The following is a 55,132-nucleotide window of genomic DNA, read 5'->3' as shown; positions in this document are numbered from 1 at the left end:
ACCGTCTGGTTGGTGCTGTTGTGGCAGGTGGCACAGGTAGAAGTGCGGGAAAGATGCTCGTTCACTACGCCCAGGTTGTGGCACTGGGCACAGTCGGCGTTGGCCAGGGCCTTGTTATGGTCCAAGACGTGATTAACCTGGCCATGGCAGTTGGCGCAGGATACGGGAGTGCCTGCCTTGCCTGTAGTAATAGTCTGCTGCACCGTCGGATTGGTGCTGCTGTGGCAGGTGGCGCAGGTGGAAGTGCGGTTCGTGTGCTCGTAGACAGGCCCCTGATTGTGGCAGGAGGAGCAGTCAACGGGGGTGCTCACCATGTCGTGCTGCTGAACGTGGTTAAGCGCACCGTGGCAACTGACGCAATTGACGGTGGTGCCGGCGCGGCCGGCCGCGATTGCCTGTATCACCGCAGGCTTGGTGCTCTGGTGGCAGGTAGCGCAGGTGGAGGTCCGGTTCAGGTGCTCGTAGACAACCCCTTGGGCGTGGCACGTGACGCACTCGACCGACGGAATCGCCTTGTCGTGCTGCAGGATGTGGTTGACCCCTGCATGACAGTTGGTGCAGTTAACCGGTATTCCGGTTGGTCCCTTGCCGATATTGATGGTGTTGATCACCTCCGGCTTGGTGCTGCTGTGGCAGGTTGCGCAGATCGACTTGTGTTCCGCCACCGGCGGCTGGGTGTGGCACTGGCCACAGTCCGGGGCGGTGGAGAGCATGTTGTGGGCCAACGAGTGATCATACTGGCCGTGACAGACGATACAGTCGCGCACCATCTGCATTGTCAGGATGCCCGTAACGGGATCTTTGACCAACTTGTGGCAGGAGGTATAACAGTCGATCCCCTTCTGCAGAGCTACCTGGTGGTGCTGGTTGGAAACCGAGCCGTAAGTACCGCCGGTGTGGCACGTCCTACAGTCCGCCTCGGTCAGCGCGGACGCCTCGAGCACTGTTCCCGGCCCGGCCAGGAGCAGTGTTGCCATCGCCCACAGGACCATGAGGACCTGGGGCACCATTTTAAAAATCCTTGACCTTTTCAAAGCGTTACTACCTCCTTTCGTCTATCTCGAAGAAGAACGGGAGCCATCCCGTACGAGACTATCTCACTATGCCGACCGCGTCCGGAAAGAACCGGCCGGCAAACCTGGAACAATGAAGAACGACTAAAGCATTCCATGTGCCAGCCGGAACAAAACCCGATTAAAACACTCCAACTGTCACAAAACACGGTTTTGGAGGATTAAAATCCCGGCACGAAAGGGGCCGGCACAACAACCAATGCCGCGGTATAGCGGGATACCTTCGCCATATAACCGGCACATCATCCCTTCAGACTTCTTCCCCTACCCGTGAGTCGCGGAAAAACCGGTTACGGAATCGGAGCGAAGGTCTGCGGATGTGATGCGCCGTGGTGCTTCACGGTCTTCAGCAGGGCCTTCACCTCGGGGGGCATCTCCTTCCCCTCCTTGAGCATGGCCTTCATCTGGCCGGCCAGATAGGAGTGGTTGATGAGGAGATCGAGAACCGACAGCATGAACTCCTGTTTCCAAGGAGTAAGTTTCTCCAGATTCTGGAACTTGTGCATGAAGAACTTCTGGGACGCCCGGCCCAGCTGGCGCTCCAACTCTTCCATTGTCATGTTCTTGGGCTTGATGACCGGTTCCACCAGATTGTATTTGCGGTAATCCTTGGTGGCCACGTAGGGCTCAAGCTCGGGGTAAAGCTCGGCGTAGGGCCAGGGGGCGATGGCGAGGAAGAAGGCCATGTCGGGGTTGTAGTGCTTGGCGAGTTCGATGGTCTGCTCGATGGATTCGGGAGTGTCGTCGGGCATGCCGAGGACGAAAGAGGTTTCCGAGACAATGTCGGCGTTGTTTATGAGGTCAATGGCAGCCTTGGACTGGTCGACCAGAGTGTCTTTCTTGAAGAGATCGAGGGTCTCCTGGGTGCCGGCCTCGACCCCCACGTAGATATGCTCGACCCCCCCTTCCCGGTACTTGTCCATGATGTCGGCGTCGCGCATGATGTCGTCGACACGGGTCTCCATGAGGAGCTTCACCGGCACCTCACGCTCAATCATCAGGTCAAGGATCCTGACCCACCGCTCCCGGTCGAAGGTGGGAAGCTCATCGGAGAGCATGGCCACCTGAACGCCGTGAACGTTGTGGAGCATCTCCAGCTCGGTAACGAAGTTTTCGGCGCTCCTGGCCCGCCACGACTGGGACCAGAAGAGCTGCTGGGAGCAGAAGGAGCACTGCGATTTGCAGCCGCGGGAGGAGGAGACGATGGCGAGGCGGGCGTTCTTCTTGGCCCGGTAGGTGTAGATGGGCCACTCAACCAGATCCCAGGCTGTGGGGAGACTGTCCAGATCGTGGATATAGGGGGCCTTCGGAGTGACCACTACCCCCCCGTCGCGCCAGTAGGCAATCCCCAGAACCTTCTTGGGGTCGTCGCCGGCATTGAGACAGTGGCAGAGCATGGGGAGCGTCTCCTCCCCCTCGCCCCTGACGATGTAGTCCACGGCATCGTGATCGTGGGTGAGAACCTCGTCGTAGCAGAAGGCTGCGTGGACGTTGCCGAGCACCGTGACGATGCGGGGATCGATGGCCTTGGCGAACTTCAGCAGCTTCACCGCGTCGACAATGGATGCAGTATAGGCGGTTGTGGCGATCACATCGGGGCGGAACGCCTCGATCCGTTTCTGAATGTCGGGCCACTTGTGCCACAGGGACATGGCATCGTAGTAATCCACCTCATACCCCGCAGCCCTGAGTGCCCCGGCAATATAGACGAAACCCACATTGAGCCAGGTACCGGCAGACTCCACCACGCCGGAGTGATAGGGAGGGGTAATGAGAGCTATTCTTTTGATTTTCATGCACTTCTCCTCAAAGAGGTTAAAACTCAAGCGTTTACAACAGCAAAAATCGGGCCGCCTACATATGGCATTAATAATCGCACATAGGCCTTATTAAACACAAGTTTATTGTGGCGGGCCACCCGGGGGCGCTCCGTGAAGTCGCGGAACACTCCGGCTTATGACGGAGCAGGGAGGAGGGAGGAGGGAAAGGAAGACCAGAAAGGGGCAGGATGCCCGTCAGTGGAAAACCATCGGGTAGATGATCAGATAGCCTACGCCGAAGAATGAAAAAAGTACCACGTGCTTGATGATGAGCATCCGGCGGCGGACCCGCTCCGCGTCGGCGCCGTACCAGTTATCCACGTAGGTGAAAGTTCGTCCCGCGCCAGTGGCCATGATGATCACCATGGAGACGACACTCCCCCAGAAGAATATATGCTCCAGGCGATTGAGAACAGCGATGATCTCCTGGGGCTGGGCCTGGTGCATTCGATGAATAAGGGCGATGGAGGCGATGGCGGCAAGCCATATCCCGGCGGCGAAGTCGTGGATAAAGCCATTCAGGATGACGGCGACGTTACGGATGTTCATGGGATACGAATCCTCTCGGGATATGCGGGATAACGTTCTTCATGCTACTTCTTCCCCTCCCGCTCGATCATCTCCTCGATAGCCTCGCCGCAGGGGCACAGGGGGTCGTCCTTCTTGATCTTCGCAATGTGCCGGCCGATGGAGAATTTCATGTAGAGGTCGAGGAAGGAGAATATCTTCTTCTCCCCCATGGGGCCCACGGGCTTCTCCGAAGGCATCTGAGACACCTTGCCGTCCACCACTTGGGCCCGGCCGATGATCTCGAAGCCGTCGTCGGTCCGGTAGCCGAGGTTGTCGGTCTGCACGCCGAGGACCGTCGGAAGGTTGGCCAGGTCGTAGTGGCGCAGCAGCCCCACCTCCCCCGGCGGGAGCACCCGGGAGCAGGTCCCGATGTCCATGGCCACGACGCGACACCAGGGGAGGTCCGGCTTGATCCGCTCCCGGTCGATGCCCGCCAGGAGGTCCCTGAGGCTGGAATCGACGCTGTTCGTGGCGCTCTCGGCCATGCCGAGGACGTTGAGGCAATAGGCCGGGTCCACGCCGAAGGTGTCGCGGCACCGCTCATAGTATTCATCGCGGCCGCAGTCCCCGAAACGCCCCCGGTAGCCGCCGCCGTCCACAATGCGGCTTCCGGCGGGGAGCGCGAAGCGGAGGCCGTTTTTCCGGCAGGCGTTGAAAAAATAGATAAAGGCGGAAGTGGAACCGATGAGCGCCACGGGCTTTCCCGCTACGACCAATTCCCTGAGCCGGTCCATGAATTCCCGGATAAGGAATCCCCGCCGCGTGATGAAAAAGCCGCTCTGGTCAGTGCCGAAGGAGCGGATCGTCTCGGCCATGCCGATGGCCATCCCCATGGAAGGGGCCGTCTCCGGCGACGGGGCCAGGACCAGGATCGGCATCCGCTCCCCCTCGGGGAAGACGTAGTCTCCCATCACCTTGCGGTTGGCCGCCAGCACCAGCTCCCGGCCGTACTCGTCCCTGAAGATTATCCCGCGCAGGTCAGGGTCAGTGGTCCCCCCCGTGACGTTGGCCATGACCGTCTGCTCGTAGGGGAACGAAATGACCAGATTCTTCTTGAAGGCGTCTGACGGATAGGCGGGGATATCTTCCCACCGGCCGATCCCGGCGGGGTCGATTCCCCTGCCGTCGCAGTAGGCGCGGTACGCCTCGTTTGCCCCGTACTGGAAGCGGAACACCTCCAGCGCCAGGGAATCGAACCGATCCTCCCCGCGGGGGGCGGCGATGTAGTCACGGATCGTTTCGAAAAGCTCCCGCCGGCGTGCTTCGCTCATCGATTATCTCCCGACAGAGGGCAGAAAGGCGCAGGCACTGCGAAAAACTGCTTCCGCCCATTCTGAATGGCGTCAGATACGGAGGTCAGGATCATTTGAAATACTCCGAGTGGACCGACGAACCAATCAGCGGCGTGAAGAAGAGGGAAAGGACCGACAGGAGGAAGCAGAGGATGTAGAGGTAGGCCGCCGCCTCCCCCTTCAGCCCGAAGAAGCGCCGCAGGTGCAGGTAGATGCCGAACGCCACCCAGGTAATGAGCGACCAGGTTTCGATGGGGTCCCACCCCCAGAAGCGCCCCCACGATTCATAGGCCCAGATGCTCCCCGCCAGCATGGCAATGGCCCAGAAGGTGAAGCTGAAACCGGCGAAGCGGAAGGCGAGGATATCCATGGTCTCCACGTCGGGAAGGCGGGCAAGCCACTCGAGACTGGTGCGCTTTCGCAGAATGTAGAAAATTGAAAAGGCCAGGGCCACCAGCAGCGTACAGACCGATATCTTGTAGAAGGTCACATGGAGGACGAGCCAGACGCTCCGAAGCGTCGGCGGCAGCATCTTCACCTGGGGCTCGAAAAAGATGCCGATGGCAATCATCAGGAAGGCAGCCGGGAACACCAGGATGCTCGCCGATCTGATCTTCGGCAGGAAGTGGGCAAAGACCATGAAAAGGAAGAGCCCCATCCAGGCCTGTGAAGAAAGAACCTCGAACCGGCCGATGTAAGGGCCGTGCCCGACTATCTTCCACCACCAGAGGATGCCGATGCCGTGGACCAGAAGCCCCGCCCCCACCAGGAGATAACTGATCCCGGTGGCGCGCTCCTTGCGGAAGATGAGGCCGGCAACGTTGAAGATGGTGGCGAGCACATAGATGACCACTGCAACCCAGTGGACGATGGTGATTGTCGAAAAGGAACTTTCCATGGAAACGCGAACCTCACTGAATCGGGACGCATACAGCGTCCCTTAATCACGCCGGGCGGGGCGGCAAACCTTTGCAGAGAACCGGCGGGCAATGCCTCTGCTACTGTGCCGTCCCCTTCCCTGGAGCCGGCGCACCAGAGGGAGCCTTCTTATCGGCCCCCTGCTCCGTGGCGACGTCCCTGATCCACCAGGCGCCGTTCTTCTTGGCGAGGCGGTAATTCATCCGGTAAACGAACCCCTTCTCGTCCCGCTCGACTTTCCCGGTATCGATGTTCACATGCCGGAAGTCCCACACCTCACGGGTCTTCACGGAGGCAGAGGTGTTGTTGGCGAACCGGATATCCTTGAAGGATATGTCCTTGAGCTCCGACATCATCCTGAGCCGCCCCTCTCCGAGGGCCGCCATGTGGAAGTAAACCTTGGCGGTCTGTTGCTCCTCAGCCACCTGGGCCAGTCCGGCCATGTTCAGTGCCGCGTACCCCTGGGCAAGAAGAGAGTTGTACCTCTTGATCGTGGCCTCAACCTGCTCCACCTCCCGAGAGTCGACGGTGCTGCAGGAAACAGCGGCAACGGCAAGCAAAAGCAATGCAATACCCTTTTTGATCATGTCATGCAACTCCCCATGATAAATAATTCAAGCCTTCTGTTCATCCGTCGTGGCGGGCAACCGTGCCAGACTTCGGAGTTCATCGAACTCGTCGCGGTAAAGCCGTTCAAAACGCGTGGCCCGCCAGACGAGCCGGCACCCGCTCCCTGCGGGAGAGAGGGAGCATTCCCGGGGGGGGCAGAAATAGCTGAGCGACCCGCCCAGGCAGACGATGAAGAATCCGAGGAAAATTCCCGCCATGCCGGTGGTATCGATGAAGATCAGCCCCCCCCAGCGTTCAACCTTGACCAGTTGGGCCGAGTAGTCGCCGAGTCGCCCCGTCTCCCCAACCTTCAGGGGAAGTTCCGCGGCAACCTTTCCGTCTTCCATGAGGCGCATCACGAAGAGGGGGTTGTTCCCGTCGAGGGAACGCCGCTCGGCATCCCCGTAGTATTTCGTCTTGAGCTCGCTCGGCAGCCAGGTGAGGACAAAGTCCTTGTATGACGCAGTATTCCGGTCAACGGGCTGATCGAGGGAGAAAACCTCGCCATGCTCCTGGCCGTCCCTGCCCGTAAACTTCACGAAGAATGCCCTGCCATGGGACTTACCCTGGAAAATGCGCATGCCCTTGTGGCGGACCGACTTATTGATATGCATCGAAAACGGTGTTGCCCGGCCGGCAGCATCCACAAAACTGAAATCAGTGGTAAGCTGCCGCATATTGTCGTTGTCGTAGTACTCGGGCACAACCCTGTCAAGCCTGACCGCTTCGGGGAGAATCAGCTTGCCGGCCAGAAGACCCCGTTCCTCCTTAATCCACTCCGCACCGGGCTGGTGCACTTCACCTTCAAGCAGATCGATCACCGCCCGTTTCTCGCAGAGGAGGATGAGCAGCGACGAGGCAATGGAGACCACGATCCCCAGGTGAAGAAGGAAGTTTCCCCAGTATCCCCACGGATGACGGACAAACCGGTTGGCGCCGTCCCTCCCCCCTAGCTTCAGATAGCCCAGGGAACGGAGACCCGCGGCAAGCTCGGCGGCGCTGATCGGCGTCTCAAAGGATTCTCCTTCCGAGATTCCCTCCCGGCTCTTCCGGAGGGCAATCCGGAACTGCTCCCAGGTAGAGAAGCAGAGCGAAACGAGGAACAGAGCGAGGAGCACTGCGAACCAGGGGGAGGTATAGACATGGTCGAGGGCCAGCCCCCGCGACAACTTCGCCAGGGTCGGGTTGGCGAGCTGCCACGTGTCCAGTTCCGGCGGCGGCGTGAGGAAGCGTTGCGGGAAAGAGTAGCCCAGGAGGATCGCTCCGAGCATAAGGAGAATGAGGGTTATGACCGTCTTTCTGGAGAGGAAGAAGCGCTTGAGCATCCGGGCATATTACTACAAATGCTTCGGTCGATGTAACTGATTTTTAGTCGAAAGCGTCACCGCCGGACTCCGGCCCCCCTGGGCGGAGCGGTAAGTACCGGCGTCAGCAGCGCGGCCCCCAGGTCGGCATCTGCCTTTCTGTCGTATATCTTCAAATAGATTCTATCCAACGCCGTGGTTCCCCACCAATTGTCGCGAACCACCGTATCATACCGCTGGCGGTCGCCGAACCGGTAGTCATACTCGCGGTTCCCGCTGATGGCGTTGAACCTGATGACCGGCATCATGGCATAGGCCGGATCGGCCTCGTACTCGTCAGGCATGAAATCCACCCGATTCTGCCCGGACGGCACGAAAAAAATCCCCACGCCGTTGCCGCGGATCCGGTTGTACTCCATGGTCACCGGCCCCTCCAGTCGGTGATAGCGGATGCCGTAGCGGTTGCGCTCGATGTCGTTGTGCTCGATTCTCAGCTCAGCCCGGCCAAACCGGAGCCCTTCGTGGTTGCCGGCAAAGACCGAATCGCTCACCACCGCCCGGGAGAAATGGGCCTGGAACCCCGTGAAGGCATGCTCCACGACGCAGTAGCGCATGACGTTCTCAGCACCCGACGTGAAGAGGAGAATGTAGGACCAGTCTCCCGGTCTGGGTTTGTTCTCGGCGGACGAGAACCGGATCCGCTGCCGCGGCGTCCCCTCCGCCACCAGCCTCCCCAGCACCCTCAACTCGCCATCGCCGACGCCGTCCTTGTCCCGGTCAACCTTTCTGAACCGGACCGCTGTCCCCGGCCGGATGGTGAGGGTCGCCCCCCGCGCCACCACGACCCTTCCCGCAATCTCCACCCGGCCGTTCCAGACCGTATCCCGGTCGATCACGGAATCTTCGAGACGAAGGACTCCTTTGGGCGGAATGGGTTTCCCCCCCGTTGTTCTCCCTTTCGAGGCTTCTCTGGGGCCAGCCGGGTCGGCCATCACCCGTCCCACGGTCATGCCCACATCTTTGAGCTGCCCCGTCACGGTCACGGCATGGTCGACATTCTCTTCATACAAACCGAACAGCTCTCCCCGGTGGGGCGAGGCGCCGGCAAATTCACGGGCCATGAGGTAGTAGGTCCCCGGCTCCTTCAGCCCGATGGTGAAGGCGCCCGTGGCATCGGTTGTCCCCATGAATTCCGACTTGAGCCGGAGAATATTCATTCGGAAAAGCTGCCCCGGCTCACCCTTGTACGCCATCACCGTGAGCCCCGGCATTCCCTCCCCGCTACGATCAGTCACCCTGCCGGAAACGCCATATCGGGCCGGGGCCTCCTCAATCCGCTCCCGGAACCGCGCCAGGTGATGCCGGGTCCGGGGGACCGTGATCCCCTCGGCCAGAAAACCCTCCACATCGTCCTTGGGATAGCAGGGAATTTCAATGGTCGTACCGGCCCCGTCGGCAACGGATACCGGATTGCCGGGGTAGTAGCAGAAGAGATCCCCCTTGCGCATCTGCATCCCCCCGTTGGCGACCATCCGCTTGCGGGCCACCACCGTATAGCCGCCCTCCAAAGCCCTGATACTGAATGTTCCATCGGGCCCCGTGCCTTGCGTTGCAAGGCCCACCCCCCTAAACTGCTCACCCCCTGCAGGATAGACGGACACAAGCGCATCGGCAACCGGTTTCCCTTGGTAAGTCACTACCCCCGAGAGCCCGAAATCGGCCGTTGCCTTCATTGCAGACGACAGGTCCGGTACTGCGATGAAGGGTAGCCAGAGTTTCTCGCTACCGATCTTCACGGGGTTTGCGCCGTGGAAAGAAAAGTACTCCGTTGCACCCCGTTTCCCACGGGCAACCAGATGATAGCCCCCCGGCGGGAGGTCCAGCAGGTAGGAGCCGGGCCTCTCCCCCGCCGATGACCGGTAGAGGGGAGTACCCTGTCGCACATCCTTCAGTGAACCATAGGCGGAAACCACCGCCCCCACCAGGGGTCCCTGCTCCACTACCACCACCCCCTCCACCAGCGTTGCAAGAGAAGGGGGAGGAAACAGCACAAGAGCTGAAAAGAAAATGCTCCACGCAACGAATTGCATCAACTTTATGGCCGTCCCGTCATAGCGCCGAACTCACGGACACCCTTGATTCAGCAGGCGTATCCATCCTGTCCCCGCGTTTTCGATCTTCCGTTCAATGGGCCCGCTGACTGGACACTTCGCTGTACACAACGCCAGAAATTTCGCGAATCACCGATGCCAGGCGGGTAAAGTCGTGCCCCTTGGTCATGATGCCAAGGAGGAAGGCTCCACGGGGGTGGTAAACGATGCCAAATTCATGCAGCTCTCTGATGCCGCTTTCCTCTAGGGTCTTTTCGCCGAACTTGGTCGCCACCGTGACGCCGGCCGGAACCCCGCCGACAATGCCGTCGCGAAAGACGCCGTTGCTCAGGTACTGCAGCGCCTTTTCCGACATCTCCCGATTGAGGTACGTGGCGTTGTAGAGAACCCGGTAGAAGGAGGAATAGGCACGGACCGACATGGAGTCCTCCGCCGCCTTGGTGGGATCGAAGTTCACATGGAGATCGGCGACGATGGCGTCCAGCTCCCGGGTGTCGATGTTGTCCAGGAGAAGCCGCCAGGCATTGTTGTCCGAATAGGCAATCATCCGGAAGATGAGGTCGTCAACCGTATAGGCCGTGCCAGGGGCGAGGGTCTCCCGGGGTTTGATGGTCTGGAGGGCGCTCCAGTCGGTGGCGCCGTCGTAGCGGAAGGTCCGGCCGAGCAGCGCAGGGTCGCGCTCGGCCCTCTTCAGCCAAGCCATCATGACCACTACCTTCAGAAGACTGGCCGGGACGAATTTCTCCCCCGCCTTTATCCCGAAGGAAGCGCCGCTTTGCAGGTGTCTGAAGTATACCGACACATGGTCGGCATCACCGGCGGCGGTCCTCTTGGAAATGAGAGCCTTGACCTTGTACTTGAATGGCTGGAGCTCGCTCCCGGCGGTCAGGTCACCTGCTATCTCGCAGTCGAGGAGGGGACTGGTGAAGCGGTAGCTGGCCATGTGAGTGTGGGAATGCCGCCGGGGCTCGGCCTGACAGGTGAAGATCAGATAGCCAAGGACGAGGCCAGCCGCAAAGCCTCCTCCAACGAGCGCACACCGTGCCAGATATGTCTTCCAGGAACGTGCCACAAGCATCCTTTCCCCTACACGCACACTCATAGGCAACCTGCGCGTGTAATCAAGGCATAGCTCTCTGCTGCCCGGGTTGCCGGCTGAGTCTGTCAACCTGAATGTCAATGCCTCTGCTCATCTTCCCCTGTTCAACGACAACGGAGTTCGGCTTCTCCGACGTTCCATAAATGCCCATGAATTCGCCCTCTTCCGGCTTGCCGCCGCCATAGTGGATGCGCGCCCTCAGAAAATAGGTTCCCTTCCTGGTCAGGACCAGCAGATACTTGCCGTCGGCACCGGTCGCCCCTGACGCATAGCGCGGCATTCCTTTCATTTCCGTTGTTTCATAGGCAAAAACGCGGATACCGGCCACGGGCTGCCCCTGCTTGTCGGTTACGGTCCCCTCGATGCCGGTTATTCCGTCCGTAGTGACAGGCTTTTTCCGATAGGGGGTAACCTTGGTAATCGTGCCAATGTTCGTGGTCTTACCGGCCTTTACCACGTATTCCGTGGGATTTCCATTCTTGTCCCGGGCATAGTACTGGGGCTCCCCCTCCAGGGGTGGACCGGCACTGCTCGGGTCGAGCCGCTTGCGCATGACCAGGTAGTACCTCCCTGTGGGAAGCTGCACGGAGAACGTTCCCTCCTGGTCGATGGCGGTTCCCTGGTCTGGAAGACGCAGATACTTGTGGCTTGCGGGGGGGGGACCATTCGCCTTGTTGAACAGCAGCACCTGGCCCCCCGTCATGGGACCGTATTCTTTCGTAATCCATTTACCGGTAATCGTTCCGGACCCCTCCTCGGCAAAACCGGACACCGCCGAAAAGACCAGAAAAAGCCCAATAAAGATCATTCTCGTAATCACGTGGTCACCTCATTCTGTTATTGAAGGGAGTATCGTTCCAGCAGATGGTAGAAACGCGGGTCCTGCCATAGTGCTGCCAACTGCTCATCATCGGCCAGGGACTGGGCATTGGCGTACCCGCGCTGCACCGCCTTTTCCAGCCAGGTAATGGCGGCATCCAGATCACCTGCCATGGCCTCGATGCAAGCCAACTTATAGGCAATCTCGGCGTTGCCCCGGATCCGAGCCTCCGCCTGTTCGTAAAACTGACGCGCCTTTCCCGCATCGCCCCGGGTCTGGGCGAGATCCCCCAGCAGAACCATCACCTGCCACGCCTCCGGCTGCAGGGACTGTGCCCGCAGATAGGCCCTTTCCGCTTCGGCATAGTTGCCGCGCTTCAGGTAGTTGGTGCCGAGGCTGGCCCACCCTATGACATGGTCCGGCTTGATCGCCAGCAGCCTGTTCAGGAGAGTCATCCCCTTGTCCAGCTCCCCCCCTACGGTGTAGAGATCCCCCAGGCCGGCCAGCGCCGCGACGTTGGTCGGCTGGGAGGCCAGGAGATGCTCGTAGGCCCGGCGGGATGCATCCGCCTGCCCGGAGCTTAGAAGGGCTTCGGCGTAATGCTCCCATATCCGGGGGGTATTCGGCAGCTTGGCCACCGCATCGCTCCAGAGGGTGAGGGAATTGCGCCAGACGCCGACCCGCTGGAAGGAGGCGACGGAAAGAGCGGCAATCCAGACCGTAACGGCCAGGTAGAGGAGCGGTGCCCCCCGTGCACCAAGCCACGAGCGGAGGAATACCGCCCCGGCTCCTGCCAGGGCCGCGGCGCCAATGATGGAGACATTGATATAGCGATCGGTAATCAGCCAATAAATCGGGACAATTTGGGCAAAGGGAAGGAGCCCGATCCAGAAGAACAGCAGCCAGAAACCGAGCCGCCGGTCGTATTTGAACAGGCGATACCCGCCCCAGGCCAGTGCCGCCAGGAGCAGGCCCGCAGCGAGCACCACCCCATCCGGCGCGGCATGGACGAGGGGATCATAGATGGCGCTCAGGCCCGCCGGCCAGACCAGCCGCCACAGATAGAGGCAGAAGACCGGCAGCATGGTATAGAAGGTGGCCAGGGGGCTTCCACCGTGGTAAGGCTCACGGATTCCCCCCTGGAAATCGTGCTGCTGAACATGCATGGAGACCAGCGCGAAAACCAGCGCCGCAAGAGCGTAGGGGATCTTGTCCTTAAGCCGCAGGTGCCTGCCGGCCTCGGGAAAGCAGAGATCATACAGCACGAGGATCACCGGCAGCACCAGGGTGGTGGACTTGGCCATGAGCGACAGGAGGAAGGCCGCCAGAGATGAGAAATAGGCCCACCGGCCCCGCCCCGCTTCAGCAGTGCGGTAGCACCGATACGCCTCCCAGGAAAGAAGAAAGAAGAAGAGCGACAGCACGTTCTTGCGGCAGGAGATCCAGGCAACCGACTCCACCTGCAGCGGATGGGCCAGGAAGAAGGCAGCCGCAACCAGCGCCAGGAGCCGCTCGCCATGGAGGCTGAAAAGCAGCCGGTAAACGAGCACCCCGTTCAGGGCATGGAATACGAAGTTGGTCAGGGCGAACGCCCCCGGCTGCAGTCCCCACAGGCTGTAGTCGACCATGTAGGAGAGCATCTGCAAGGGGGCGTAGTTGGCCTGGTAGATGGAGGAGAAGATGGTCTTCAGGTTCTGCCACGAGAACCCCTGGATCGAATCGTTGTAGACGATGTACCAGTTGTCGTCCCAGCTCATCTGGAACTCATGCCCCAGGGTCCTGGCGTAGATTCCCACCGTCAGGAGGATCAGCAGCAGATAGTCGATCTTCTGATTTCGCGCAAGCGGCTGGTTCATCGCGGGAAAAGGGTCTGAAAGCGGGTTTTCAGAATAAAGAGGATCATGGTCATACCGAGCCTTATGGCTTTGCCCAGCTTCCCCGTAATCTTGGAAACCCCCTTACGGGGGAGGTATTCCACCGGGATCTCGATGACTTTGTTGGACGCGCGGATGCACATGATCATGAACTGGGGCTGAAAGTGGGAGCCGATCACCGAAAGCCGGTGGACGAACGATTTCAGCACGGCCCCTTTGATTAGCTTCATGGTGCACCCCACATCGGTCAGGCAGGGGCCGTTGAAGAGGTATTCCAGAAGCTTCGCCACGGCCACGTTGCCGATCCGCAGCAGCCAGCTCATGTTGGCCCCGGACCAGATGGCCGCCTTGGACGTCCGCGTGCCGAAGACCACATCGTAGTCATCGGAGTAAATCAGCAGCTTGAGCAGGTCCTTCGCCGAGAAGGTGCCATCGGGCTCGCAGGTTACGATGATGTCGGCGGTCGCCCCCCTGAGCCCCCTGGTCAGCGCCGCGCCATAGCCGGGCTGCTGCTCGAAGAGATACGTTGCCCTGGTTGCCAGAATCTCTTCCCTCGTGCCATCGGTCGAATTGTTGTCGACAACGATGACCTCATCCACGAAGCCCGTGTCGTAAAAGTCGGTGATGGCCTGCCGGATGCTCTCTTCCTCGTTGAAGGCCGGAAAGATGACCTGTACCGTCTGCTCGTTCCACATGGATCACGTCCAGCCCGGAGGGAGATTTCTGGTTATCTCAAGGCCCTCGAACCTGCGGGCCTCGCGGGGGCCGACCCGCCTCGCCCAGCGGGCCATCCTGCGGATTCCCTCTTCCAGGGGAAGCGGCTCAGGCAGCTCGAAGAAGCGCCGCAGCTTCTCATGACTGCTTACGGCATGCTGCACCTCGTCCCGCTTGGCGAGGAAGGTCGCTTCCGGCTCCACACCCATCTCGCGGGCGATGACCTGCCAGAGCTCCAGAATGGTGAAGGGCCTGTCGGCGCCGATATTGAAGACCTGGTTGTATGCCTCCCGGTTGTCGACGGAGGCAGCCATGACCGGCGCCACGTCGGAGATGTGACTGAACGCCCTGGTCTGGGTTCCGTCGCCGTAGATGGTCACCGGGCGCCCCAGCATGATCTGGTTCATAAAGATCCCCACCACGTTGCGGTGGGCGTCGCCAATATTCTGCCGTTCTCCGTAGACGTTGTGGGGACGGAACACGATGTAATCCAGCCCGAACATCCTGCGGCTCGCCTCCAGCTCAATCTCCACCGCATATTTCGAGATGCCGTAGGTATCCTCCGGATGTGGCGTCATCTCCTCGCTCATGGGGAGCTGGGCCGCACCGTACACCGCGATGGAGGAGGTGAAGACGAAGCATTTGATGCCGTGCATTACGGAGAGGTTGATCAGGTTCACGGAGCCGATCAGGTTGGTGTTATGGACGAAGCGCTTGATGTGGTGGCTCAGCCCTTCGGCGGCATAGGCGGCGAGGTGTAACACGTACTCGAAACGGTGCTCCGCAAAGAGCTGTTCGAGCAGGGGCTGATCGAGGATCGAACCCTCCACGAACGTCGCCCCGCACGGGACGTTGTCCACGCTCCCGCCACTCAGGTCATCGAGCACGACGACCCCATGCCCCTTTTTCAGCAGTTCGTCCGCCACGTGGGAGCCGATGAACCCGGCGCCCCCTGTCACCAATACCGTAGCCATTAATATCCCTGATCGACCTAACTACTTTGTTTTATTGAATGCCTTTTCTATCGTTTCAGCAACAGCAGTATGCCCTTTTGCACGCGCAATTTCCAGCGCAGTCATGCCACTGGCAATCCTGGCTGTCAAGTCCGCATTGTGCTCGATCAATATTTTCATGCCATCCGTATTCCCTTCCGCAGCAGCGATATGCAAGGCGTCGACTCCGAATTTGTTACGGATATCAACATTCGCCCCAGCCTCCACAAGGTAGCGGGCAATTGCTGTATGCCCGTTGGCCAAAGCGAACATCAGGGCTGTATCACCATTGCCATCGTTGTGTACAAGATCAAGATTAGCTTTCACGTCAATCAAAAATCTAACCACTTCCAGATGGCCATTCATGGCAGCCGCCATCAATGGTGTAACATCCTCCTTGTTCCGATTATCGATGTATGCGCCATGCCTCACCAGATACTTCACAACATCCAGTTTCCCGTTGTTGGCAGCAATCCAGACCGCATTGACAGCCAGGCTGTTCATATAATTCACCCAGGCTCCCGCAGCGACCAACTGTTTGACAATGTCGAGATTTCCGGATACCGCAGCCGACATGAGGGGCGTCCATTCATCAATCGGGACCCCTTCTATGCGGGACGTGCTCTCGGTATAGTTCACATCGGCCTTGGCCTTGATCAACTCCCGAACCTTGCCGGCATCATCGTTCATTGCCGCATCGAACAGGTGGCCGTTTTTCGAGCGGCGCGAAGTGCTGCTGACAATTTCATCCCCCCTGAGGACTACCTCGTAGACACCGTCCCTGGTTTTCCCGTTCTCCTGGCAGTTCCCATACTCTGCCGTGAACCTGGTCAATCCGTCCTTCTGAACTATGGTAATCTTCTTGGTGCCCCTGTGAGTACACCGCAGGATCTTCCCGTTATTGGCGCGCACCGCGTCGTGTCCGCCGATGTCGGTGATCATTTCAGTCATCAACCGGGTGGTATCTTCGGCACCGTATTCGTATCCGTGAGCAAAGGCGGCGCACTGCAACAACATGGCGACACCAATGAATAAAAGCCTCTTAGTCATGAACATCTCCTGAAATAAGGCGTTGGACGATCCGGAAGATCGCCGTCCCTGGCAATTGAGGCCCGCAACCGTCACAAACAACAAAGGTGAGACCTGTGGCACGGCCTCACCTTTGTTATGAGCACTACCTTTTCGGGTCAGCAGGGATGCACATTCGCCGAGCCAACAACACGGGGTTTGATATAGGTACGCTTCTTCACCGTTCTTCTCCTTTCCGCATCGTTATTTCGATGCAATGGGCAGCAGATTCCAAATTACTACCAGGGTGTCTTGGTATTCCACAGCATATTGTTGGGATAACCGCTCGTTCCGCCTCCAGTGGCGGTATCGTGGCACGTATTGACCGTTGGCGTCGTGTTGACATGACCAAAGAACCATTTGTACGGCACGGCAGCGCCCGTGCCGGGGTTCTGCTGTTTGGTGTCGTTCTTGAAGTACATGCCGCCGCCGATCGGGAACTTGCCTCTGCCCCGCCCGCTCTGTCCGAGGACATAGTGGTTGCCGCTGCCCGGTGTAGCGGCCAGCCCACTGGAGTTGGAAGTAGTGGCGGCAGCACTGACGGTTCCCGTTGAGGCGACCCTACCCCGGTGCTTGAAGTCAAGGCAGTTGGAAACTGTCAATCTGGGCAGTCTGGAGTTATGGGGCGCATGGCACTTGGAGCAGCTGAAGTTGTGCATCTTGTTCACTCCGGCCGTCGCATTGTTGCCGTTGGTGGCACCATTGGTCGTCGACCACCCCTTTACCGTACCGTGAATCCTGCTCATTGACTTCCAGGCGTCCGGCGCCACTGCCTGTCCCGCTTTTGGCGCAAGCTGTGCCTTGTTATGGCAGTTCGTGCAGAGGCCGGCAAAGGTAGTATCAGTTTCGGTGATCCAGTTGGTGGCAGTCTTTGTCCAGCTCCTGGCGGTCTGTGCGGATCCGAAGTTCGGCATGGATGCGGTAACTTCAGCGGCAAAGGTGTTCTGGTCGATACGGTAGACCGGGGTACTCCCGACCAGCTGACGGGCAGGCCGGTTCGCTTGGCCGCCGGTTGTTCCGTTAGTACTTTCTTGGTTTGTTCCACCCCTGGCTTCATTGGTATTCGCCGGGGCAACATCCTGCAAGTAGGGCGAGGTGAGCCAGGTCCCCTTGAGTAGCGGTACGCCATAGGCCCGGTTGCTCACGTAGCTTGCGTTCTTGCTGACGCCGTGGGGATCGTGGCACGGAGTGCAGAGACCGTTGATCTGCTTGTCAACGGTGGTGGTGAGGCTTGAAGAAGCGCCGAAGTGGCCACCCTTGTTGTCGGGGTTGAGGTTCTTGTACGCGTAGGTCCGGGTATTCGCAAAGGCAGAGTAGTTGCCGAAGTATGGCTTGTCGTTGTAGCCGTAGATGGACTGGGTGGCGCCGAAGGTGTCGTTGTAGCCCCACGGCATGACAGAAGACGACGTTTTATTGTTGTGGCAGTCGAAGCAGAGGGCGGCACCCGCATTATATACGTTCTTGTCAGGCGCGGCCGAACTGCCGCCCGCAGTCGGGGTGTAGTCGGCGCTGTAGCCGCCCACGCCGTTGACGGTGGACTTGAGGATGCCGCCCTTATAACGGCCCGTGGCGCTGGAGTAGCTGCTCATGACGCCGGTGGCGGTGGTGCCGTGGGAGTTGTGGCAGTCGTAGCAGAGCACGTTGACGGCGCCATTGGCCGTGTTGGTGTAGGTTTCGCCGTTCGTTTCGTTGCCGACGGCCCAGCCGCGCTGGTTGCCAGTGGCGTTGCCATGGGCGGAGTAGGCTTTGTTGAGGGTGTTTTTGTTGTTGATATTGGTTGAAGCGGCATCGGTGTACTTGCCCCACGGCGTGGTGGCGATGGAGCTGTACCGGTTGAAGATGCTGCTGTTGTCCCACGCATAGGCTTTCGGCGTCCTGGTGTCGCCGGTGGTGCTGAAGGGTTGCGTGGCGTCGTTCTTGGTGCTGTGGCAGCCGATGCAGTGATTGTTGATCTTGGCGTATTCCGTCCGCTTGCGGGCAGCGCTGCCGTTGGACGAATACTTGGTGAAGACGGCGCCGCGGGCGCCGGCACCCCAGATGACCAGATCCACCGGCTTGCTGGCGGTCCGGTCGTGGTAGGTGGCGTTGACGACGCCCGCTGAGTTGCTGGCCTCCATATGGCAGGGGTAGCAGTAGCTGTTGCTCATGGCCACTTTCTGTATGTGGTGGGACTCGCCGGCAAACTGCGGGGCAACGGCGGTGCGTCCACCCACCTCGCCGCTGTGGCAGCCGATGCAGGTGGGCTTGTAGGTGCCGGTGTCATAGTTGCCCGTGGCAGGTACGTTCCAGGTCGGACCAGTCGCAACCGTGGAATCGTGGCAGAGGATGCTGAAGCACTTCTTGGTGGCGCTGTCATAGGTGGCGGCCACGCCCACGACGGTGGTGTTGAAGGCGATGTCGAAGGTGCCGTTGACATGGAGGGGGTTGCCGGAGCCGGAGCCGTAGTGGCAGATGGAGCACTCGATGGCGTACCCACCGTTGGCGGAGCTGGCGGAGTGCTTCTGGTGACTGCCGCTGAACTGGCCGACCGAGGTCTGGTTCTTGTGGCAGCTGCCGCAGTTCATGGGAGCCCCGCCCCAGACGGGCGCCGGGCTGGCGTAGGTGCCCCTGCCGTCGCTGTGGCAGTAGACCTGGCAGCTGCCCCAGGCGGCGCTGGGTGCCAGATTATTGACAAAGCCGCTGGCCGCGAACGAGGAGCCGCCTGCCGGCTTGTAGCCGACGTTGTTATAGCCGGGAATTTCGTTCAGCCGCTTGGCGGTGGAGTAGAACTCCCACTCCACCTTGCCGTCCACGTGGTAGTTGTTTTCCTTGATGCCGTGGCAGTTGTTGCAGGCAAGCCTCGGCTCGCCGAAGCCGGTGCCCACGTGGGCGCCGTGGGATCCCCTGGCGCGGTAGGTGGTGCCGTCGACGCCGTGGCAACTGCCGCAGTTTGCCTGGGAGGGGCCCCCCTCCCAGTTGGGCTTGACATTGGTGCCGCCCCCAAGCTCCGCAAGGGTGCTGGTGCCGCCGCCGTGGCAGTAGAGGTTCTCGCAGGTGTTTACTTTGGTGAGATCGCTGGTGCGGCGCACCTTGGTGCTGGACCAGGTGGAGAAGTAGACGATGGGCTGCGAATAGCCGACGCTGGGGAGGGTGGTCATCCCCCAGAACACGCCCCTGGTGACCCGGTTGCCGTAGGCGCGGAAACCGATCTCCAGCTTGTGGCTCGGCATGTCGTAGGCGTAGTTGTAGTGGCAGGCGCCGCAGTCGTTGCCGATTGCCGGGTTGAGCCGGTGGGCCTGGTGGGCGCCGACCATGCCCGAGGAGAGGGCGCCGATGGCGGGCTTCGTCATGGTGTCGTCGTCCACCGGCGGCCGGCCGTGGCAGACGTTGCAGCTGTCGATGATGCCGTTGACGTGCAGATTGGGGTTGCTGAAGCCGGTGGCATTCGCATTGAGGTGCCGGTGGCAGTTGGTGCACTTGTTGAGGGCGTAGGGTGCGCCGGTATCGTCGTCGAAATGCTCGTAGCCCGACTTGGGCGCCGCCGGCGGCAGCGAATGGCACTTGACGCAGTCATTGGCGCCGACGCCGGTAAGGTACGGCGAGTTCCAGACGGCCACCGCGGGGGTTCCCAGTGCGCCCCCGTCATCCACGGCGGAGCCGTAGGGGCCGGTCCCCTCGTTGGAGTTCATTCCCGCGCCGTGGCACCAGATGTTGCTGCACTGCCTGGCGCCGTAGTCGTAGGAAGGCTGGTGGGCGGCGCTGGAGTAACCGTTCTGGACCCCCCGGTTGGCCAGGGAGCTCATGTTGTTGAAGTTGATCTCGGCCGACAGGGCATTGTCGATGTGGCCCGGAGAATAGGGGCCGGTCGGCGTGATGTGGCACTGGTTGCAGTCCAGCTTGGCCGAGTACTTGTACGGCATGGAGGTGATGTGCTGGAAGTGGGCCCCCACGTACGGATCGTTCTTGGATTTGGTGCCGCTGGGCCCGGTAGTGGCGTAGAAGCCGGCCGGCGACGGATTGGTGGTGTGGCATTTCTCACACAGGGGGGTGGCGGTGGAGGGGCCCCAGGCGATGGTTGCGCGGCCGTGGCAGTTGCTGGTGGCGCAGGTGCCGAAGGGGGCCGAGCCGGGCGTCTTGATGGCGCCGTAGGAGTAGACGGTGTTGTTGCCCAGGCCGCTGAAATTGAAATCGATTTTGCTGTTGGCGTGGTTCAGGGAGTTGGCGTCGCCGCCGCTGCCGTGGCAAATGCGGCAGTCGAACCCGGTCACGCCCGGAGCCGTATGCTGGCTGTGGCCGCCGCTGTTATGGGGGGGGCCGACATCGGAATGGGTGTGGCAGTCACCGCAGGTGACGGTGCTTCCCCAGGTTACGGATCTGTAGGAACTGGGACCGGCGGTGCCACCCGCGGACTGGACGTTGCTGTGGCAGTAGAGGGTGGCGCAGCTGCCGTAGCTGGCCGGATTCGTGGGGGCCATAAGGCCGGTCTCGCCCTTGTTGAGCCCCTTGTACGCGGCGGACGGCGATATGGTGGAGAGATCCCACTCCACCGAGCCGTTGAGGTGCGACGAACCGCTGGAGTAGTTGCGGTAGCCGTGGCAGACGGCGCAGGCGATGCCGTTGCCGTACCCCTGCACCGTGCCGGCATGCTTGCTGTGGCTGCCCGATGGCGGGGGGTTCGCGCCTTCGGCGCCGTGGCAGGAGCTGCAGCCTGTCTGGGTGATGCCGCTCCAGGCCGGTTCGGTGTTATAGCCGCCGCTGGCGGTGTAGCTGCCGTTCCAGTAGCCGTGGCAATAAACGCTGCAGGTCATGATCTTGTCGAAGGCCGGCTGGATGTCCGTCCCGGCGGCGGCCTGGTAGACATAGTCGTTGGCTGGGGTTACGGATTTGAAGATGCCGGTGTTGGTGCTGTTCTGGAAGCCCGGGTAGGTGCTGCTCCAGACGTTGAAGCCCATGTTCAGCGTCATGTTCGGCTGGGCGCTTGTCAGGTGGTTGCCGTTGCTGTGGCACGCCTGGCACTTCACGTTGCGCGCGGCATGCTTGGGATGGGCGCCGGCATCGTCCCCGGTTACGTAGGGGTAGAGGACGTTGGTGGGCGGAACCACCAGCTGGGACTTTTCAGCAGGGGGGTTGCCGTGGCAGTCGGTGCAGGAGAGGCCGTCGGCCAAGGTCTTGAACCCGATGCGATGGTCGTGGCAGCGCATGCAGTCGCTGCTGTTGTTGTGGGTGTTCCAGGCAACCTTGCTGGAGCTGTACTGGTGGAACCGGGCGTTGTGGTGACAGACCTCGCAGACGTTGGTGCTGGTGGTGCCGACGCGCAGGTCGTTGCCCATGACGCCGGTGGTGACAGCTTGGGAGGAGGAGACCGTGGTGAACACCACCGGACGGTTTCCGGTGGGTGTGGCGATGACCTCATTGACCCGTTTGATGTTGGATGTCTCTTTGGGGGAATGGCAGGTTGCGCAGGTATACTCCGTCCCCCACTGGCCGAACTTGGTGGTGCCGAGCTGCATGCTGCTGTGCATCATGGTGCCGTACTTGTTGACAACCACATGGACCGGATCCGGATACTGGACGGTGGCGGCAGAGGCGCCGGTCTTGTCAACCTTGACGGAGAATTGATTCTCCGCCATCTGGGGGGCTCCCGCCTTGGCGGTTATGTTCAGCTTGAGGTACTTGGAGCCGCCGTTGGTCGGCAGGACGAAGTTGTTGGCCGAAAAGGTCACCGGATCGAAATCGGTCGTGTTCGGGGTGCCGACGATGGAGAGCTGGAAGGTGCTGGCGCTTCCGCAGGTGCCGGTATCCTTGTTGGTGACCGCCACGGTCAGCTGCTTCGTCTCCCCCCCCTTGATATAGGTGGCGCTCGGGTTGATGGTCAATTCAGGCGCCTCACTGCAGCGGTTGATGATGCCGGCGGTGGTGTGGGCGGTGACACCAACGCTCCTATTGCCCACTGCATCGTCGGTGCAGATCCGGTAGCCGTAGCTCTGCCCCTCTTCGAGGCCGTTGTTATAGACATCCGGGTTGCCGGCGGGGTCGGCCCCCTGGTGCACGAGGAACACCTTGCCGGCCACCGGCGTGCAGTTCTTGGGCACCGGGGCGTTGCCCAGCCCCCTGACCACCGTGTAGGTGACGGCGCTGCCGCTGGCATCGGTCGAAGGGTCCCAGTTCAGGTTGATGGCGGGCGCGTTCGAGGCGGTTGACGCGGTGAAATTGCCGGCCTCATCGGGAGGGGCGCCGTCCATGGTGATCTCGGCGCTGGTGTCATCGTCGCCGAGGATAAGCCTGTTGATGGTCCTCAGATGGGTCAGGGAGGTTACGGAAGCCTTCACCACGTAAGTCCCCCCAAGGTTGTTCTTGGGGGTGACGCGAACGTAGCACTCTGTGGTTCCGGCCGTGGCGCTGAGGCCGGTGGTGGAAACCTGCCAGTTGTCAGCGGTGGTCGGCGATGTCAGGGTGCCGTGGACGACCGTATTGGCGCTGTTGACGATCTCCACCTTTGCCACGAAATCGGAAACCACGTGATCGGCCGGCAGGGCGGAGGTGGTGCTGAGGGTGACGGTGACGGTGTTGATCTGATCGTTGAGCCCGCCGTTGGTCTTGATGCCGAAGGCGTTGATCCTCGTGGCGGCGGCGGAGGCGTTGATGATGGCGCCGGGGGGCTCCGCCGCGCCGTCGGTCAGGGTGGTGGTCGGCTGAATGGTCAGGGTCGCCGAGGTGTTGTCGGTGTTGTTCCCCATGGTACCCGTGGCGGCGACGGTAAGTCCACTGACCAGGGCCTTCACGATCACGTTGACGTTGGGGGTGTCGGCGATATCGACGGAAACCAGGTAGCGCCTGACCGTGGGGGTGATAGCCAGGGAGAGACCGGTGAAGCTTATGCTGTTGCCGCTGATGCTGGAACCGGGAAGCGTGCCAATGGGTGTTTCGCCATCGACGACCCCGATGGTTCCCGCGTCGGCATAGAGCCGCACGTTCTTGATGTTGGTGCTGTTGAACAGGGCATTGCCGGTCACGGTGATGCCGGTGACAGTCTTGGGCTTGGCGGAGTTCAGGGTGAAGGCGTTGAGCACCTTGCCGGTGTCGGAGGCATAGACGTTGGCATTGGGGATGGTCACGCCATTGCCCACATCAACGTTCTCGTTCTCGGCGGCTGTTTCCTGGACGGTCAGGTTGGCTCCGTTGGAGCTGCCGGTCATGCCGTTGGCGGTGCCGAGGCCGATGCGCATGTTGTTGGTGACACCGATCTGGATGCCGAGCCGCGCCCCTTGGGGAACATTGCTGAAGTCCTGCCCTGCCAGGGAGATGGTGACCGCCTGGTTGATGGAGTTGGTTGTGATGTATCGGGAGGTGATCGGCGCGTTGACCCGCACTCCACCGGCCGTGACATAGAAGAGCTGCAGGGTGACGGTGCCGCCGCCGGAGGGGGTGTAGACCCGACAGGTGAATGAGGTCCCTTTGATGGTCTTCATTTCCGAAGGATACCCCGCACCTCCGAAATAGAGCCTGACGAAATCGCTCTGGGCCGTGGTGGTTGAATACCCCTGTCCGGCGACACTGGTGCAGCTGTGGGCCGGGTAGTTGAGCAGGCCCACCAGGGGGAAGCCCGATCCCGCGGTGGTCCTGACGATACAGTTCGAATCGGTGACCGCCGGCCCGCCCGACTCGGAAATGCCAGCCAGCGACATGCCCGAATCCCAGTCAGCCTTGTAGACTTTCGAGACGGCAACGCCGCCGTATTGGATGTTGGGGGTAGATGAGGAGGTGCTGGCAACGTTCTGCACCCCCCCCGCGGCGCCGGTAACCGTGAAATAACTGCCGTCAACAATGCGCGCCCCCACCGTGGTGGAGGGAGTGGCGGTGCGGAGGATGTCGTAGACGATGAAGTAGCGCTGCGGCGTGGTCGTGATGGTCTGGGCTGTCGTCAGGGTGTAGGTCTGCCCCGTCAGTTGGTTGAAGGTGTACGGTCCGCCGATCAGGGTGTCGCCGGCATCGAACAGGCCGTCGTTGTCGGCGTCCTTGTAGATGTCGAAGGAAACGTCGCCCGGCTCGTCAGGGTTGAGGTAGACACTGGTGTTGGTGCCGATCCTGTCCAGCTTGCCGCCGCTCCAGGTGGCGCCGCCGCCGACGTTGGAGTACATGTCGAGTTTCAGCATGGCCACGTTGTTGTCACCCTGGACAACGTTGGTGAGTCCTCCGCTGTAATAGTCGCCCAGATTGGTGACGGTCAGGGAGTTGGCGACGTAGTTGGCCTCGGTCACGGTGAAGAAGGAATAGTTGGTGGAGTTGCCCCAGTAGAGGCGGGCCGAGGAGGCGGTGCTGGCCATCTGACACTTGATGACGATCTTCAGGCGATGCCCGGGGTCGATGTCCTTGGGCAGAAGATTGACACCAGTGAATGGCAGTTCCAGGGGAGTCTGGACCGACGGATGGGCCTCGACGGTGTTTGAGGTCCAGAGCAGCACGCCGTTGTTGGCCGCCCCGGACGGGTTGTAGTCATAGACTTCCGCCCACCAGTTGATGGTGTTGGAGGTGCCGTTGCGGTCGCGCATCCCGATGGTAACCGCCGGCGCGGTCACGGTCTGCTTGGTGGCGTAAGCCGGACCGTAGACCCTGAGCATGGTCTGCGCAGTCGTATTGGAGGCGGCGGTAACGTAGCGGGAAGAGGCGTAGACCCCCGTCTTCATGGATATTTTCTTGTTGGGCGTAGTGGAAGTAGACGTGGAGGTTGTTCCATCCGCCCCCAGGTTGACCGAGGAACTGTCGAGGGTGAAATAATAGGTTTTGGTGGCCGAGTTCAGCAGCTGAGGCTGGAACACTCCCTGGTAGACGAGGATGCCCGTGAGCAGCATGAAGACGATGCCGATCTTCGTCCACCAACTCATTCCCCTGATTTTCCTGGCAAGTGTCGTTCCCATAGAGGTTACCTCGTGCAGTAAATGGAAAGTATCGTTTCAGCGTGGGGCAATTCATGAATTGCCCCTACATGTATTGCCCCTACAGCGACCCGTGGCAGCTGATACATTCGGTGACGCCGTTGTTGTCGGTCCATTTCACGCTGTTGCCGTTGTGGCATGCGATATTGGAGCAGGTCTTGGTGGAGCCGTCCCACATGGTGGCGGTGTCGAACGGCGTCTTGGCCGAGTCGTGGGACCCGGAGACCTTGTAGCCGACATTGCGCTTCCAGACACTGCTGTAAGCATGGGTTATGAAGTACTTCTGACGGACCTGGGCCTTGGAGAGCATGGTGACCGGCTGGAAGGACACGTCGACCGTTCCGTTGGCATGCTTCGACTTATCCCCAATGGCAGCCAGGTTTCCGGTCTGGGCGCCCACGGTGTTGCCGGCATAGTGACAGGTCTTGCAAACCACGTTCTCATCATTGCGGGCAGTGGTGACGGTCTGGTAATGGCAGATGTTACAGCTGATGGTGGTGGCGGTGGCCCCATTGCCGTGGCTGCTCCGCCCGCCGGTACCCGCCAGGGCGAGAGCGCTCGGGCTGCTGTAGATACCCATGGCATGGATGCCCATCTGGTGGCCGCCGGGTGTGCTGGTGTAGCCAAGGAATCTGTTATTGTAGTGGGACTTGGAGCCGGCGATGGTGCTGTTGGGGGCGTTGCCGTGGCAGTTGGCGCAGCGGTCGCCGGTGAAGCTGCCGCCGTACCAGTCGGGCGTGGTGGCATAGATCAGGTTGTCGGCGTTGCCGTTACTGTGGCAGTAGGCCATCGAACATCTGATACTGGATTTCGATGTGCCGGTAATGCCGCTGCTGGCGACATTGATTCCGATCGCGGTGGCGCTGTTTTTGGCGCGAAGGGTGCCTACCCCGGCTTCATCCTTCTTGAGGGTCACATTGACAACCGAGTTGTAGTGGTTTGCTGAACTGAGCGGATGGCAGTTGGAACAGCCGAAGTCGTATTCGCCCGCTGTCGAGCGGTTGGCGGTGTAGTTGTACATGGTTGGAGCGACGGTCGCGCTGATATGCTTGGCATGGGAGCCACTGGCCAGCAGTACGGCAAGGGTATGGCAGCCGACGCAGCCGATCGGTGTTGACGTTCCCCAGGACGGTGTGGTGGTACTGAAGTGGCAGGAAATATTGGAGCAGGTGTTGTAGCCGTCGCCCGGCCGGGCGGTGCCGTTGTAAGCGGCCGAGGCACCAAAATTCGAAGGGAACACAAGATCTACCTTGCCGTCAGTATGCTTTGATGTCGTGTTGTGGCACGAGTTGTTACAGTTGCCGTCAAACGCCAGTCCGCCGACATTATGACAGATCACGCAGCGCATCGTGCCGGTATAGACCGTTGAGGTGAGGTGCTTGGTGTGGCTGCCTGATGTGATCTCAGCCGCGAAGCTGTGGCTGGTGCCATGGCAGGTGCCGCACGCGCCGCTTCCCGCATTGCCCCATGTGGGCTGCCGGTAGGTGATGCCGGTTCCGCCTTCGTTTTGAACATTGGAATGGCAGTAGACGTTGTTGCACTGGCCGTAGGCGGTACCGGGGTCCTTGGCGTAGGGGGTCGCCTGGCCGCCATAGGTGCCGCCGGAGGCAGTGGTGAGACTGTTGAACGCGATGTTGACCTTGGCGTTGACGTGGGCGGAGGTGCCGGAAATCGTCATGGCGCCGTTGACGGTGGAGGCATGGCACTTAGTGCAGCCGATGGTGTAGAGCCTGGTTGCATTGACATGCCTGCCGTGGCTGCCGGAGGCCATGATGATACCGGAGGCGTTGTCGGACTTATGACAGCCCGTGCAGTTGACCGGCAAAGGGGTCCCCCAGGTCGGGACGGTGACCGTCGAGTAGGTACCCATGGTTTTCCGGCCGTCACTGTGGCAGTACAGATTGGTGCAGGTGCCGAACCCATTGGTCTGGCTCGGCAGGTAATCGTTAAGCGCGCCGGAATACGCGCCGCTGCCGTTGTTGGGAGCGGCTGCGAAGCTGATGTTCAGATTCCGATGCCCCGCACTGGTGGCATGCTGAAAGGTTGTGTTGTTTGAATGGCACTTCTGGCAGTTGACGACGCCGGTATAGTACTGGTCATGCTTGGCATGGCTGCCGGCCGCACCCGATGCCCCGCCGCTCGGCGGAGCGCCGTGACACTTGTTGCAGTCCGCCGGCGAACTAAAGAGCGCTCCGCCCCACTGGGGAGTGGCTGCCTCGAAGTGACAGTTGACGTTGGAGCAGGTGCCGAAAACCGGCGTTGCAGTATGGGGAACGGATGTCATGTTCCGGTACCGGGCCTGCTGCGGCGAATTATTGAGGTTGCTGACGAAATTGATGCTGCCGCTGCGATGATAGTTGGTGGAGGGCATCCGGTGGCATTTGCCGCAGTTGGAGGCGCCGCCGGAAGCCCAGGAATGGGTGGTATGGGTTCCCCCGAACTGCCCGGTGGAGATGTTGCGGTAGGCGGCATCGACCGGCGGCATGCCGTGGCAGCCGGAGCAGCTAGTGATGGTGCCGGCATGAACAGAGCCTGTGCCGCAAAAGACGACGAGAGCCAGCGCCAGCGAGGCCGTAAAGGCCGCCAGCACCAGTACTGCGCCAGAGGTTCGTTTCGTTCTATTCTCCGTACCCATGACTACCCCCACGTCGCATCTTCATGGTGAGCTCACCAACATCCCGACCCATCCCCTCCATGGGAAAAAATCGGCACCCAAACGTCAAATCACCGTAAGCTGGTGTCAATTAACTGAAATCCCGCACACAGCCCATCATTTCGGAGCGGGTTCAACCCTCCTGAATTACTCAAGGTATAGCCTTCAGCGTATCCACTCGGGTGAAAAACGGTTTTGTTATTTGGGACTGCTGGTTAGTTATATGGCAAGAGAGGTGCCAAGTTAATGAGAGGGGCGGGCCTGCGGGCATGTATTGAAAAAGATTAATATAATTAATTTCTCACTCAGTTCTTTTAAGCGAACATGCCCCTGGTGGGAGGATCTCCACCGAGGTATGCCCAAAACTCTGGAACCGGTCTGTCTTCACCTTCACATCGCACGGATTGCAGTAACCGAAGCGGTGGCAGGGGCGGAAGCGGTCCTCGAACCGGAAACCGGGATCGAGGATGTTTCCCACCGGCGCCATCCCGGCGTACAGATCGCTGTGGCAGCGATAGACCGCGCCGTCGGGACCGATGATGAGCTCCGATGTCCGACACTGGACATGCTCCGCCCCCTTCCTGTCGCAGGCGCCGCGGTACCGGAATGTTCCGTGTACCGTCCCGTTGTGCTCGCCGAGAAACTCCTTGGTCCGGAAATCCACGCCCCGCGCGGCGCAGTATTCGCGGGCCGCGGCCATCTCCCCCTCGCGCGCGGGGTGGAGCACCCCCCAGATGCCGATGCTGTAGCCGGCGCGCTGCAGCACGAGCACCCTGTCGACCAGGGTTTCCAGCCCCATGACCTCGGGGTGATAGCTCACCCGGATCGACGCATAGGGGGCGTCGCGCCTGAGCCGTTCCGGCCGCACCTCGCCCATGAATGAGGCGAGGTCGAACTGGAGATTCGTCAGCAGGTCCATGGGGGTTGCCCGGTCGACGCCGTTGACGATGCGGAAGAAGTCGGGATGGAGGGTCGGCTCCCCACCCTGGAGCGTCACGGGGAGGTCGGCCCGGCAGACGATGCGGTTCAGGGCCTCTACCCACTCTTCGCCGGAAAGACGGCTGCTCTCCGGAACGAGGAGGTCGAACCGGTTGATGCAGGAGGGACACCGGAGATTGCACTCCAGCGTCAGGAACACGGCCACGTAGTTAACGGAATCGGGCAGATGGATCGGCTTCACGGGTAACGGCATCCTCAGATGAAGTTCACATGCTCGGGAGGGTGGCGGAGCGTCCAGAGGAACTCGTTGACGGCATGGGTCCGGCAGTTGGAATAGCACTCCCGGTGCACATCGATCCCCTTGATCCGCTCGACGACCTCCCAATACGCCGGACTATCCAGAATCGCTCGGAACGAATGCCGGGTGAGGTCCCCCATGCAGAACTCGTCGCGGCTTCCGTCGAAGAACGCCCCGCAGGGGTAGAGCTTTCCGTCTCCGCTCGAATAGAGGAGAAACGGCACCCCGAGGCACGAGTCGTAGTTCCTTCGCCCCCCGTTGGTCACCTTCCGCCATTTCACGATGACCTGGTACCCGTCGGCACCCATCCGCTCGGCGGCCTCGAGGCGCTCCGCAAAACCGGCATATTCATCGAGGCGGTCAAAGACGCCGAGCCTGCTGTCGACGGAATCGCTGCACTGCTTGATCACCAGGTAATCGACACCCAGCTCCTTCCCGAGGGAGGCCAGGGGGAGCGCCTGATCGATGGTTTCGGGAGTCAGCACCATCTGCAGCCCGATGGTGACCGGAAGGCGGTTTCTCCTCTTGACCCCGACGCAGAAGCGCACCTTCTCCAGCACGGTGGCGAAATCGCCGCTGCCGTGAATGCGGCGGTAGGCATCGTCCGAAGCTGCGCTTATGTTGAACCGCAGCCAGCTCAGCTGCTCCAGGGCAGCCTCTCCGGCAGCTCCGGTGTCGAAGAGTATGCCGTTGGTCCCCAAGGCGACGTCCACTCCCGCATTTTTCGCGCAGGCGATTGCCTCGCAGGCATGGGGATTCATGAGCGGCTCGGCCTCGCCGATGAATGCCATCGACCTTACGCCGGCTTCTCCGGCCTCTCTGACGTAGCGCAGGAGCGGCTCCCGGGGGAAATGAATCCCGACGCCCCGCCCATAGAGGTTTCCCTGCATGGCGCCGAAGCAGTACGAGCACCTGATGGTGCACCCCTTGCTGAGCCCGACGTCGATATGGAGCGGAGCGATCCTATAACCGTTCAGCCAGGCGGTCACCCGGTCCAGGTGCCAGTGGAGTTTGTGCCCATCCATCAGATATCTATCCGCCACGGTTGATGGCCTCGCAAAAAGTCTTTTCCCCCTCCCTTGACGGGAGGGGGTTAGGGGGGGGGTGAAGCTGCAACTCTGTTGATTTCATGGCTAGCTCCCCCCCACCCTGACCCTCCCCCGCCAGGGGGGAGGGGACTGTTATTGAGAATTTGCCTAAACATCTTGGTGTACTCCCGGCGTCATTTTTTCGCAATAGGCCCTGACCGCCTCGCGCCACGGCCTGAGGGGGGGAATCTTCTCCGACGCGAGCGGCGTGTGGGTGTTCTTGGTGCCGACGGCGGGAAAATCCCGGTGAGAAGCCCGTTCAAGCGGCACATCCAGCCCCAGGCCGGCGACGACTTCCGCCATCAGCTCGTAGAGCGTCGCCTTTCCTTCGTTCGCCACATGATAAAGGCCAAAGGGGCATGATCCCTCCAGCATTCGTCTGACTTCGCGGGCAACATCCTCCGCGTGGCTGGGCGACAGCACAATGTCGTCGGCCACCCTGAGGGGGGCGTTGCCCTCCACGGCCCGGACAAGCATCCGCTCGACGAATTGGGACCGCCTGGTAGCCTGGCCGAAGAGGATCGAGGTCCTGACCAGAAAGTATCTCTCGGCGGTGGCCTGGACAAACCGGTCCCCTTCGTATTTCGTGAGGCCATAGACGTTGAGGGGGTTCGGCTGGTCGCTTTCGAGGTAGAAATCCCCCTTGTTGTCGTCAAAAACCGCATCGGTGCTGAAATGGACGAGCAGATAGCCTTTTCCCCGGGAAAGCCCGGCCAGATGCTTCGGCAGGAGGGCGTTCAGCCGGTGGGCCGCGCCGGGGTTCATCTCGCATGAATCTATGCCGAGATGGGCGACCGTATTCACCACGATATCGGGATTTGTCTCTTCGATGAAGGCCGTGAGGCGGTCGGAGTCGGCGGCATCGAAGTCCCGGCTGCTGACGCCGATGACGTCGTAACCGTCGCCGAAAACCTCCCGCACCGCGCTCCCCATCTTCCCCGTGGAGCCGAGCAGCAGCAGCCTCCTAGCCATGGGCGATCTCCCTGTGCCTCTCCCGGACCGCCGCGGCGATATCCGCGGACGAGATGCCGAGGCGCTCCCTCATCCTCCCCCGGTCGCAGACCTCGTGGATGAACCGGTCCGGGACCCCCATGGTCCGGAGGTTCCAGGGGGGGCGAACCGTTGCGTGGAGGCACTTCAGGATCCCTCCCAGACCCATGTCCGCGAAGTGCTCCTCCACGGAGATGACTCCCTTCATGCCCTTCAGCAGCTCCCGCAGCATCTCCCCCCGCAGCGGCTGCAGCAGGGGAACCGACACGAGCAGGGGCCTCACCCCTTCTGCCGCGAGAGCGTCCCGGGCGGCAACCACCTCGTCGGCAATGGAGCCGTGGAAGAGAATGGCGATATCGGAGCCCTCCCTGACGACACGGGGCGCAGTTATGTCGTCGACCTCCTCCGGGGTGAGCGTCGGCTCGCCGCTCTTTGCCAGCCGCACATAGACCGGCTCCCGGGCCGTCAGGGCATACCGCGCGGCGGCCTTCGCCTCCAGGGGATCGGCGGGGGAGATGACCGTCAGATTCGGCAGGGTCCGGGCAAGGCCGATGTCTTCCACCGCGTAGTGGGAGACGCCGGCCGGGGCATAGGTTATGCCGCTCCCGGTGCCGACCAGGACCACCGGCAGCCGCTGCTGGCAGATGTCGTTTCTCACCTGCTCGTAGCAGCGGTACAGGACAAAGGGGATGATATTGTAGACAAAGACCTTGAACCCCGTGAGCGCCATTCCCGCGGCAAAGCCCGCCATGTTCTGCTCGGCAATGCCGAGGTTCAGGAACCGGTCGGGGAAATCCCGCTGCAGCCCGTCAAAGACCCCGAGCCCCGCATCGCCGCTCAGGACCATGAGATCGTCCCTCGTTGCGCACTCCCCGACCACGGTATCGATAAAGCGCGTTCTCATCGCAGTTCACCCAGGGCCTTCTCTTTGTGCTCGTCCGTCACGATGTAGTAGTGCCAGACAAGCTCGTCTTCCATGAAGGAAACCCCCTTCCCCTTGATGGTGCGGGCGATGATGATCCGGGGCTTCCCCGGGGTCTCCTCGCGGAGCGCCGCGCACAGGGCCCGGGGATCATGGCCATCCGCCTCCTGGACATGCCAGCCGAAGGCCTCCCACTTGGCCCTGACCGGCTCGAAGCCGCAGATCTCCCGGGGCCGCCCGTATCCCTGGAGGTTGTTGTAATCCATGATTGCGGTGAAATTATCGAGCCCGAGGCGCGGGGCAAAGAGCGCCCCCTCCCAGACGGAGCCCTCCTGGGACTCGCCGTCGCCCATGAGGGCGTACACCCGGCGGCCGGTTCCCCTCTTCTTCAGCCCGTACGCCATCCCCAGGCCCATAGTGAAACCGTGCCCCAGGGAGCCGGCCGAGGCCTCCACCCCCCGCGCGGAAAACCGGTCGAGATGGGCCGGCAGCTCCCCGTCGTTCCGGCAGTAGCCGGCCAGCAGCTCCCGCCCGATGATTCCCCGGGCGGCGAGGGTGGCGTAGAGGGCCATGGCGGCGTGGGCCTTGCTCATGATGAAGATGTCACGCTCTTCCCAGACATCCAGCCGCAGCCGATCGAAGTAGAGGGCGGCCAGTATCTCGACGCACGACAGGGCCGAGCCGACGTGGGGACTTTTCGAGCGGTGCGCCATCTCGATGATGTCCCGCCGGATTTCCCGGGAAATGCAGGAAAGATCGGTTGTAGGGCGACGCTCACCCATTTCCGGGCCTCGCAAAATACACATCCGCAAAAATCGCCACGTACGCCCGCAGCACCCTGGCAAAGGCGCGCCAGGTCGTCGCCTTCGAGGCCCCCCCGTGGCGCCTGTTCAGCCGGTAGGGAACCTCGGCGTAGCGGCACCCCCGGCGCACGGTTTTTATGAGAAGCTCGGCCTGGTAGAAGAACCCGCCGCTTTTCAGCTCGATGCCCCGCAGGGCCTCCCTGCGGTACATGACCGTCCCGTTCAGATACTTTAACGACAGGCCGAAGCTGAGGTTGACGATCTTCCCGTAGAGCGCCGAAAGCAGGCGGCGCGCCGGCGTGCGCACCTGGGGGTTACCGACGTAGGGGACGACCATGTCCACCCGTTGCAAAAGCGGCAGATGCCCGAGGATTTCCCCGGCGTCGTTCTCCCCGTCCCCCGGAATCATCACGACGGCCTCTCCCCCGGCCCGCTCCACCCCGGCCCAGAAGGCGGCTCCGATACCCCGGGGGCTTTCGTGGTGGATCACGCCGATGACGGCTGGATGCTCTCCCCGGAGCCGTTCGGCAAGGGTTCCGGTCCCGTCGCCGCTGCCGTCGTTGACTATGATGAGCTCACCGGCAATCCCGCAACGGGAAAAGCTCTCTAGGACGTTGGCGACGCTCGCGGCGAGACATCCCTCCTCATTGAGGGCCGGCATGACGACGGTGACCGCGTAATGGCTGTGCCTGTTCTCGTTGCTCATATGAAATTCACGTGCGGCGCAGGGTGGGCAAGCTCCCAGAGGTAACGGTTCACCTCATCCATGCGGCAGCCCGTCCGGCAGCCGGCGAGATCGAGCCCGTCGGCAACCGCCCGCATTGACCGCCTGCGGCGCTCTCCCTGCCAGATGTCGCGGAAGGTGCTGTCGGCGATGCTGCCGAACCGGAACCGTTCGTCCCCGAGATGGGAACTGCACCCCCAGACCGTGCCGGCCGAATCGATGTACGACCAGAAGGGAAGCGCCAGGCACCGCCCGTACCCTCTGTCGCCACGGTGCATTTTCCCCATGGCCCCGGCACGGAAAACCACCCGGAACCCGCCCGTGGAATAGCGCTCCAGCCGCTCCCCGAGATGAAGGTACGGCGTGTAGTCGAGTTGTTCGTAACGACGGGTGATGCTCTTGTGGTGCTGCGAGTAGGGCTTGACCGCCAGGTAGTCGGCCCCCGCGTCCCTTACCATGACCGCCAGCTGCTCCGCCTCCCCGGCGTTCTCCGGCAGGAGGACCATCTGGACACCCACCGTGCAGGAGGCGCCGCGCCTGCGGACTACCGCCGCGGCGGCGGAGATGTTGCCGAGGACCCGGGCGAAGTCATCGGGGCCTGTTCGGTGCAGCGCCCCGTAGGTCTCCGGCGTGGCCGCGTTCAGGCTCACCCTGACCCAGCTGAGACTGTCGGCGATCCGTTCCACCAGATCGGCGTCGAGAAGCGTGCCGTTGGTGGTCAGCGCCACGTCGATCCCGACCCGCTTCGTGTGATTGACGATCGCCGCAATGTCACGGTGGAGCAGCGGCTCCCCCTCCCCGCCGTACATGATGCTTTTGACCCCCAGGCTCCCCAGTTCCGTGAGTCGCTCCATGAGGAGGGCGGCGTCGAGGAAGCGGGGCTCGTATCCCAGATAATCCAGGGCGCAGAAGGAGCAGCGGTGGTTGCAGGCCCCCGAGGGGGAGATCTCCATGTAGAGCGGATATACATCCCCCTCTTCGAGCCAGCGGGCCACCCGGCGGGGATGAAACATCAGCTTGTGGCTGTCCATTCTGAAAGCGTCGGTCATGACTGTCTCTTCTTCAGCAGCCCCTGCACCATGGAGAGCAGAAGGCGCGTCATGAAACCCGCCAGGGAGAGGGCGCCCCTGAACGATTTCGGATCGGGAAGATGCAGCTGCCCCGCCGTGGCATATTTCATGTTCCCCAGGTCCAGAAGCTGCTTGGGACGGAGGAAAAACGCGAGGTGGGCGAACCACTGCAGGAGCCTGAGCTCCCAGGCGCTCCTCCCCTCGGGCACGTAGGGAATCACTTTCCCCGTAAGGCCGGCATGGGTTGCGTAATGGGCCCAGTTCCGGCTGCGAGTCCCGCCGCTCTCTTCCAGCATGCGGAACACCTCGGTCCCGGGATAGGGGAGGAGAAGGTTGAACCGGGTGAAATCGATGGGGAGACGCAGGGCGTGCCGGATGGTCTGCAGGGACTCCGCCCTGGTCTCCGTGGGGAATCCCAGGATGAACTGTCCCCCCACGACCATGCCGCACTCCTTGGCGATCCTGACCCCTTCCTCGATCTCGCGCACAGTCTCCCCTTTCCTGACCATTGTCATGATCCGTTCCGATCCGGTTTCAAATCCGATCATGACAATGGCGAAACGGGCATTTCTCATCCGTCGCAGCAGCGGGGCATCCAGGGCATCGCCCCGGGCGTGGAATCCGATCCTGACCCTTTCGGGCAATTCCCTCCGGTCGATCAGGTCACACAGGGCGTAGATATTGTCTTTATCGACCACGAAATTGTCGTCATTGATGAAGACAAAATCCTGCCCATAGTCAAAAACCAGGGTCTCCAGCTCCTCGAAAATCTTCCCCGCCGAGCGTGCCCGGTACCGGTGGCCGCTCACAGCCCGTTGCGAGCAGAAGATGCAGTCATAGGGGCAGCCCCGGGAGGTCAGCATGTTCCCGAATTGATACCGTTCGCGGTGAGGCTCGAACAGATGATAGGGGAACGGGGGAAGCGTGTCCAGGTCATCGATCATCGGCCGTTCGGGGCCGTGAATCACCCGGCCGTCTTCAATCCGGGAGATTCCCCGGATGTCGCCATAGGGAAAGCCGTCATGGATCCGCTCGACAAGCTCATGGAGAGTCAGCTCTCCCTCACCCCGCACCACAACATCGGCGCACCCCGACACCAAGGGCTCTTCGGGGAGCAAGGTCACATGGACCCCTCCCATGACGACCTTCACGGATGGGCAGCTCCGCTTGAGGAAGGCTCCCAATTCGTACGCCCGGGGCGCCGTGAGCGTTAATACGGAGATGCCGACAACCTTGGTGTCGTGTTCTTCAATACCTTTCAGCAAATCCTCTTCGTCGATGCGCCGCAGCTGCTCATCAACGATATGCACGCCGATATTCTTCTGCAGAAGATACCCGGCAAGAAAGCCCAATGACATGGGCAGCTGGGAGCTGATGTGGGAGGAAAACGGCCCAAGTGCATCGGCCTTGTCATAGCACGGGTTGATCAGCAGCACGGTTGGTCTGGACGACTGGGGCACCGAGTCCATTTTCTGCCGGGTCAGCATGTGGCACCGTTGAGGAGAGCGTCGATCCTTTCCTTCACAGCCCCCGGGGGGATAAAGTCAAGGCAGGGTTTGCTCTGCCCGCATACCGGGCGAAGGCAGGGGATGCAGTCATAATCGACGTCGGGGTAGAGCACTTCTCCCCGGCCGTAGAAGAAGGTCTCGTTCGGGTTCGTGGGGCCGTACAGCACGACCACTTTCTTCCGCAGGGCAACGGCGATGTGGAGCCCCAGGCTGTCGTTCGTCACGAGGAGGCGGCAGGAGTTGATCCAGTCCATGTAATCATGAAGGTTATCCATCCCCTGCTGCATGGAGTAACGGTATCGCCCGGCGAGCAGCCCCTTGAGCTCATCCCACCGCTCCAGGGGCCATGCCTTGTTCGGCCACTTGGGGCCCACCGCCCAGTTCAACCCCACGTCGAACGCCTCTTCGCTCTTCGGCCTGTAGCCGAGCAGATACTCCTGCCCCTCCCAGCGCGCACCCACGATCTGCAGCAGCGACTCCTGCCAGCTCCCCGTGTGCCGGCGTTTCAGCTCCGCCGACCTACAGAGGGAAAATACCCGCTCGCAGCCGTCATGGGCCACGGCCTCACCCGTCAGCCGGTCGAAGCGGAAACCGGACCTTTTCGCGGCCCGGATGGAATCCGCCAGGGCACAGATGCCCGGCACCTTCTCCAGATTGACGACCACGTCATAGCACTCCCGCTGCAGTTGCAGGACCGAATCGAGATTATAGACGAGAATCCGGTCGATGAGGGGATTTCCCTCCAGAAGCGGATATGCCGCTTCATCCACCAGCCAGGTTACGTGATCGCCGGCAAAGGGATAGAGAATCACCGTGGTGCGCAGCACGTCACCGAGACTCGTGACCTTGCTGATTCCCCCATCCAGTGTTTCGGAATAGCCGAGTTTTATGATTAATACTTTGGCCACTGATACTCTCGCGCTACAAATTTCTGCGAAGCAATCTGAATACATCCCACTCCCAGGCGGCGTGAAAGGCCCGCAGCTTCCACCGGGCAAGGGCGCTCAGCCTGAGGACAACATAAAACGGGTAGTACCAGCCTTTCAGGAACCTGCCGCGAATCGCCTCCTGCCAGAAGCAGAACCTGGTGATGAACGATACATTCTCCAGCATCCGGCTCTGGGCCCTGGTAAACCACGGCAGATTCCCCAGGTTGAAAACATAGGTCGACCACTCGGAAAGCGACGCCGGCTCAACCAGACCGTACTGCTTCGACTCCTCGTACATCCCGTTTCCCGGATAAGGGGTGTAGATGTTCACCCCGTCCAGGCTGATGGCGGGGTGGATCGCCCGGAGCCTGTCCATCAACCGGAACGTCAGCTCCCGGTCCCGGTCGGTCTCGAAGGGGAATCCGGTCATGAACGCGATGGAGGTGGGGAGACCGTGGTCCCGTGAAACCTCCACGGTGCTGACGATGTCCTCCACCGTTATCTTCTTGCTGATCCTCTCCAGTATCGCCGGCGATCCCGACTCCCCACCCACGAACAACTGGGCCACGCCGCTCCTTTTCAGCAGATCGATGAACGGGGGAGTGAATCTCTTGAAGCAGTCGGCCCGGCAGGTTGCCTTCCACCCGATTCGGAGCCCGCTCCGGACGATCAGGTCGCATATCGCCTGGACCCTGTCAAAACGGGAAAAGAAGTTGTCATCCACGAAGAAGAAATCGGTAACCCCTTTCGCGAAATAGAGGTACTTCATCTCCTCCACGATGGCTTCGGGGCTTCGGGCTCTCCATCTCCCGCCGTTGATCTTCATATTGTAGCAGTAGGTACAGCGGTAGGGGCACCCTCTCCCGGCCTGGATGGTGAAGTCCGTGTACGTGCCGGTGTCGATCAGGTCCCAGGCGGGGGCCGGGAGGTTATCGATCTCCGGCAGATCCCGCGCCGGCGTCGAAACGACCTGATTCCCCCTTTTGAAGTATATCCCCCGGACGTGATCGAGTTCACCCTTCCCCTGCAAGCAGGCCGCAATCTCAGCGATTGCCCCTTCCCCCTCGCCAGCGACAACGATATCGACCCCTTCGGCTTCAATGGCCTGCTCCGGCAGCAGGGTGGCATGGGTGCCGCCGAAGACCACCGGGGTGGCGGGCGACAGCTCTTTCACCAGGGCGATCAGATCAATGGCGTACCGCAACTGCTCGCCGGTCATGGACGTAATGCCGACAAACAGGGACTGGGGCAGCAGGGCTCTCACCTTGCCGGCATAATCGGGCTCGACCCTCTGGTCGATGATCACCGGCGCCAGGCCCGCCCCCCGGATGGCGGGCCCGAGGGCCAGCAGGGAGAGCGGCGGCTGGGGCCGCAGCGGGTTGATCCCCGTCTTCGGGTAGAGCAGCAGAACTGTCTTCTTGTCGGAATTCACGGCTATCTTCCGGTTATCCGCGCCAGATTCTGTCTCGCCCCCTCATGGTCCGGCTTCAGGCGGAGGGCGGTCTGGAATTCAATCGCGGCGTTCCTGGAATCTCCCATCTGGAGATAGGCTTCCCCCAGGCTGTTGTGGGCATCGGCATAGGCGGGATTGTGTCTTATGGCCGCCTTGAAGGCGCTCACCGCATCGGCGAGGCGCCCGGTATCCTGATAGATCATCCCGAGAAACCGGTGGGCCTCCGGGTAATCGGGCTTGTGACCCAGCGCCGTCTGCAGTTCGGCGATCGCCTCGGGAAACCGTCCCATCTGGGCCAGGAGCCCGGCATAATCGCTGCGGGCCGCAACAAAGTCAGGCTTCAGCCGCAATGCCGCCCGATACTCCCCGGCAGCCTCGTCATTCATCCCCTGCTCATGGAGGATCAGGGCCGTGTGATAGTGGGCGCCGGCATGGTCCGGGTCCGCCGCCAGCACCGCCCGCAGTCCGTCGAGGGCGTTCTCCGGCCGCCGGTTGCGATACTGCTCGACAGCCTGCCTGAAATGCCCCTCGACCTCTTCCGGCGCCAGCTTCTTCGGGGCCGACGCGCTCCCGCCAGCCGGCTTCGCGCCCCCGGTCGCCATTTCGGGGTTAGCTGCCATGTCGAGCCTGAACGCCATGTCCACTTCCCGGCCGGCCTCCTCCAGCCTTCCCTGGCTCTTGTATGCTTTGCTCAGAATGAAATGGGCCTGGGGGCTCTCGGGAGAGTTCTTCACCACGTCCTCGGCGAGGCTGATTTCCGTTCTCCAGATCCCGTTTCTGGCGTATGCCGAAACCGCCAGCACCAGGAGAAGCGCTCCGGACGCGAGGGAGACGGCCGGGATCTTCCCCTTGTCAAAACGCAGCGAGAGGAGGGAGACGGCGGTGCCGACCGCCAGGAACACCCCCACCGAGGGGAGATAGTTCCGATAGACGGCGGTGAGGACCGACAGCGGGATGATGCCCGACTCCACCGAATGGCCGATGAAATACCAGACAATCCCCAGGCCGATCAGGGTCCATTCCGGTTTCATCCGCCGGCACCTGACCAGGAGATAGAGCCCGGAGCCGAGGAGCGACGCCAGAAACGCCCCGGACGCCAGGACAGCCGGATCAAAGAGCGACCGGGACACCGCCCACTCCCGAAACGCCGGCAGCCCCACCGGCACGAAAAAGAGGCGGAGGTAGTTGGCCAGAACCCGGAATTGGGTGAAGAGGTAATCGAGACGGGTCATCTCCTGGCCGGTGACCGGTTTGAATGCCGTCGCGGCCTCTTCGAGCGAAAATCCCATGTCGAAGAGATAGGTCGCCGGGATGATGAGAAGCGTCAGCCCCAGGGGAAGCAGCCGGACAAGCCGGGGTTTTATGGCGCCGGAGAAAAGGGTGAACTCGAACAGCGCCGCCATGAGGGGGAGGGTGACGGCGTTCTGCTTGCACTTCATGGCAAGCGCCGCGGACAGGACCGCGACGCCGTACCAGAGATACCCCCTGCCCCGCCCCTCTTCCAGCCGGCCGCGAAGGTACGCCGCCAGGGCGCCGAGGTAGAAAAACGCCGTGAGAACCGCCGACCGCCCGTGCCAGATCCAGGTGACCGCCTCCGTCTGGACCGGATGGGCGACAAAGAGAAGCGCCACGAAGAGCGCCAGCGGCAGTCGCCTCTCCCCGAGAGGCGACTGCCGCAGCAGGGGAGTCCGGAAGGTCAGGATGACAAGGGCGTACACAAGCAGGGCATCCAGGAGATGGAACAGCAGGTTGACCGCGTGGTAGCCGAAGACGTCGAACCCGTGGAGCCTGTAGTTGAGGGCAAAGGTGAGGTAGGGCAGATAGCGGCTTTTGACGAGGCCGTAGTGGTCCGGGTTCATCTGCTTCAGCCGCTCCAGGGGGAAGGAGATGTCCCGGACGAAGGGGTTTTCCGTCACGTAATCCGCGCTGAGAAAAAACGGGACATGGAAGGTATTCGAATAGACCAGCAGACCGACGACAATAATCAGGGCTGCATGGACCAGCGGCGACTCAAGGTATGTGAACACATTGCGCTTCATTTCAATCGGCCTCCTGCCGCACCCATCCCGCTACCTGAAGTATCAATCCTCCGTCAGCCTCGCCCCAAATTCCCTCCCCCCTGGCGGGGGAGGGTCAGGGTGGGGGGGGAGTAGCCATGAAATCAAAAGGGTGCAACTTCACCCTCCCCCTACCCCCCTCCCGTCAAGGGAGGGGGACGACTTTAAGCCGACATGAGGCTCTTCCTCGCCATGCCGGCCATCTGGCTCACCTGAAGGACGAAATGCTCCATCGATGCGGTCTTTCGCAGCCTCCTCAGAAGATACGAAGGTCTCAGATAAAACTGCCGGACAGCCCTGTTGCGCAATGCCCTGAGCCGTTCGTACCCCACCGCGCTGATCCCCAGCTCGCCCCGGTGCGAAAGGGTATCGTACCCCTCTGCCCCGAAAACCATTCGGCCCGCTGCAACAGCCTTTTGCCGGAACGCCGAGCCGGGCAGCGGCGCGGCGATGTTGAACGACGCGAAATCAAGGGGAAGCTCCCGGGCAAACCGGGTGGTGGCGAGCATTTCCGCCTCGCTCTCATGCTCCAGGCCGAGGATGAAATCACCGCAGACACTCATCCCCAAACGGTCGGCATGGGTGACCAACTCCACGATTCTCCCCTTGTCCACATGGCGCCCGTACCTTTTCAAACCATCGGTGTTCGCCGATTCGATCCCGACGATCAGGGTATGGCAGCCGGCGGCCTTCATCAGCTCCAGCAGCTCCGCCGTGTACATCTGGGGGTGGAAGTAGCACGACCACGAAAAATTGAAGCGGCCGGCCATTTCATCAAGCAGCGGGGCGACATTCTCCCGGGGATAGCCGAACGCCTTGTCGCCGAAGAAGAGCTCCTTCACCCCCAGGGTTTCAAGGTGTTCGAGCTCCCTGACCACCGTTTGCCAGGGGCGTACCGCCGGCTGGAAGTTGGAGTCGGGGCAGTAGGAGCAGGCAAAGGGGCATCCCCATACCGTCGTGACCGTGGCAAACCTCGCGCGCCTGGCAAGGGGAAAGACATACCCCTTTTTGAGAAACAGACCGTGGCGGGGGATTCCGCCGGGAGCCTCCCCCTCGCGGAGAAGCGGGGCAGGTGCGGCTTCAGCAGCGGACCTTACGCCGGGAAGCCCCTTGCCGCTTCGACCCATCATCCCCTCAAGGTCCAGGTGAAAAGGATTCACGATCACGCCGTCGCATTCCTGCACGATGCGCGACAGATACGCTTCTTCCTGGAAAATGTCCCCGATGACGTAGAAGGGCTTGTCCCGAAAACGGTCCCGCGTCTTCCGGAAGTAGCGATAATCGGACTCCCAGCAGACGCCGGAAAGCGCAAACACGATCAAATCGGGATTGCTCCCGGCAACGAGCCGGAAAAAATCCGCCTCGCCCAGCCTGTCCGCCGTCCCGTCGATGAGGGATGCGCCGTCGTCGGGGCCCAGGAGCGCGGAGATGAGCATGAAATCGCTGGGCTGCCAGAGATAGTCCGCCTTGGCCTCATGACTGCAATCGATGAGCCGGATGATGCTGCGGTTCCGGGGCGATGGCGGATTAACGAAGAGAAGGTGCATACCGGCGTCCGGCTGGCCTATCTGAAATATTCCGCATGGATCGACGTCCCCATGTGGGAGGTCAAAAACTGGGCGACGAGGGCGATCAGAAAACCGAAAATGAAGAACCAGGAGGCCCTGCGGCCGTTCATGCGGAAAAAGCGCCGCAGATGCAGGTAGAACCCGAAGATCAGCCAGGTCATGAGGGACCAGGTCTCCACGGGATCCCACCCCCAGTAGCGTCCCCATGACTTGTAGGCCCAGATGGAGCCGGCCAGCATGCCGATGGCCCAGAAGATGAAACCGAAGCCGGCGAAGCGGTAGGCGAAGAGGTCGATGTTCGGAAGGTCCGGAAGGCGCTGCAGCCAGGCCGCCGGCGCCGGCCGGTCCTTCAGGAGGTAAAAGATTGAAAACGCCAGGGCGATGACGAGGGTCCCGAGGGCGATCTTGTAGAAGGCAATATGGAAGACGAGCCAGACGCCGCCGAAGGTGGGCGGCAGGGTGCGGATGCCGGGGCTCGACATGGTCGCCAGGCCGACCATCAGGAAGACGACGGGAAAGACCACGATGCTGGCCGGCTTGATGCGCGGGTAGAAGCGCATGAAGAGGAGGAACATGCAGAGGGTTATCCAGGCATCGGCAGACAGGACCTCGCTGGGGGCCATGTAGGGGCCATGCCCCACCACCCGCCACCAGAAGAGGATGGAGGCGCTGTGACATGCCAGCCCCACGGAGGTGATCCAGTAGCTGAACCTCTCCGGCTTTTCTTTCCTGAACAGCGTTCCGTAGACATTGACCGTGGTCCCGAGGACATAGAAGAAGACCGTCGTCCAGTTCAGGATCACGTAGGTAGCCACCGTTTTATCCATTGTTGTTCGTCTCCCCGCCCAGTTCCCGCTTCAGTTGGGCGAACTCGTCGTCGTAAAACCCGGCGAACTTGACCGCCCGCCATGCCACACGGCATCCCCCGTTACCGGGCTGAAGAAGGATTTCGCGCGGTGCGGCAAAGTAATGGAGGATACTGCCGAGTACGATAATGAAAAACCCGGAAAAAACGCCGGAGATGCCGGTCAGGTTCACAAAAATCAGCCGAGACCACTTGCTGACGCTGAGCAGTCGGAACCGGAATTCCCCCACCGCGCCGCGTTCCCCCACCCTCAGGGGCACCTGCCCCAGCTCCCGCCCCCCTTCGTCCACGCGAATGACCAGCAACGGGGCCTCGCGGCTGAGGGATTTCTTCTCCTCATCCACGAAATACTTGGTCCGCAGCAGGTAATCGCCGCCGAGGGCCGAGGGGAACTCCCCGTACCCCGGCCTGTCGGGGGCCAGCGGGTGCTTTATCAGGAGCTCCAGGACGTCTTTCCGCCCTGACGGATAGGTAACCTCGGCATGGAAGGCATGCCCGAACTCGGTCCCCTGGTAGATGCGGAGACCCCGGTGCTGGAGCACGGAATTGGTCGCCACGGTCCGGCTCTCCAGCGGATTGCCCGACGCAGGGAACGAAACCGTCGATGCCAGCGCCTTGAGGCCATGGGTCGGCCAGAACCGGGCATAAACCCTTTCCAGGCGTATCGCCTCGGGGAGGACGAACTCTCTTCCCAACACTCCCCTGTCGGAGAGGAGCCATTTCTGGCCCGGCTGGTGGGTCTCTCCCTCCACCAGGTGGATGATCCCCTGCTGCTGGGTAAGGGTGATGCAGAGGGAAGCCACAATGGCCGCCAGTATCCCCAGATGCAGAAGGGCGTTCCCCCAGTATCCCCACGGGTGCCGGACAAGCCGGGGCATCCCGCCGTGCGCCACACGGAAATACCCAAGCTTCTGCAACCTCCGCGCCACCTCCTCAATGGACAAGGGGGAGGCAAAGGCCTGACCGGCATTCACCTCCCTCACGGGAGCGAAGGTCCTGCGCCACGACGACCGGCACTGCTCGACGGTGGACAGCCCTAGGGAGATGCAGGAAAGGAAGAGGACAGCGGCAAAAGCCGGCGTGGTGAAGACGTTGTGCAGGCCAAGGCGGTCGGCCCAGGGGGCCAATTGCGGGTGCGCGGCGCGCCACGCGGCAAGATCGGCTGCGGGGGTGATGAATGCCTGGGGGACCAGAGCCCCGATGGCGATTGCGGCCAGGGTGAGGCCGATGAGGACTATGACGGTACGGCGGGAGAGAAATAATCGTTTAAGTGCTTCCATTTTTCAGGAATACCATGTCAGCGGCAAAAAGGGCAATCGTCGCATATGGCAGATCACTTCCCCTCGCCGGGCGGACGCTTCCCCATGCGATCGATTTTCGGCCGCGGGACCGTCGTGTTGGTGCTGGTGCCGGCAATGGTGCTGACATTGGTGATGAGCCAGCGGGACCCCTCCCTTTTCAGGGTATACCCCATGTCGTAGACGAAATCCTTCTCTTCGTAATAGGTGTTGCCCGACTTCATATCAGACTGGGTAAAGTCCCACGTCTCCCTGGTTTCCACCGTTGCCTCACCGGCCTTGGGGAAGACGATTTTCGTGAACTCAATATGCTTCAGGGTGGAGTCCATCCGGAGCTTCCCCTCCCCCAGGGCCGACATGTGGAAATAGAGCTTGAGGGCCTGGTCCTTGGTGGTGACCTCCTGGAGCGGATTCATGTTCTGCTTCCGGTACCCCTCGGCAATGAGCTGGTTGTACCGCATGATGGTTGCCTTGACCGGCTGGATCTCCTTCCTGTTGTCGCCGCAGCCCGAAAACAGGCACAGGACCGGGACGAGCATGATAGAGAACAGCAGGGATCTCCCCGCACCGAAGACTCCTTCTCCTGTTGCCCCTGATCTCTTCTTCAGCCCCACGGCGGTTCTCCCCATGCCCATCGACTGCTTACCTCCCCGAGGACTTCTTGTCACTGCCTCAGTCTTGCACCTCTTTCCGAGTGCCCCTCGCTACATCTTGAACGTGAGGGGTTCCGTAACGCCAGTCAACGAGTGCATCACCTTGTCGCATTCCATCTCTACCACCCCGGCGAGATACCCCCAGAACGCTTCATTTTCAACCGTCTGCGCCACTACCTGCGACGGCAGGAATCGTCTCATTTCATGAATAAACGCCGAATGCACATGGGGATCATCGCGGAGTTGATTTTTGCGACCGGCCATCAGATTCAGGAACTCGTCGATGCCACGTCGATGATCCAGAACCTTCTTCGGGACCAGATCCAGCGGCAGGTCGACATTCTGCTGCTTGAGCCAGCCGATATCCCACAGGTCCCGGTTCTTGAGCCGGTTCGGCCTGAGCGCAAAGGCAACGAGCTTATCCGCGAGAATTTCCTCCCGGCTCTGGGCCTGGATGATCAGGCCGGAGGTGCCCATATCGACGCCATAATGGTTCCGGATGACCATGGGGCGCCTGTCGTAACTGGGTATGGCGCAGATATCGATATTGATCCTTTGCGCGGGGAGCCCCTTTTGATCCGGACGGGTGACGACCTTCAACTTCCAGGTGTCCACGTCACGGGTGTCCCTGATCGGCTCACTTACCTCGACACTCAGGCCGTATTTCGTCCGCAGCCTGTCCACAAGCAGACCGGCCAGGCCGTTCAATGTTTCGCGCCTGAAGTCTTCCCCCCCGGTAAAATCCAGATCCTCGCTCAAGCGGTTTGAACCATAGCAGGCACGCAGGCAGGTGCCGCCGATAAAGGTCAAACCGCCGAGCAATCCGGCGCTGCTCATTTCCCGTATGATATCGTGATGAAGGAGTTCCTTTTCGACCACCACGCGCAACGGCGCAAGCTCCCCCCGGCTCTTCATCGCCTGGGAAACCAACTGATCAAACAAGCTCATTCACTGCCTCCCAGTCAATCAGATCGGTCTCGCGGCCGGTGGCTTTCATATCCTTGATGGCCAGGGCAACAGAGGCGCGCCAGAGGTGACAGCGAGGATCATAGGTGAGCTGATCGGCCAGGGTCTCTGGCCGTTTTTTCGTGTGAATAAATTCAATGTGGCCGAACTCACCGCAGTTGACGATATGGCTGCGCCCCGAAGACATGAGTGTGATCCAGTTCAGGGGAACCTGGGAGATCACCCCTGCATCGCTCAATGCCGTCTCCAGGCTGATGTAATTGAATTCACCGGCGCGCAACCTGGCCGCCACATGGTACAAGAGCAGCCCCTGCGGGTAGTTGACCCCGGGATAGAGGTACAGTCCACGGCAGACTCGCCTGAGCAACCCCTCTTTCTCCGCCCTGCTGACGAGTGCCTTGAAGGCGCCCTGACTCTGCCCCGGCATGGCCCCATGCAGATCGCTCAACGAAAACAGGTAATGTTCGTCATCCGCCACCTGCGCCAGAATGTGCATCAGTTGCCTGACTGGTTGCATATGAATGCTCCGGTCTACAGAAAGTAATGCTTAGTGTAACCTTGTGTAGACCAAATGCAAGCAGTTTCACTTCCCGTCAGCCTACTACCAGGAATATGTAGCGGGAGATGGGTGCTCACCGGCAGTACATCCGCCCGTTGCCCAACAGCCACCCATGGTTATGGTGCCGGAGCCGGGTCTGTCAACGCCTCCCAGATATGTCGTCCCTGTACCATCCCCGTTTGGCTTGTAACGACCAGGAGCATTGGTCGATGTAAGGAGTCGAGGCATCTTGCCACCGTGTGGCACCCGGATGTGGCAACCGACGCAGGCAACAGCATGATCATCACAACCTGTATGTGCGCCTCCGCCGCCGGACCAGGGATGGCAACTTTGGCAGAATGTATTATTAATTGGTGCCGTCGAGCTTTTAAGGCCTCCACGGGCCAATGTTCCCGAGTTCTTCCCGTTGTCTGCAGCGGAGGTATAGGGCCAGTTGTAGTATTTGGTGCCGGTGGTGTTGGGGTTGAGCATCCATTTGACCGACGAGCCATGCGGACCCTGCGAGACGGAAGAATCGGTCGAGTGGCAGTCGGAACAGGTCATGACCATGCCAGGGGTCCAGCCGCCGGTGAGGGCCCCTGCCGCGAGTCGACGGTTGCCGGTTGACGGGAGCGCCTGGATGACCGGGTGGTACGCTTCGTTGTTCGGGTTGAACTCCAGGGCCAGGTCGGTCCAGGCCGCGGCGCCACTTCCTCCCCACGAGGTCACGTTGCTGTTGGCCCCCGAATGGCACTTGAAGCAGATCTGCCATTCGGCCGTGGCCGCCGGGAGCGCCTCGGTGGTCGTCTGGCCCCAGGTGGTCACTCCGGCCCAGTTGGTGCCCCAGGTGGTAACGGTTACTCCCGTCGCCCCCTTCAGAACCTTGGCGAGGGTGGAGTTACCCTTTGTATGATTGCCGGCCCGCGCCTCGTGGGGGTCGTGGCAGTCGTTGCATGAGATGTGCTTGTTGGCGGCAATGTAGGCACGGGTCTCGTCGGTTGGCGATGGTTTGTGCTTGCCGGCATAACCGCTGTTGGCGACGTCGTGCATCCTGTTTGCAGGGGTTGCCTGACTGGTAAAGGTGAAGGTGGCAGCGGTCGGCAGCACGAGACTGGAATCATCCGTTGCATTACCCCAGTAGGCGGTGAGGGTTCCCGCGGTCGTTCCCGTGTTAATAAACTCGACTTCCAGGAGAAGCTTGTCACCAACATTCAGGGTAAAGTTGGAGCTCGGGTTGAAGGAAATGGCCTGCTGCGTCTTGCTCGTCGTGCCGCCACCCACCTCGGTGCCATACTGTGCAACGCTGCGAAGGTTTGTGCCCTGCGTATCGCCTGAGTTCCAAACCCAGAGCGCATACCTCAGATAACCGTTTATGAACGAGGAACTCTGCTGACTGGAGAAATTCAGGGTGAAGCTCTGCCCCGTAGTGTACGACACGGAAGAGCTTACAGGCGGTGAAATGAACTGTGCAATCCTGTAGTAACGGTTGGCGGTAGTTACCGTAGACTGTGCCCTGCTTTCAGCCGTCGTTCCGACATAGGGACTCATGACCCTGCCCGCATAGGTTGTTGTACCACTGTAGGTTCCCGACGCAAGAATGAAGGCATTCGACATGGGCTCTGCCGCTGATTCGTCCGTCGAACTCTTCAGGTAAAGAGTAGTTGTCGAGGTTGTCGGGCTGCCACCCGGATCGCCGGGACTACCCAACTGAAACGCCGTATGGATATCCTCCGCGGCGTTTGTCATGGATGCGCTATTATAATAATCCTTGTTGGCGACGGTTTTCTTCGTGCCGCCGATGGCATCGGTGGTCTTGCTGTGGCAGCGGTAGCAGAACATGGCGTCGTTGCCGTCGGTCAGGGTAGCGCCGAGACCGGCATAGAGCCTTCTGGCGTCGCTGTCGTGGGTGGCGGTGGTCATGCTGGAGAAGGCCGCGACCTCACCCTTTCGGCTGTTGTGGCACTTGGAGCAGTCGGCGTAGAAGACCTTGCTGTCCCGCTTCATGGTCGAAGCAACGGCATACTCGTGGGCGGAGCCGGTGTAGTTGTCGAGCACGATGGCCACCGTCTTGGTGGAGTTGGCCTCGTTCTTCACCCTGACGTTGCCGGTATCCTTGAAGAGTTCGCTGGTGTGGCAGCTGACACAGATGCCGCCGGAACCGGTCTTGAAGAAGTCCCTGTTGATGTACCCCTTGGTGGCGGTGACGGACGAGTAGATCGACATCCTCAGGTTGCCGGCGCTGCCGTAGGTGGTGTTGCTGGCGTTGAGGTTCGGGCTGAAGGTGGCGTGGTCCACGTGGCACATGGTGCAGCGGCGGTTCACGTCATTAGCCCCGGCAGTGGCGCCCGGTACTGCCTTGGGATAGGACGCGACGGAACCGGAGTAGTTGCGCATGGCGTGGTGGTAGCCGGTGCTGTTGTTCATGTCAACCTTGTGGCAGTCGGTGCAGCCGTAGGCGGTGTTCCATTTCGTCGTGCTGGCCGCCTTGGTTCCCGCAGTGCCGGTCGGATGGCACGAGACGTTGCTGCAGGTGCTTCCTGATGCGTTGTAGGCATAGGTCACCGTGACGGCGACCGCGGCCCCGCTGACGTTGTCGCCGTCCTTGTAGGTGCCGCCGCCGGTCACGTTGTACGCCTCGTTCACATGGTTGGCGTAGGTGGTGATCGAGGTGTTGGTCGTGGTGGTGCCGTTGTGGCAGTGGAGGCACTGGGTACCGGCGTCGGTGCCGAGTCGCGTGTCGACATGGGAGGAATGGGCGTTCCCCTTGGGCGATCCCGAGGCATAGAGCGGCGTGGCCACCCGGTAGGTGCCCGTGGTGTAGCCGTTGGCGTTGCCGTGGCAACTGTTGCAGGCGAGAGTCTGCCCGCCCCCCCAGGTGACGGCGGTGTTCGGCGCCTTGCCCGCGCCGGTGTAGGGCTGGACGAACGTCGTCCCCTGACTGTGGCAGTAAATATTGGCGCAGGCTGTCACGGAATTGACATAGGCAGAACCGTCGCTGTTCAGGCTGTCCCACGCCACGTTCTTCACCTTGTTCACGTGCTTCGTCTTGTCGGCGATGGTGGCGCCGTCGGTGGTGGTCAGGTTGTGGCACTTGGCGCAGCTGAAGGAGTAGGTCGCACCGTCGGCGTGTTTCGCATGCTTGTTGGTGGCGATGAGGGCGCCGCTGGCGGTGGTATAGCTGTGGCACGACTTGCACCGGGTATTGGTGGCCGAGTTGGCGGTGGCGGTCCAGGAGACCGCCGTGTTCCCGGCCCCGCCGACACCGTTGGAGTGGCAGTAGGTGGCGGTGCATGTGGTGTTGCCGTTGGACCAGGCAAAGCCGTTGTCGGCCGTCCCGGCCGCGCCGGTGTAGGTATAGGTCGGCTTCTTGCCCGGCGAGGTGTAGCCGAAGAAGACCTGGGCCCGGTAGCTGCCGCTGGCGTAGCCGCTTACGTGGGTGCCCGATGCCGCGTTGTGGCACGAGGCGCAGGCGAACCGGTAGGTGCCGGCGCTCCCCAGGTTGCCGGTGGAGTAGTTGGCGTATTTGGACGGCAGGGCGGACGCGTCCTCCCAGTGGAGCTTGTGGGCGCTGACCGGCGTGCCGGAGCCCCAGTTGTTAACCCCGCCTCCCCCGCTCGATGCGGCGTTGGCGCTGTGGCAGGAGTTGCACTGGGTGGTCCCGCCCCAGGCAAGGGAGGCGCCGGCGCCATGGCAATAGGTGGCGGAGCATTTCTTCTGGGCATCGTCGTAGGTGCCTGCCGCGCTGTTGCTGCTCAGGTTGAAAAAGACATCGTGATTCGTGCCGTTGACATGGTAGCTCGGCGCGGTCGAACGGATGCCCGTGTTGTTCTTGGTAGTCTTCTCGTGGCACTCCACGCACTGGAAATTGCTGCTCGCCACATGCTTCCCGTGGCTGTTGGAGGTGGCGGAACCCGGCGCGCCGGCGTTTGTGTAGTCGGGCATGCCGTTGGCGGTGGAACGGCCGTGGCAGCTCGTGCAGGTGGTGTTACCGCTCCAGGTGATCCGGGTGTAGACCTTGCCGCCGTAGACGCCGGGGAGGTCGCCGGCGGCAACGCTCGTGTTGCCGGTGGAGTGGCAGTAGAGGTTGCGGCAGCTCAGAGTTGCCGTGGAGTAGGTGCCGAAGGTGTTCGTCGAGTCGAACTTGACGTTGCGTACCTTGTTCACATGGCTCGTCAGGTTGGTGAAGGCGGGGGCCGTTGTGGAGTTGGCCGTCACCTGCACCTTGCCGCTGTGGCATTCGGCGCAGGCGAAACGATACGGGTTGGCGCTCCCCATGTGCTTCCCATGGGGGACGGAGGCCGGCGTCGCGGCGGCGGTGACGCCGTGACAGGTGCCGCAGGCGCCGCTGGCGGCGTTCCCCCAGGTGGGGGTTGCATAGGTGGTGGGGGTCGCCTTGCCGTCGGAGTGGCAGTAGTTGCTTGAGCAGCTGCCATAGCCGTCACCCGGTTTCGCCGTTCCCGAATACGAAGCAGAAGCGCCGTAGTAATCGGGTATTCCCACGTTGATCGCGTAGTTGGGATGACTGGTCTGCACGAGGTCACCGGTGTGACACACCACGGAACTGCACGTCGTGGGGGATAAGCCGGTTAGCGTGTAGGCATGGCAGGCAGTGCACTTCTCGGCGCCGGAAAATCCCATGATAAATGAAAGATGTTTGGCATGACTCCCCGTCGTCAGGGGAGTTGCCGTGCCGATGTAAAACCCAGCACCATTGCCGTGGGTTTTCTGGATGCCGTGGCAGGTGCCGCAGATGCCCGTTGAGGCGGTGCCCCAGGTGGGGGTCCGGTAGGTTGGGGGCCACGTGCCCCCGTCTCCCTGTCCGGTGGAGTGGCAGTAGACGTTCTCGCACTGTCCCACGGCGGATCCGGGTGCCTTCTGGGCCGGTGAGGCGGGAGTCGCCGTCTGCGTCGCGTATGTGCCGCTGGCGGCGCTGGTGCTGGTGCCGAAAGCCACCTCAACTTGCTTGTTCACGTGGCGAGAGTACTCGGCAATGGTCATGGAACCGGTTGCCGTGACGGCGTGGCATCGAGCGCATTGTTGCGATGCACCCAGCCCCCCCCAGCTGTAGAGGTGTCCGCCGTGGCTGCCGCTGGTAAGGTAGCTGCCGGAAGCGGCATCCGCCTTGTGACATCCGGTGCAGGTGAGACTTCCTCCCCAGGTCGCCGCGGTGTTAGGAGGGTCGAAGCCGCTCGCCTTGTTCCCGGGGCTGTGGCAGTAGGTGGCGGTACAATTGCCGAAGGCATTGGCCTGGCTCGGCAGATAGTCGTTGAGCGCCCCCGAGTAGGCACCGCTGCCGCTGTTGGGGGCGGCGGCGAAACTCACCGCGAGATCCCGCTTCCCGGCGCTCGTGGCATGGGCAAAGGGGGAACCCTCGGCGGCGTGGTCCGGGTGGCACTTGACGCAGGAGGCAGTGGTCGTTCCGTAGTAGGCGGCGTGCTTAACGCCGGTAACCGGGTGGCTGCCGGTGTTGGGGGCGGAGCCGTGGCAGCGGTTGCAGTCAGCCGGTGAGGTGAATGGAGCGGCATCCCAGACGGGGGTGGCGGTTTCGAAGTGGCAGTTGACGTTGGAGCAGGTGCCGAGGACTGGAGTGGCGCTCTGGGCGAAGGAGGTGCCCCGGCTATAGGTGGCGCCCCCGGCCTTGGGGGAATCGTTGATGTTGGCGGCCATGTTTATCTGGCCGTTGCGGTGGTCATTGGTGTAGGTGGCCGCCGCCGCGCCATGGCAGGCCGCGCAGGTGCCGGCGGCGGCAGCGCTCCCCATGTGGGTACGGTGGTTCCCCTTGAAGGCGCCGGTGGTGATATTACGGTATATGGCGTCGTTGGGACGATAATCGGCAGTCGCCGTGGTGCCGTGACAGTCGTAGCATTCCATGGCGGCACCCATATCGGCAGTCACAAAAAAAAGCACGGAAATCAGGGCAGGGATTACCACCTTCATGGCCTTCATATCATGCCTCCCGCTACTGGGTCCTGCGAATTATATTCGGCCTCCCTGCCATGGAACCATTACTTAAATAATTTCTAAGCAAAATATATGCCGCTTACCGGCATCTCCTAAGCTAATTACCCGCTCCGGGCGCGGAACAGGAGACAACCTGTCAGGACGCAGGCGAACCCCGCAAGGATCGCCACCTTCCCCGCCAGGGAGACGCCGGCAGCCGTGGCGGCGATGCCCCACGACTGCACCAGGGCGCCGCCAATGAACATCCCCACCACCACGAGGCCGGCATCGGCGTCCCCCTCGCCGGCCTTGATGAGCTGGCGGAACGGGCAGCCGCCGATGAGGACGGAGATCCACCCCACGAGCCCCATGCCGAGAAAGCTCCAGAGGTGTTCCAGGTGGGCGCCGGGCTGGCCTTGGAGGCCGGGATTGAATCTGCCGGTGGCTGCATTTGCGGCAACCGCGGCGGCGAGGAAGGCGAGCACCCCCCAGAGAGCGGGGGTCCGCTTCCCCATGAGGATGACGTCACGGATGCTGCCGGTTATGCAGAAGCGGCTCCGTTGGGCCAGGGCGCCGAGCACGATGCCTGCTCCCAGGGAAAGGGATAAGGGGGCATGCTGGGCGGCGCTCCCCTGGGTGGAGAAGAGGATAAACCCGGGACGGACTACAAGGAACACCAGAAGCAGGACAAATATGATGGGGATCAGCGGACCGCCATGGCCCTGACCTCGGCTCGGCTGACCCAGCTCCACCCCGCTGGCAAGCCCCCGGAGCCCCGCCCAGACGCCGGCCACCAGTCCGGCGACGCCGGCAACGGCGGTGAGATCCCCGGCGGTCAACCGGAGGAAGAGCTTGATGGGGCAGCCGATAAAGACGGCGCAGCCGACGATGAGGAAGATACCTGCGAAGAGCCGCGGCAGGGGGGCGCTCCCGCCACGGGAGCGGAACTCGCAAAAGAGCATGGCGCTGGCGGCCGCGCCCAGGACGAAGCCGATCAGCTCGGGGCGCAGATACTGCATGCGGGGGTTGTCGTGCATCCCCAGGGCGCCGGCGCCGTTCTCGATGAAGCAGGAGACGCAGATCCCCGAGTTTTCCGGGTTCCCCCAGACCGCCAGCAGCGCCCCAAGCCCCCCCAGGAGAAGACCCGCCGCCACCACCGTCCAGAAATGCCGGTCCCGCATCATCACTCGCACCCCCCGGCCAGCCGGCTCTTGAGGTAGTTGACCTTGCGCAGCGACGCCGCCAGGCTCCGGTTCCCGGGATTGGCCGCTGCCCGGCCGCCGATGCTCTTCAGCCCCTCGTCCACGAGGCCCTGGATGGCAACCCGCCGCGACAGGGGGCTCTTCTCGTCCAGGTAGTCGCCGTTGAGCTTTACCCCCTCCTCGAAGGAGGCAACCGCCTCGTCAAGGGCGCCCATCTCCCGGAGGATCTCCCCCTGGATGATGTGACCGTGGGCCTCGCCGGGGTATGTGCGGATCAGCTCGTCCAACTTCAGGAGGGCCTCCTGATTGCTCCCTTTCTTGCGCAGCTCCTCCACCGGGCCGTAGAGCGAACCGATCAGCTCGATGCGGGCGCGATAAGCCATCTCCCGCTCCGCCGCCTTGCCGAGGCCGGCGGCCTTCCCCTCCCCTGTGCCGTGGTTTGTGATCAGAAGGGCTGCCAGGGCCGCGATGACGAGGGCCAGGAGTGACCAGGTTATTTTGTCGAAAGTGTCGTTAAACATCAAAAAAACCTTTTGAAACAGGGAGCAACGAAGCAACGGAGGAAAATCTGAGAAAAACCCTTTTCAATCTGTAAGAAACCTCACAGTCTCGATTTTGATTAACTCTTATGGTTTCTCCGTTGCTCCGTTGCTCCGTGTTATTCCGCTTTTCTCAGTACTTCTGATACGGCGGCATATTCACCCGCTTCGCCATCTCGCGGATGGGGTCATAGTCACTGTCCAGAAGCTCCTCGTAGCCGTCGACCCAGGCGGCCTTCAGCACCTTGAGCCGCTCGCCGTCCACCTCGGCGGTGTCGGTAGCTTTCAGGGCCAGCAGCGCGTCCTTCACCTTCTTCACCAGGGCCGGGTCGGTTCCCTTGGCTACGCCAAAGGTGCAGTAGGGGATCGGTTTGCTCTGGGCGAGGATGACGAAATCGTCGGGGGAGATCTTCCCTTCCCGCGTCATGACTTCCAGATCGAGGATAGGCGCGGCGGCCACGTCGTAGTGGCCGTAGAGGACGCCGTAGATGAGCTTCTCGTGCTTGTAGGAACCGGGGGGTATGGAGTAGGTTCCCAGATCGTGCTCCGGGTTGAGGCCGGCGGCGAGCATCAGGTCATATTCGGCCAGATAGCCGGTGGGGGCCAGCATGGGGCCGAAGGCGAGGCGCTTCCCACGGATGTCGGCAAGCCTTTCGATGCCGCTTCCCTTGCGGGCGATGAGGGCTCCTGCGGAGCGGGCGCCGAATTTGCCCCGCTTCTCCGAGGCCATTAGCTCAACCCCTTCGTTCTCATGGAGGATGACGTAGATGAGGGAGTTGGAGTGGGTAAAGGTAAACTCACCGGCCTTGAACCGTTTCTCGAAATCGTGGGTATCCACCGGCACCGCCACGAAGTCGACGTTGCATCGGTCGGAGAGGTAGCGGGTCAGGGGGAGGAAGCGCGCCATGGTCTCCTCCTCGTTGTTGCAGAGCATGTAGCCGATCTTCACGACG

The 55,132-nt window shown here is 61.5% G+C and carries 37 protein-coding genes; all 37 read right to left on the bottom strand.

The genetic code is table 11. The annotated features are described in order from the left end of the window. On the bottom strand, positions 1-1,010 hold a 1,010-nt coding region (locus tag RCH91_RS02420; RefSeq protein WP_373694360.1), incomplete at its 3' end, for a cytochrome c3 family protein. Positions 1,011-1,363: 353 nt separating this feature from the next. Continuing rightward, on the bottom strand, positions 1,364-2,869 hold the full coding sequence (locus RCH91_RS02415; protein WP_306532937.1) for a B12-binding domain-containing radical SAM protein: 1,506 nt from the start codon (positions 2,867-2,869) through the stop codon (positions 1,364-1,366). Between the two features lie 219 nt (positions 2,870-3,088). After that, positions 3,089-3,442 carry a hypothetical protein gene (locus tag RCH91_RS02410; protein ID WP_306532936.1) on the bottom strand — a complete coding sequence of 118 codons (354 nt, stop codon included), beginning with the start codon at positions 3,440-3,442 and terminating at the stop codon, positions 3,089-3,091. Between the two features lie 44 nt (positions 3,443-3,486). Further along, positions 3,487-4,734, bottom strand: a complete 1,248-nt coding sequence (locus RCH91_RS02405; RefSeq protein WP_306532935.1) for a hypothetical protein — start codon at positions 4,732-4,734, stop codon at positions 3,487-3,489. Positions 4,735-4,825: 91 nt separating this feature from the next. After that, positions 4,826-5,653: a cytochrome c biogenesis protein gene (locus tag RCH91_RS02400; protein ID WP_306532934.1), complete on the bottom strand. Its 828-nt coding sequence runs from the start codon at positions 5,651-5,653 to the stop codon at positions 4,826-4,828. Between the two features lie 100 nt (positions 5,654-5,753). After that, the gene (locus RCH91_RS02395) at positions 5,754-6,260 is read right to left on the bottom strand and encodes a hypothetical protein (protein WP_306532933.1); all 507 of its coding nucleotides are present in this window, start codon (positions 6,258-6,260) and stop codon (positions 5,754-5,756) included. Positions 6,261-6,287: 27 nt separating this feature from the next. Further along, a complete protein-coding gene (locus tag RCH91_RS02390; RefSeq protein WP_306532932.1) occupies positions 6,288-7,607 on the bottom strand; it encodes a cytochrome c biogenesis protein ResB in 1,320 nt (439 codons plus the stop codon). Between the two features lie 56 nt (positions 7,608-7,663). After that, positions 7,664-9,676, bottom strand: a complete 2,013-nt coding sequence (locus RCH91_RS02385) for a right-handed parallel beta-helix repeat-containing protein (RefSeq protein ID WP_306532931.1) — start codon at positions 9,674-9,676, stop codon at positions 7,664-7,666. 94 nt (positions 9,677-9,770) lie between these two features. Continuing rightward, entirely contained in the window at positions 9,771-10,775 is a 1,005-nt protein-coding gene (locus RCH91_RS02380) for a serine hydrolase (RefSeq protein WP_306532930.1), read from the bottom strand. 43 nt (positions 10,776-10,818) lie between these two features. Further along, positions 10,819-11,616 carry a carboxypeptidase-like regulatory domain-containing protein gene (locus tag RCH91_RS02375; RefSeq protein WP_306532929.1) on the bottom strand — a complete coding sequence of 266 codons (798 nt, stop codon included), beginning with the start codon at positions 11,614-11,616 and terminating at the stop codon, positions 10,819-10,821. Positions 11,617-11,633: 17 nt separating this feature from the next. After that, on the bottom strand, positions 11,634-13,472 hold the full coding sequence (locus RCH91_RS02370) for a lipopolysaccharide assembly protein LapB (protein ID WP_306532928.1): 1,839 nt from the start codon (positions 13,470-13,472) through the stop codon (positions 11,634-11,636). Then, positions 13,469-14,185, bottom strand: a complete 717-nt coding sequence (locus RCH91_RS02365; RefSeq protein ID WP_306532927.1) for a glycosyltransferase family 2 protein — start codon at positions 14,183-14,185, stop codon at positions 13,469-13,471. Before RCH91_RS02365 ends, RCH91_RS02370 begins: the two co-directional genes overlap by 4 nt. A 3-nt stretch (positions 14,186-14,188) precedes the next feature. Continuing rightward, entirely contained in the window at positions 14,189-15,178 is a 990-nt protein-coding gene (locus RCH91_RS02360) for an NAD(P)-dependent oxidoreductase (RefSeq protein WP_306532926.1), read from the bottom strand. A 21-nt stretch (positions 15,179-15,199) separates the two neighbouring features. Continuing rightward, positions 15,200-16,246, bottom strand: a complete 1,047-nt coding sequence (locus tag RCH91_RS02355; protein WP_306532925.1) for an ankyrin repeat domain-containing protein — start codon at positions 16,244-16,246, stop codon at positions 15,200-15,202. Positions 16,247-16,503: 257 nt separating this feature from the next. Beyond that, entirely contained in the window at positions 16,504-25,158 is an 8,655-nt protein-coding gene (locus RCH91_RS02350) for a CxxxxCH/CxxCH domain-containing protein (RefSeq protein WP_306532924.1), read from the bottom strand. Between the two features lie 79 nt (positions 25,159-25,237). Next, on the bottom strand, positions 25,238-27,811 hold the full coding sequence (locus tag RCH91_RS02345) for a CxxxxCH/CxxCH domain-containing protein (protein ID WP_306532923.1): 2,574 nt from the start codon (positions 27,809-27,811) through the stop codon (positions 25,238-25,240). 319 nt (positions 27,812-28,130) lie between these two features. Continuing rightward, entirely contained in the window at positions 28,131-29,009 is an 879-nt protein-coding gene (locus tag RCH91_RS02340; protein WP_306532922.1) for a radical SAM/SPASM domain-containing protein, read from the bottom strand. Positions 29,010-29,023: 14 nt separating this feature from the next. Beyond that, positions 29,024-30,091, bottom strand: coding sequence for a radical SAM/SPASM domain-containing protein (locus RCH91_RS02335; protein WP_306532921.1), 1,068 nt, complete (start codon positions 30,089-30,091; stop codon positions 29,024-29,026). Positions 30,092-30,262: 171 nt separating this feature from the next. Then, positions 30,263-31,126: an NAD(P)-dependent oxidoreductase gene (locus RCH91_RS02330; RefSeq protein ID WP_306532920.1), complete on the bottom strand. Its 864-nt coding sequence runs from the start codon at positions 31,124-31,126 to the stop codon at positions 30,263-30,265. Continuing rightward, the gene (locus tag RCH91_RS02325) at positions 31,119-32,048 is read right to left on the bottom strand and encodes a transketolase family protein (protein ID WP_306532919.1); all 930 of its coding nucleotides are present in this window, start codon (positions 32,046-32,048) and stop codon (positions 31,119-31,121) included. Before RCH91_RS02325 ends, RCH91_RS02330 begins: the two co-directional genes overlap by 8 nt. Further along, positions 32,045-32,848 (bottom strand): transketolase, encoded by an 804-nt coding sequence (locus RCH91_RS02320; RefSeq protein WP_306532918.1) that lies wholly within the window; start codon positions 32,846-32,848, stop codon positions 32,045-32,047. The genes RCH91_RS02325 and RCH91_RS02320 overlap by 4 nt, the downstream gene beginning before the upstream one ends. Further along, complete coding sequence (locus RCH91_RS02315) at positions 32,841-33,575, bottom strand: glycosyltransferase family 2 protein (RefSeq protein WP_306532917.1); 735 nt, start codon at positions 33,573-33,575, stop codon at positions 32,841-32,843. The genes RCH91_RS02320 and RCH91_RS02315 overlap by 8 nt, the downstream gene beginning before the upstream one ends. Beyond that, a complete protein-coding gene (locus RCH91_RS02310) occupies positions 33,572-34,642 on the bottom strand; it encodes a radical SAM protein (protein ID WP_306532916.1) in 1,071 nt (356 codons plus the stop codon). The genes RCH91_RS02315 and RCH91_RS02310 overlap by 4 nt, the downstream gene beginning before the upstream one ends. Next, positions 34,639-36,150 carry a B12-binding domain-containing radical SAM protein gene (locus RCH91_RS02305; RefSeq protein ID WP_306532915.1) on the bottom strand — a complete coding sequence of 504 codons (1,512 nt, stop codon included), beginning with the start codon at positions 36,148-36,150 and terminating at the stop codon, positions 34,639-34,641. The genes RCH91_RS02310 and RCH91_RS02305 overlap by 4 nt, the downstream gene beginning before the upstream one ends. Continuing rightward, on the bottom strand, positions 36,144-37,079 hold the full coding sequence (locus tag RCH91_RS02300; RefSeq protein WP_306532914.1) for a glycosyltransferase family 9 protein: 936 nt from the start codon (positions 37,077-37,079) through the stop codon (positions 36,144-36,146). The genes RCH91_RS02305 and RCH91_RS02300 overlap by 7 nt, the downstream gene beginning before the upstream one ends. Before the next feature lie 13 nt (positions 37,080-37,092). Beyond that, positions 37,093-38,532 carry a B12-binding domain-containing radical SAM protein gene (locus RCH91_RS02295; protein WP_306532913.1) on the bottom strand — a complete coding sequence of 480 codons (1,440 nt, stop codon included), beginning with the start codon at positions 38,530-38,532 and terminating at the stop codon, positions 37,093-37,095. Between the two features lie 2 nt (positions 38,533-38,534). Next, entirely contained in the window at positions 38,535-40,592 is a 2,058-nt protein-coding gene (locus RCH91_RS02290) for a tetratricopeptide repeat protein (protein WP_306532912.1), read from the bottom strand. A 182-nt stretch (positions 40,593-40,774) separates the two neighbouring features. Beyond that, complete coding sequence (locus RCH91_RS02285) at positions 40,775-42,157, bottom strand: radical SAM protein (protein WP_306532911.1); 1,383 nt, start codon at positions 42,155-42,157, stop codon at positions 40,775-40,777. Between the two features lie 17 nt (positions 42,158-42,174). Further along, positions 42,175-43,005: a cytochrome c biogenesis protein gene (locus RCH91_RS02280; RefSeq protein ID WP_306532910.1), complete on the bottom strand. Its 831-nt coding sequence runs from the start codon at positions 43,003-43,005 to the stop codon at positions 42,175-42,177. After that, positions 42,998-44,323 carry a cytochrome c biogenesis protein ResB gene (locus tag RCH91_RS02275; RefSeq protein ID WP_306532909.1) on the bottom strand — a complete coding sequence of 442 codons (1,326 nt, stop codon included), beginning with the start codon at positions 44,321-44,323 and terminating at the stop codon, positions 42,998-43,000. The genes RCH91_RS02280 and RCH91_RS02275 overlap by 8 nt, the downstream gene beginning before the upstream one ends. 53 nt (positions 44,324-44,376) lie before the next feature. Next, complete coding sequence (locus RCH91_RS02270; protein ID WP_306532908.1) at positions 44,377-44,976, bottom strand: hypothetical protein; 600 nt, start codon at positions 44,974-44,976, stop codon at positions 44,377-44,379. A 69-nt stretch (positions 44,977-45,045) separates the two neighbouring features. Then, a complete protein-coding gene (locus RCH91_RS02265) occupies positions 45,046-45,942 on the bottom strand; it encodes a nucleotidyl transferase AbiEii/AbiGii toxin family protein (RefSeq protein WP_306532907.1) in 897 nt (298 codons plus the stop codon). Next, positions 45,929-46,477: a type IV toxin-antitoxin system AbiEi family antitoxin gene (gene abiEi, locus RCH91_RS02260; protein ID WP_306532906.1), complete on the bottom strand. Its 549-nt coding sequence runs from the start codon at positions 46,475-46,477 to the stop codon at positions 45,929-45,931. The genes RCH91_RS02265 and abiEi overlap by 14 nt, the downstream gene beginning before the upstream one ends. Positions 46,478-46,561: 84 nt before the next feature. Then, complete coding sequence (locus RCH91_RS02255) at positions 46,562-52,444, bottom strand: CxxxxCH/CxxCH domain-containing protein (RefSeq protein WP_306532905.1); 5,883 nt, start codon at positions 52,442-52,444, stop codon at positions 46,562-46,564. Between the two features lie 116 nt (positions 52,445-52,560). Further along, positions 52,561-53,622, bottom strand: a complete 1,062-nt coding sequence (gene yedE, locus RCH91_RS02250) for a YedE family putative selenium transporter (RefSeq protein ID WP_306532938.1) — start codon at positions 53,620-53,622, stop codon at positions 52,561-52,563. Next, a complete protein-coding gene (locus RCH91_RS02245; protein WP_306532904.1) occupies positions 53,622-54,161 on the bottom strand; it encodes a hypothetical protein in 540 nt (179 codons plus the stop codon). The genes yedE and RCH91_RS02245 overlap by 1 nt, the downstream gene beginning before the upstream one ends. Positions 54,162-54,312: 151 nt before the next feature. Then, positions 54,313-55,132, bottom strand: an 820-nt coding sequence (locus RCH91_RS02240) for a phosphate/phosphite/phosphonate ABC transporter substrate-binding protein (RefSeq protein ID WP_306532903.1), incomplete at its 5' end; no start/stop codon positions are given.

This window comes from Geobacter sp. (genome assembly GCF_030834625.1).
Taxonomy (GTDB): domain Bacteria; phylum Desulfobacterota; class Desulfuromonadia; order Geobacterales; family Geobacteraceae; genus Geobacter.
The sequence above is the reverse complement of the archived record's forward strand: the minus strand, read 5'-3'. Positions and strand labels throughout refer to the sequence as shown.

Bases quoted from the DNA above. Each gene is read 5' to 3' on its own strand.
- RCH91_RS02415 (WP_306532937.1), bottom strand. From the start codon at position 2,869: ATGAAAATCAAAAGAATAGCTCTCATTACCCCTCCCTATCACTCCGGC.
- RCH91_RS02410 (WP_306532936.1), bottom strand. From the start codon at position 3,442: ATGAACATCCGTAACGTCGCCGTCATCCTGAATGGCTTTATCCACGAC.
- RCH91_RS02405 (WP_306532935.1), bottom strand. From the start codon at position 4,734: ATGAGCGAAGCACGCCGGCGGGAGCTTTTCGAAACGATCCGTGACTAC.
- RCH91_RS02400 (WP_306532934.1), bottom strand. From the start codon at position 5,653: ATGGAAAGTTCCTTTTCGACAATCACCATCGTCCACTGGGTTGCAGTG.
- RCH91_RS02395 (WP_306532933.1), bottom strand. From the start codon at position 6,260: ATGATCAAAAAGGGTATTGCATTGCTTTTGCTTGCCGTTGCCGCTGTT.
- RCH91_RS02390 (WP_306532932.1), bottom strand. From the start codon at position 7,607: ATGCTCAAGCGCTTCTTCCTCTCCAGAAAGACGGTCATAACCCTCATT.
- RCH91_RS02385 (WP_306532931.1), bottom strand. From the start codon at position 9,676: ATGCAATTCGTTGCGTGGAGCATTTTCTTTTCAGCTCTTGTGCTGTTT.
- RCH91_RS02380 (WP_306532930.1), bottom strand. From the start codon at position 10,775: ATGCTTGTGGCACGTTCCTGGAAGACATATCTGGCACGGTGTGCGCTC.
- RCH91_RS02370 (WP_306532928.1), bottom strand. From the start codon at position 13,472: ATGAACCAGCCGCTTGCGCGAAATCAGAAGATCGACTATCTGCTGCTG.
- RCH91_RS02365 (WP_306532927.1), bottom strand. From the start codon at position 14,185: ATGTGGAACGAGCAGACGGTACAGGTCATCTTTCCGGCCTTCAACGAG.
- RCH91_RS02360 (WP_306532926.1), bottom strand. From the start codon at position 15,178: ATGGCTACGGTATTGGTGACAGGGGGCGCCGGGTTCATCGGCTCCCAC.
- RCH91_RS02355 (WP_306532925.1), bottom strand. From the start codon at position 16,246: ATGACTAAGAGGCTTTTATTCATTGGTGTCGCCATGTTGTTGCAGTGC.
- RCH91_RS02350 (WP_306532924.1), bottom strand. From the start codon at position 25,158: ATGGGAACGACACTTGCCAGGAAAATCAGGGGAATGAGTTGGTGGACG.
- RCH91_RS02345 (WP_306532923.1), bottom strand. From the start codon at position 27,811: ATGGGTACGGAGAATAGAACGAAACGAACCTCTGGCGCAGTACTGGTG.
- RCH91_RS02335 (WP_306532921.1), bottom strand. From the start codon at position 30,091: ATGGATGGGCACAAACTCCACTGGCACCTGGACCGGGTGACCGCCTGG.
- RCH91_RS02330 (WP_306532920.1), bottom strand. From the start codon at position 31,126: ATGGCTAGGAGGCTGCTGCTGCTCGGCTCCACGGGGAAGATGGGGAGC.
- RCH91_RS02325 (WP_306532919.1), bottom strand. From the start codon at position 32,048: ATGAGAACGCGCTTTATCGATACCGTGGTCGGGGAGTGCGCAACGAGG.
- RCH91_RS02320 (WP_306532918.1), bottom strand. From the start codon at position 32,848: ATGGGTGAGCGTCGCCCTACAACCGATCTTTCCTGCATTTCCCGGGAA.
- RCH91_RS02315 (WP_306532917.1), bottom strand. From the start codon at position 33,575: ATGAGCAACGAGAACAGGCACAGCCATTACGCGGTCACCGTCGTCATG.
- RCH91_RS02310 (WP_306532916.1), bottom strand. From the start codon at position 34,642: ATGACCGACGCTTTCAGAATGGACAGCCACAAGCTGATGTTTCATCCC.
- RCH91_RS02305 (WP_306532915.1), bottom strand. From the start codon at position 36,150: ATGCTGACCCGGCAGAAAATGGACTCGGTGCCCCAGTCGTCCAGACCA.
- RCH91_RS02290 (WP_306532912.1), bottom strand. From the start codon at position 40,592: ATGAAGCGCAATGTGTTCACATACCTTGAGTCGCCGCTGGTCCATGCA.
- RCH91_RS02285 (WP_306532911.1), bottom strand. From the start codon at position 42,157: ATGCACCTTCTCTTCGTTAATCCGCCATCGCCCCGGAACCGCAGCATC.
- RCH91_RS02280 (WP_306532910.1), bottom strand. From the start codon at position 43,005: ATGGATAAAACGGTGGCTACCTACGTGATCCTGAACTGGACGACGGTC.
- RCH91_RS02275 (WP_306532909.1), bottom strand. From the start codon at position 44,323: ATGGAAGCACTTAAACGATTATTTCTCTCCCGCCGTACCGTCATAGTC.
- RCH91_RS02270 (WP_306532908.1), bottom strand. From the start codon at position 44,976: ATGGGCATGGGGAGAACCGCCGTGGGGCTGAAGAAGAGATCAGGGGCA.
- RCH91_RS02265 (WP_306532907.1), bottom strand. From the start codon at position 45,942: ATGAGCTTGTTTGATCAGTTGGTTTCCCAGGCGATGAAGAGCCGGGGG.
- abiEi (WP_306532906.1), bottom strand. From the start codon at position 46,477: ATGCAACCAGTCAGGCAACTGATGCACATTCTGGCGCAGGTGGCGGAT.
- RCH91_RS02255 (WP_306532905.1), bottom strand. From the start codon at position 52,444: ATGAAGGCCATGAAGGTGGTAATCCCTGCCCTGATTTCCGTGCTTTTT.
- yedE (WP_306532938.1), bottom strand. From the start codon at position 53,622: ATGATGCGGGACCGGCATTTCTGGACGGTGGTGGCGGCGGGTCTTCTC.
- RCH91_RS02245 (WP_306532904.1), bottom strand. From the start codon at position 54,161: ATGTTTAACGACACTTTCGACAAAATAACCTGGTCACTCCTGGCCCTC.